Consider the following 57,671-nt stretch of genomic DNA (forward strand, 5'->3'; position numbering starts at 1 on the left):
CTGCCTCTTCCGACAGCACCGAGTCGATCACCGTGAAGCTAGCCTGGTTCTCGCTGACGTTCTGCAGCGGGACGTACGTGCCATCGTTCCAGCGCTCGCGGTTCTGGTCGTGCAGCACCGCGTGACGGTGCGTGAACGTGCCGCGGCCCGAGTCCTGGCCCGTGAGACGCACGGCGTAGCCCGACGAAACCAGCGACGCGAACGCGAGGTGCTCGCCCATGCCCCAGTCGAGCTTCGCTTCGCCCTGGCCCATCACGCGACGGTCCTTGATAACGCGCTCGACGAGCGGGTGAACCTTGAAGTTCTCCGGAATCGTCGTGATGCGTTCTGCGAGGCGCTTGAGTTCAGCGAGCGGCACAGCCGTGTCGGCGGCGTCGGTCCACTTGCGGTTCAGGAACGGCATCCAGTCGACCGCGTACTTGCTCTTGTAGTTCGAGAGCACCGGGTCGATCGTGTGATTGCCTTCGTCCATCGCCGCGCGGTATTGCTTGACGTAGTTGTCGCCGTCGGCGGCCGTGATCACACCCTGCTGCACGAGCTTCTCGGCGTACAGCGCACGGGTGCCCGGGTGCTGCGCGATCTTCTTGTACATGAGCGGCTGCGTGACCGCCGGCGTGTCCTGCTCGTTGTGACCCAGCTTGCGGAAGCAGACGATGTCGACCACGACGTCCTTGTGGAACTGCATCCGGAAGTCGATGGCGATCTGCGTGGCGAGCACGACGGCTTCGGGATCGTCGCCGTTCACGTGCAGCACCGGCGCTTCGATCATCTTGACCACGTCGGTACAGTAGAGCGTCGAGCGCGCGTCACGCGGATCCGACGTCGTGAAACCGATCTGGTTGTTGATGACGATGTGCAGCGTGCCGTGCGTGCCGTAACCGCGCGTTTGCGCGAGGTTCAGCGTTTCCATCACGACGCCCTGGCCTGCGAAAGCCGCGTCGCCATGGATCTGGACCGGCAGCACTTGCAGGCCGTTGTCGTCGCCGCGGCGGTCCATACGGGCCTTGGCCGAGCCTTCGACAACCGGGTTCACGATTTCGAGGTGCGACGGGTTGAACGCGAGCGACAGGTGGACCGGGCCGCCTTCGGTGGCCATATCCGACGAGAAGCCCTTGTGGTACTTCACGTCGCCAGCCGGCAGATCGTCGACGTGCTTGCCTTCGAATTCGGCGAAGAGGTCGGACGGCATCTTGCCGAGCGTATTGACCAGCACGTTCAGGCGGCCGCGGTGGGCCATGCCGATGACGATTTCCTGCACGCCCTTCGCGCCTGCGTGACGGACGACTTCATCCATCGAGGCGATGAAGCTCTCGCCGCCTTCCAGCGAGAAGCGCTTCTGGCCGACGTACTTGGTGTGCAGGAAGCGCTCGAGGCCTTCGGCGGCCGTCAGGCGCTGCAGGATGTGCTTCTTTTTGTCGTTGGAGAAGTTCGGGGTCGAGCGGATCGACTCCAGACGCTCCTTCCACCAGCGCTTCTGTTCCGGATCGCTGATGTACATGTATTCGGCGCCGATCGTACCGCAGTACGTATCGCGCAGACCCTTGACGATCTCGCGCAGCGTCGCGCGCTCGAAACCGAAATACAGGTTCGTCGCGCTGAACGTCTGGTCCATGTCGGCTTCGGTGAAGTCGTAGAACGCAGGCTCGAGCTCAGGGATATTCGGACGTTCGCGACGCTTCAGCGGATCGAGGTTGGCCCATTGCGAGCCAAGGAAGCGATACGCGCCGATCAGCGACTGAACATAGACTTGCTTGCGCGCCGTGGCGAGATCTTCGCCGCCGCCGCGCGGGAGGAATGCGTTGGCCTTGGCACGCTGGGCAAACGACTCGACGATCGGCCCGTGGGCGACGTCGCTGTCGGCCGTGCCACTCGACGACGGCACGTTTTGCAGTGCGTCGAAGTATTCACGCCAGGTGTCCGGAACGGACGCGGGGTTATCAAGATATGCTTCGTATAGCTCTTCGACATACGGAGCATTACCGCCGAACAGGTAGGAGTTCAGCTGGAACTGCTTCATCGTTTCCGACATTTACGCTCACCTTTCTTCGAGTTTCTCGAGAAATAGCGGGTTACTAAACCTTCCGCGCCACGGCCTGACCGTTTAGCGGATTGCGAATCAAGTCTGCTTGGAAGGACCTAAATCATGCATCCGCGGAGGATATCACATAAGTGATTTCCCCCATAGGATGCAATGCGGCACAGGACCGCACGCAAACCCTTTGTACATGGGCCTTTGCGGCGATTGCGACACACTCTTTCTGCACTGCAACACAATTGCCGCCGGACGCAAAAAAGCCGCCCCCATAGGGGCGGCTTCCTCGCTGCGTCCTTACTTGCATTGCGGTGCGCAAAATCGCTGGCCTGAATTAATCGGCAGCGCCTTCGCGGCTCGCGCGGCGACGCTCGTGCTCCTTCAGGTAACGCTTGCGCAGACGGATCGACTGCGGCGTCACTTCCACGAGTTCGTCGTCGTCGATGAATTCGACGGCGTATTCGAGCGACATCTGGATCGGCGGAACGAGGCGCACGGCTTCGTCGGTGCCCGACGCGCGGACGTTGGTCAGCTGCTTGCCCTTGATCGGGTTCACGACGAGGTCGTTGTCGCGGCTGTGGATGCCGATGATCATGCCTTCGTACAGCGCGTCACCCGGCTTCACGAACATGCGGCCGCGGTCCTGCAGCTTCCACAGCGCATAGGCGACAGCCGCGCCGTCGTCCTGCGAGATCAGCACGCCGTTGCGGCGCTCGCCGAGCGTACCTTCCTTGATCGGACCGTACGCGTCGAACACGTGGCTCATGAGGCCCGTGCCACGCGTGAGCGTCATGAACTCGCCCTGGAAGCCGATCAGGCCACGCGCCGGAATGCGGTACTCCAGACGCGTACGGCCACGGCCGTCCGACGCCATGTCGAGCATTTCGCCCTTACGGCGGCCAAGCTCTTCCATCACGCCGCCCTGGTGGCCGTCTTCGACGTCCACCGTCAGCATTTCGTACGGCTCCTGCTTCACGCCGTCGACTTCGTGCAGCACGACGCGCGGACGCGACACGGCCAGCTCGTAGCCTTCACGGCGCATGTTTTCGATCAGGATCGTCAGGTGCAGTTCGCCGCGGCCCGACACTTCGAACGTGGTTTCGTCGCCGGTGTCCTTCACGCGCAGCGCGACGTTGTGGTTCAGTTCCTTCGTGAGACGGTCGCGAATCTGGCGGCTCGTCACGAACTTGCCTTCCTTGCCCGCGAGCGGCGACGAGTTCACGAGGAAGTTCATCGTGAGCGTCGGCTCGTCCACCGTGATCATCGGCAGGGCTTCGGGGTTGTCGACCGCGCAGATCGTGGCGCCAATACCGATGTCCTCGATACCGTTGATCAGCACGATGTCGCCGGCTTCAGCCGATTCCACCTGAACGCGCTCGAGGCCGCTGAACGACAGCACCTGATTGATCTTGCGGTTCATCACGTCGCCTTCCGGGCCGAAGCGCAGCGCAACCGGCTGGCCCGGTTTGATGCGACCACGCGTGATGCGGCCCACGCCGATACGGCCGACATAGGTCGAGTAGTCGAGCGAGGTGATTTGCAGTTGCAGCGGACCTTCCGGATCGGCGGCGCGCACCGGCACGTGTTCGAGGATCGCCTCGAAGAGCGGGCGCATGTCGCCGTCGCGTGCATCCGCGCTGAGCGACGCGTAGCCATTCAGGCCCGACGCGTACACAACCGGGAAGTCGAGCTGTTCTTCGGTCGCGCCGAGCTTGTCGAACAGATCGAACGTCTGGTTGATGACCCAGTCGATGCGCGCGCCCGGGCGGTCGATCTTGTTGACGACGACGATCGGCTTCAGGCCAAGCGCGAGCGCCTTCTTCGTGACGAAGCGCGTCTGCGGCATCGGACCCTCGACGGCGTCGACGAGCAGCAGCACGGAGTCGACCATCGACAGCACGCGCTCCACCTCGCCGCCGAAGTCGGCGTGGCCCGGGGTGTCGACGATGTTGATGTGGGTGCCTTCGTACTCGACCGCGCAGTTCTTCGCGAGGATCGTGATCCCGCGCTCTTTTTCGATGTCGTTCGAGTCCATGACACGTTCGGCGATCTGCTGGTTGTCGCGGAAGGTGCCGGACTGGCGCAGCAGTTGGTCGACGAGCGTGGTCTTGCCGTGGTCGACGTGGGCAATGATGGCGATGTTGCGAAGGGCGCGGGACATAGGAACCTGGGTACAGTTAGGTGCGCAAGGGGCGTCGGGTATCAATCTCCGGGAGCGCTACGGCTTCACTACAACTTCGCCGCCCGACGTTGATACCCCATTCGTCCGCTGTCATTGGCCCGGCTCCGGATCAACCGGCACAACCCGAGGCAAAAGCACACTTTTGGGAACCTGAAATTATAGCATGCGCAGATGACTCTCTCTGACACATGTACTCGCGGTGTCCTGCAATGCAATAGAGAACGTGGCGGAATAGCAGTGAGTAGCAGCCAGGAATCGCGTGGTGATGAACGCGTGGTGAAAATTTTGGCGGGGCGAGACAGATACGACTAGATACGACTTATTAACCCCACAGGGGCCGGGGATTTTCCCATGCGACCCCAAGGCGATTAAGCCCCGATTCTGCAAAGGTTTTTCGGCAACCGCGTAATTAACCCTTGCCGCGTCAAGTAACCGCACTCTATAATTCCTGCCTGGTCAACCATTGCAGGCGCAGCAGAATCATGACGGACCCGACACCTACACCACTATCAGAAGTCGTCGATTACGACTTCGGAGAAAGCGTCGGCTATCTCATCTCGCGCGTGAAGTCGACCATGTCGAACCTGATCAACCAGCGTACCGTCGCTGAGTTGGGCGTGACGGTTCAGCAGGCAAGCGTGCTGTTCATGGTCGCGAGCGGCAAGTGCGTGCTCGCCGCCGAACTCGCGCGCGAGTACGGGATTGACGCGAGCGCCGTGACGCGCCTCGTCGACCGGCTGGAAAAGCGGGGGCTGCTCAAACGCGTGCGTAGTTCCGAGGACCGCCGCGCAGTGCGGCTCGCGCTCACGACTGAGGGGCAGGCCATCGCGACGCGTATGCCGGCGATCTTCACCGGCATTGCCTCCACGCTCCTGAACGGCCTCTCGCCCGAGGAAATCGGCTTCCTGAAAAGCATGCTGCGGCGGGTGCTCGCGAACGGCTGCGAGGCCAGTCAAAACACAAATCAAAACGCAGGCCAGAACCCGCCCACCAATTCATGACGGGGCAATCAAATTTGAAAGCGTCGCAAAACAAAATCGCTGCAACGTCCAGTATCACCTTCACTTCTCACGCGTCGAGACGAGCAATGAACTCCCCTTCCATGTCCCGGATAGCGCTATCCCGGCCAGCGTCGTGCCGGGCCGCCGTTGCCGCCGCGGTAACGGCACTGGCCCTTTCGGGATGCGCGAACTACTTCGGCATCCGGAGCGACAAGACCATCGCCCAGCCGCAGCAGTTCGAGACCTCGCAGAGCATTCCCACGCAGGGCGGCCAGTGGCCCACGCTCGAGTGGGCCAACCAGTTCGGCGACGCGCAGTTGCCGAAGCTGATCGACGAAGCGCTCGAAGGCAGCCCGACGATCGCGCAGGCGCAGGCTCGCATTGCCAAAGCGTCGTCCTACATCGAGTCGTCGCGGTCCGCGCTCTTCCCGAAGGTCAGCGCGAGCTACTCGTGGACCCGCGAGCTGTACTCGGCCAACGCCCTATTCCCGCCGCCCTACGGCGGCACATGGTATAGCGAGAACAATGTGCTCGCGAGCGCGTCCTGGGACCTGGACCTCTGGGGCAAGAACCGCCAGCGCCTCGCACAGGCGGTCTCCGCGCAGCGAGCCACGCTCGCCGACATGCAGCAGGCGCGCATCACGCTCGCCGCCTCGGTCGCGCGCACCTATAACCAGCTCGCGCAGCTTTACGCGCTGCGTGACATCGCGGTCAGCGAGATCGACAACCGCAAGACGATTGGCACGATCACGAACGGGCGCGTCGTGGCGGGCCTCGACACCAACGTCGAACGTCAGACCGCAAACGGCAACATCGCAACGAGCCAGGCGAACCTCTCGCAGATTGACGGCCAGATCGAGTCGGTGCGCTACCAGCTCGGCGCGCTGCTCGGCAAGGGCCCGGACCGCGGCCTGCAGATCGCGAAGCCGGTGCTGAACCCCGCGGCCAACCTCACGCTGCCCGACAACCTGCCCGCCGACCTCGTGTCGCGCCGCCCGGACATCGTCGCGGCGCGCTGGCAAATCGAAGCCGCGATGCACGACGTCAAGGAAGCCAAGGCCGAGTTCTATCCCGACGTGAACCTCGCTGCGGGCTTCGGTTTCGATGCCTTCGGCTGGGGCAAATTCCTGACCTCGTCGAGCCGGCAGATTCAGTTCGGCCCGGCAATCCATCTGCCGATCTTCGACGCGGGCGCGCTGCGTGCGCAACTGCGAGGCCGTTACGCCGACTTCGATCTCGACGTGGCGAACTACAACCAGACGCTCATCGGCGCGTTCCAGGACGTCGCGACCCAGGTGTCGTCGATCCGTTCGGCCGACAGGCAGCTCGTCGACGCACAGCGCGCGCTCGACGCCTCGACGAATGCGTTCCAGCTCGCCGTGATCCGCTACAAGGCGGGCCTCTCCGAGCAGCTCCAGGTCCTCAACGCCGACCAGAACCGCCTCGCCGCGGAACAGACCGTAGCGAACCTGAAGGCCCAGCGGCGCGACGACCAGATGGCGCTCATCAAGGCGCTCGGCGGCGGCTTCGACGCACAAGGCGCGGGCCTCGTACCGCCGACCGAAATCGGCAGCGAAGCGAAGGGGCCGAACGGTACGCCGTGGAGCGACACGAAGGTGCCCGCCCAGAGCGCAACGGCGTCAGCAACACCGTCGAACTGAGACCGCACTCGCACGATTAATACAGCCTCGATCGAATCATCGACCGAATAGCAAGAGAGAACCCGGAGATCATTTCCATGAGCACCCCCCAGCAACCGGCAGCCAATCCGCAGCCAAGCGCAGGCAACGGCAAGCGCCGCCGCATGATGACGATGCTGATCCTCGTCATCGCGATTGCAGCCATTGCCTACGGCCTCTATTACTTCCTCGTCGCACGCTTCTCGGAAAGCACCGACGATGCGTACGTGAACGGCAACGTCGTGCAGATCACGCCGCAGGTGACCGGCACGGTCGTCGCTGTGAAGGCCGACGACACGCAGACCGTCAAGGCCGGCGACCCGCTCGTACTGCTCGACCCCGCTGACTCGCGCATCGCGCTGCAGCAGGCCGAAGCCAATCTCGCCCAGACCGTGCGCCAGGTGCGCGGCCTCTTCGCCGACGACAGCCAGTACCAGGCCCAGGTCGCGGTGCGCCAGGCCGACCTCTCGCGCGCGCAGGACGACCTGCGCCGCCGCATGGCGGTCGCGCAGACGGGCGCCGTTTCGCAGGAAGAAATCTCGCACGCCCGAGACACCCAGCGGAGCGCCGAAGCCGCGCTCGAAGCCGCGCAGCACCAGCTCGACGCAAACCGCGCGCTGACCGCGAACACGACCATCTCCAACCATCCGAACGTGCTGGCCGCCGCCGCGAAGGTCCGCGACGCATACCTCGCCAACGCGCGTAATACGCTGCCCGCGCCGGTTACGGGCTACGTCGCGAAGCGCTCGGTGCAGGTTGGACAGCGCGTCTCGCCGGGCACGCCGCTGATGTCGGTCGTGCCGCTGAACGCGCTGTGGGTCGACGCGAATTTCAAGGAAGTGCAGCTCAAGCACATGCGTGTCGGCCAGCCGGTCGAGATGAGGGCCGACGTGTACGGTTCGTCGGTGGTCTATCACGGCAATGTGGTGGGTTTCTCGGCGGGCACGGGCTCGGCCTTCTCGCTCCTGCCCGCGCAGAACGCGACGGGCAACTGGATCAAGGTCGTGCAACGCCTTCCGGTGCGCATCTCGCTCGATCCGGCTGATCTCGAGAAGCACCCGCTGCGTATCGGCCTTTCGATGACGGTGGATGTCAACATCAAGGACGACACGGGCAGCCAGCTCGCCAACGCGCAAAACACCGTCTACGCGACGGATGTGTTCGACAAGTACGGCAAGGAAGCCGACGACACGATCGCTCGCATCATTGCGGAAAACGCCGGCACCAATGCGTCCAGCTCGGGTAAAGGCGCGAATAAAAGCGCTGCCAAGGCGACGGCGTCGTCGGCCGGCCACGCAGCCAAAGTGATGTAAGCCGCACGAGCCCACAAGAAGCGAAGTAATGGCAGACCAACAAAGCGCAGTCCATCCGCCGCTGCAAGGTGCGAAACTCGTGTTCGGCACCATTGCGGTGTCGCTCGCGGTGTTCATGAACGTGCTGGACACCTCGATCGCCAACGTGTCGATTCCGTCGATCTCGGGCGACCTCGGGGTGTCCTCCGATCAGGGCACCTGGGTCATCACGTCGTTCGCGGTCGCAAACGCGATCTCCGTGCCGCTCACCGGATGGCTCACCGACCGCATCGGCCAGGTGCGTCTCTTCATGGCGTCGATCATCCTGTTCGTGATCTCGTCATGGATGTGCGGGCTTGCGCCTACGCTGCCCTTCCTGCTCGCTTCGCGCGTACTTCAAGGCGCGGTGGCGGGCCCGATGATCCCGCTTTCGCAGACGCTCCTGCTCGCGAGCTATCCCCGCGCGAAGGCGCCGATGGCGCTCTCCATGTGGTCGATGACCACGCTCATCGCGCCCGTGATGGGGCCGATTCTCGGCGGCTGGATCTCCGACAACATCTCGTGGCCGTGGATCTTCTACGTGAACATCCCGGTCGGCATCGTAGCCGCCCTCGCCACGTGGTCGATCTTCCGCGACCGCGACTCGGTCATCAAGAAAGCGCCGATCGATGGTGTCGGCCTCGCCTTGCTGATCATCTGGGTTGGTTCGCTCCAGGTGATGCTCGACAAGGGCAAAGACCTCGACTGGTTCTCGTCGACGACGATCATCGCGCTCGCGCTGACCGCCGTTATCGCGTTCGCATTCTTCGTGGTGTGGGAGCTGACCGAGAAGCACCCGGTCGTCGATCTCTCGCTCTTCGCGCGGCGCAACTTCACCGGCGGCACCATCGCGCTTTCGGTGGGCTACGGCCTCTACTTCGGCAATCTCGTGCTGCTGCCGCTGTGGCTGCAGACCGACATCGGCTACACCGCCACCGACGCAGGCCTCGTGATGGCGCCCGTCGGCGTCTTCGCGATCATGCTCTCGCCGATCACGGGCCGCATCCTGCCGCGCACCGATCCGCGCTACATCGCTACAACGGCGTTCATCGTGTTCGCGCTCTGCTTCTGGCTGCGTTCGCGTTACACGACCGGCGTGGACACGTGGGCCCTCACCTTGCCGACGCTGATTCAGGGCATCGGCATGGCGGGCCTGTTTATTCCGCTTGTGTCGATCACGCTTTCAGGACTGCCGGGCAACCGCATTCCGGCCGCTTCGGGTCTTTCGAACTTCGTACGGATCATGTGCGGCGGCATCGGCACGTCGATCTTCGAAACGGCGTGGGATCACCGCACGACGTTTCATCACGCGCGCCTCACCGAGCAGGCCACACCGACGAGCCCGATCTTCAACCAGTCGATGCAGCAGATGCAGAACGTGGCTGGCCTCGATCCGGCACAGGCACACGGGCTGTTCGACCGGATGCTGTCGCAGCAAGCCGCGCAGCTCGGCGTGAATGATCTGTTCTACATTTCGTCGGCCATCTTCATCGTGCTGATTGCGTTGATCTGGATTACGCGGCCCGAACGCGCGGGTAGCGCGGACGCGGGGGCAGCAGCGTCGGCGGCACACTGAGTTGTTGATACGGCGGGCGCACGTCACAGCGCCCGTGCAAACTAAAACGGCACGCCCGGTTCACACCGGCGTGCCGTTCTCTTTGAGCCCCGCGATACGCCTACGCGGCAGCGCTCACCACCAGCCGCTCGGGCGCGAGCACACCGTTCGCGGCCTTCGCGACGCCCAGCAACCGTGCGTCGGCGCCATAGACGCGCACGCGCTGCGCCTCGCCCCACTGCGTCCGGTCCGCCACAAGCTCATTGAGCGGCAGGCGCTGACCGTGCATGAAACGGCGCGATGCCTCATCGTCGAGTGTCACGGCCGGAAACGTCGACAGCAACGCGTCGACCGGTTGCAGCCACACATCGCGAGTGGCGTCGTCGGCATCGGAAAGCGTATCGAGCGTCACCGCATGCTCGAGCGTCAACGCGCCCACGCCCGTGCGTCGCAGCATCACGAGATGCGCACCGCAGCCGAGCGCCTCGCCGATATCCTCTGCGAGCGTGCGTACATACGTGCCCTTACTGCACGTCACACGGAACGTCACGTCCGGAAGAGCACACGCGATCATGTCCAGCGCGAGGATCGTCACCTGACGCCCTTCACGCTCGACGACCTGTCCCGCGCGCGCGTATTCGTACAGCGGCTTGCCATCGCGCTTGAGCGCGGAATACATCGGCGGCACCTGCACGATATCGCCGACGAACTTCGTCATCGCGTTGCGCACGGCGGCTTCGTCGCATGTCACGTCGCGCGTCGCTACGGCTTCGCCTTCGGCATCACCGGTCGCCGTGCGAATGCCGAGGCGCATGGTCGCCTCGTAGGTCTTGTCGGCGTCGAGCAGATCCTGCGAGAACTTGGTCGCTTCGCCGAAGCAAAGCGGCAACAGCCCTGAAGCGAGCGGATCGAGCGTGCCGGTATGACCTGCCTTCTTCGCGCGATAGAGCCGCTTCGCGCGGATCAATGCGTCGTTGCTGGAAAGACCGATGGGTTTGTCGAGCAGAAGCACGCCGTCGAGCAGGCGACGCGGGACCTTCGGCCGGCCCGAGCCGGCTTGTGTGGGAGAAGAAGATGCTGTCATGTCAGGCAGAACAAACGACCGGATGAATCGCCGGCACAAGAGCGCGCCGCCATCCGGCAGGCATCGCCCTCATGCGCACGCGTGCCCGGCCGGCCGCGCTTAGTCGTCCTTTGCGCGCGTCGAATTGGCTTCGTCGATGAGGCGCGACATTTCGACGGCCCGCTCGACCGTCTTGTCGTAGTGGAAATGCAGCGTCGGCACGGTGTGAATGTGCAGACGCTTGAAGAGCAGGTTGTGCAGATGGCCCGCCGCGTGGTTCAGTGCATCCTGCGTGGCGTGCGGGTCCCCCGTGAGCGTCGTGAAGTAGACCTTCGCGTGCGCGTAGTCCGGCGTCAGTTCGACGCTCTGGATCGTGACGAGCCCGATGCGCGGGTCCTTCACTTCGCGCGACACGAGTTCGGAAAGATCGCGCTGGATCTGGTCGGCGATCTGCACGTTGCGATTCGGAGAGGAACGTTTTTTCGTCATGATTTATCCGCCCAGCTTCGGCGGCCTTAAAACCGGACGGCTTCGCAAACAAAGCCGTCCGTACAAAAACAAACGGGCGGGGCTGGCCAGCGCCCGCCCCGCCCGTCTAGCGTCGCGCCTCTCGCGTTACAGCGTACGCGCGACTTCCGTGATTTCGAACACCTCGAACTGATCGCCTTCGACGATGTCGTTGAAGTTCTTGATCGACATACCGCACTCGAAGCCCTGCTTGACTTCCTTGACGTCGTCCTTGAAGCGCTTGAGCGAGTCGAGTTCGCCGGTGTGGATGACCACGTTGTTGCGCAGCACGCGCACCGACGACGAACGCTTGACGATACCGTCCGTGACCATACAACCGGCCACCGCGCCGACCTTCGGCACCTTGAACACCGCGCGCACTTCGACCATACCGGTGACGATCTCGCGCTTTTCCGGCGCGAGCATGCCCGACATCGCAGCCTTCACCTCATCCACAGCGTCGTAGATGATGTTGTAGTAGCGGATATCGACGCCATTCGCTTCGGCCAGCTTGCGTGCCTGAGCATCGGCACGCGTGTTGAAGCCGATGATGACCGCCTTCGAAGCCGTCGCCAGGTTGACGTCGTTTTCGCTGATGCCGCCAACCGCGCCGTGCACGATCTGCACGCGCACTTCGTCGGTCGAGAGCTTGAGCAGCGCGTGAACGAGTGCTTCCTGCGAGCCCTGCACGTCGGCCTTGACGATGAGCGGCAGGTACTGCACTTCGCCCTCGCCCATCTGTTCGAGCATGTTTTCGAGCTTCGCGGCCTGCTGCTTCGCGAGCTTGACGTCACGGAACTTGCCCTGGCGGAACAGCGCGATTTCGCGCGCCTTGCGCTCGTCGGGCAGCACGATGACTTCTTCGCCGGCTGCCGGCACTTCCGAGAGACCCTGAATTTCGACCGGGATCGACGGACCCGCCGACTTCGTCGGCTTGCCGGTTTCGTCGAGCATGGCACGCACGCGACCGTAAGCACTGCCGGCGAGGACGACGTCACCGCGATTGAGCGTACCCGACTGCACGAGCACCGTCGCGACCGGACCCTTACCCTTGTCAAGCTTCGCTTCGATCACGAGGCCCTTCGCGGGTGCTTCGACCGGCGCCGTCAGTTCCAGCACTTCGGCCTGCAGCAGCACGTTTTCGAGCAGATCGTCGATGCCCGCGCCGGTCTTCGCCGACACCGGCACGAACGGCGAATCGCCACCGTACTCTTCCGGCACGACACCTTCCGTGACGAGTTCCTGCTTCACGCGCTCGAGATTCGCGTCAGGCTTGTCGATCTTGTTGATCGCGACGACGAGCGGCACGCCGCCTGCCTTCGCGTGGGCGATCGCTTCCTTCGTCTGCGGCATCACGCCGTCGTCGGCCGCAACCACGAGAATCACGATGTCGGTGGCCTTCGCGCCGCGTGCACGCATGGCCGTAAAGGCCTCGTGACCCGGCGTGTCGAGGAACGTGATGACGCCACGCGGCGTTTCGACGTGGTAAGCGCCGATGTGCTGCGTAATGCCGCCCGCTTCGCCCGCGGCAACCTTCGCGCGACGGATGTAGTCGAGCAGCGAGGTCTTGCCGTGGTCGACGTGACCCATGACCGTCACGACCGGCGGACGCGGCAACTGCTCTGCGTCCGTCGCCGTTTCCTGGCCTTCGACCAGCAGCGCTTCCGGATCGTCGAGCTTCGCGGCAACCGCACGGTGGCCGAGTTCCTCGACGATGATCATCGCCGTTTCCTGGTCGAGCATCTGGTTGATCGTGACCATCTGGCCCATCTTCATCATCGCCTTGATGACTTCCGATGCCTTCACGGCCATCTTGTGCGCGAGGTCGGCCACCGTGATGGTTTCCGGCACGTGCACTTCACGCACGATCGGCTCGGTCGGCGCCTGGAACGACGAACCGTTGTCCTGATGCTTGCCGCGGCCCTTCGGACCACCGCGCCAGCCACGGTCGACACCGCCCGAGGAATCGCCACGCGTCTTGATGCCACGACGCTTCGCGGCGTCGTCCTGCCAGCCGCCCTTGCCTGCGCCCGGCTTCTTGTTGCGGTCGCCCGCGCCGGCGCCCGGTGCGCCCGCGGCGGGCGCAGCAGTGGTCGTCGTAGCCGGCTTCTTCGCCGCACCGCCCGCTGCCGGACGTGCAGCACCTTCCGGACGCGCCGGCTTGTGCAGCGTGCCCTTCGCTTCGGCGGGCTTCGCCGGCTCAGCGGGCTTCGGCGGTTCGACCGGCTTGGCCTGCTGCGCCTTGCGAGGCGTATTCATCATTTCGCGGATCGCGCGCGCTTCGGCCTCTGCGGCCGCACGGCGGCGGGAGATCTCTTCCTGCTCCAGACGCGCCTTTTCGGCGGCCTCGCGCGCAGCGGCCTCGGCCTTCTGAGCGGCTTCGCGCTGGGCAGCACGTTCGGCAGCAGCGCGCTGTTCGTCCTGTTGCTCCTGCTGGGCCTGCGATTCCTGCTTCGCCTGGGCCTCAGCCGCGGCGCTGCGTTGCGCCTCGACGGCCTGGGCAGCCAGTTCGCGGGCCGCCGTTTCGGCTACGGACTTCTTCTTCGCAGCCTCTTCCTCGGCGCGACGGCGCTCGGCCTCCGCGGCTACTTCGCGCGCGAGGCGCTCGGCCTCTTCACGGGCGAGAAGCTCCTGGCGCTCCTTGAGCTCCTGAGCCTGACGTTCGAGCAGCTCGGCCTCACGGCGAGCTTCCTCTTCACGGCGCTGCAGCTCCGCCTCTTCGGCGGCAGCGGCTGCGTCGGCTGCATGATTCGATGCCTCCGCCTGATCGGCGGATTCGTCACGGCGGACGAACGTGCGCTTCTTGCGCACCTCGACCTGAATGGTGCGAGCCTTACCCGTCGCGTCCGACTGCTTGATCTCCGACGTATGCCGGCGCGTCAGCGTGATCTTGCGCTTGTCCGCGTCGGTCGAACCGTGCGACTTGCGCAAGTGGTCGAGCAGCCGCGCCTTGTCGGTTTCCGACAGGGCATCGTCCTCGCTCGCTTTCTGGACGCCCGCCGCCTGCAGCTGCTCGAGCAGCACGCCTGCAGGCATTTTCAGTTCCGCGGCAAATTGGGCTACGTTGTTACTCGCCATTCATTCCTCTTAATGCAAGGAGCCATTCCTTGCGGTTGACATCGGTTCATGCGGCCCTCATGGTCCTGTCAGGTCCAGTGAGGTCCCGTGGGACCTGCACCAAAAACGGGACCGGCCGCGATCAGTTCAGTGGGTCATGGTCGTTTCCTGGTCGTTCTTCACTGGGTTCATTACTGAAACCAGTGTTCACGCGCCTTCATGATCAACGCCTTCGCGGCGTCCTCTTCCATTCCCGTCATTTCGGTCAGCTCGTCCACGGCTAGCTCGGCGAGCTCGTCGCGGGTGTGAATCTCGTGCTGAGCCAGCTTCGCAAGCAGATCCTGGTCCATGCCGTCGAGGCTCTTGAGATCCAGCACGGCGCTCTCGACTTTCTCCTCGTTCGCGATGGCCTGGGTGAGCAGCGCGTCGCGCGCGCGATTGCGCAGCTCGTGCACGGTGTCCTCGTCGAACGCCTCGATCTCGAGCATTTCGTTGAGCGGCACGTAAGCGATCTCTTCGAGGCTCGTGAAGCCTTCGTCGATCAGGATGTCGGCGACTTCTTCGTCGACGTCAAGACGCGCCATGAACAGGTCGCGCAACACGCTGCGCTCCTGGTTCTGCTTCTGCGCGCTTTCGTCCGGCGTCATGATATTGATTTGCCAGCCGGTCAGTTCGCTGGCAAGACGCACGTTCTGGCCGCTACGGCCGATGGCAACCGCCAGCTCGCCTTCGTCGACGACGACGTCCATCGAGTGCTTTTCCTCGTCGACGACGATCGACTGCACGGCAGCCGGCGCGAGCGCGCCAATCACGAACTGGGCGGGGTCTTCCGACCATAGCACGATGTCGACGTTTTCGCCACCGAGCTCGTTCCTCACAGCCTGCACGCGCGAACCGCGGATGCCGACGCAGGTGCCGATCGGATCGATACGCTTGTCGTAAGCGACGACGCCGATCTTCGCGCGCACGCCCGGATCGCGCGCGGCCGCCTTGATCTCGAGGAGACCCTGCTCGATTTCCGGCACTTCCATTTCGAAAAGCTTCATCAGGAACTCGGGCGCGGTGCGCGAGAGTTCGATCTGCGGACCGCGTGCCGTGCGGTCAACCTTGCCGATCCAGGCGCGCACGCGGTCGCCCACGCGCAGGTTTTCCTTCGGAATCAGCTGGTCGCGGCGCAGCAGCGCTTCGACACGGCCCGACTCGACGATGAAATTGCCCTTGTCCATGCGCTTGACCGTGCCGGTCATGATGCTTTCGCCGCGCTCGAGGAAATCGTTCAGGATCTGCTCGCGCTCGGCGTCGCGCACCTTCTGCAGGATGACCTGCTTGGCGGCCTGCGCACCAATACGGCCGAACTCGACCGACGGCACCGGCTGCTCGATGAATTCGTCGATCTGGATGTCGGGACTCTGCTCGCGCGCTTCGAACAGCAGAATTTCCTGATCCGGCTCCTGAAGACCTGCTTCGTCGGGCACGACGCGCCAGCGGCGGTACGTCTCGTGCTCGCCGCTTTCGCGATCGATATGCACGCGGATGTCCGCATCTTCGTCGAAGAGTTTCTTGGAGGCGGATGCGAGCGCCGCTTCAAGGGCGGCAAACACCACGTCCTTGTCGACATTCTTCTCGCGTGCCAGCGCGTCCACCAGCATCAACACTTCGCGACTCATTGTTTGCGGCTCCTAAAGTCAACTTTGGGGATAAGGCGTGCTTTGTCGATGTCCGCGAGCGTGAAATCCAGCATCGCGGGACCTGCCTTCCCTTCGAATTCCAGACCGATGGTCTCGCCCTCGGGTGCATGCACGATGCCCCGGTACGATTTCCGTCCGTCCAATGGCTTTTTCAACGTGATAACCGCCTCGCAGCCTGCGAAGCGTTCGAAGTCCGCCAGTTTCTTCAGCGGACGGTCGAGTCCCGGCGACGAAACTTCGAGTCGCTCGTAGTCGATGTTCTCGACCGTCAGAACGTGCTGCAGCTGACGCGTGACCTTCTCGCAGTCCTCGATCGCGATGCCGGCAGGCTGATCGATGTAGATGGTCAGCATGCCGCGCCCGGTGCGCTCGAGGTCAACCAGCTCGTAACCGAGTCCGGTGACCGTGGTTTCAATCAGTTCCGTCAGTTGCACAATGCCTACTCCAGATGTTCGCGCGGCAGGCCTGCAACTTCCAGAAAACTGGTATCGCGGGCCGCGCGCCAGGTGAGCGCGCGCTCTTGCACATTGCCTGCCCCCCCGGGCGACACACCCTGCACGACCCGATCCGGGCCCCGCGCTTTTCGGCCTGCTTTGCGGTCTGTTTTCAGTCCGCTAGCAGTCCGCCGCCGGCCTGCTTTCAGCGCTTCAGGCTCGCTTGAAACACGTTCAAAACGCGCTCGAAACTGTATGCAGACTGCAAAACGGCCGGACCAAAAAAAAATGGGCGAAACGCCCATCTTCTTTTATTGCCAAGGTGGTCGCACCTGGGGCGCAAATAAAAGCCGCACGCCCAGCGACCACGAGATTCTAGCCTTTTTTCGACACCAACGCAATCTGACGCACGCTAAATGCCTGTTAGGAAAGGCTTGATGCGAATCCGGCGCGCGTCTTGCGGCATATCTTGCGCGACGACACAACCGCCGATTTAGCCATCCCGGAGATTCGCGATGGCGCTGGCTGCTGACGCCACTGCGACCATTGCGGCAACAGCGGCGCAGTACGCTCAGTGACCGCGCGTGCGATTGCGCGGCGTGCCGCGCTGACCACCACGGTTACCGCCCGCCGCGCGGTTGCCGTTGGGGTTGGTTCCGGGGTTGCCCTTGCCGCCCGGAGCGCCGCGGCGATTGCCATTGGGATTGGCGTTCGCGTTGCCGCCCATGCGCTTGCCCGTGCCAGGCGCGCGATTTCCATCGACGTCCCGGCCGCCCGTTCGGTTGCCGTTGCGACCGCCGCCAAAGCCCGTGCCCGTACCCGAGCCGAAGCCACCCGACATGCCGCCAAAGCCGCCTGCACCACCCGGCGCGCCGCGACGTCCCTGGCGCGGCTGGCCCATCGCGCCATGGGAACTCAGCACAGGCTCGCGGTTGATGAAACCCATTGAGGTCTGCATCGGATCCGGCTGACGACGCTCCTGTACATTGCCGCCGCGACCGCCCTTCTCCTCGGTCGGGGCCTTAAGGCCAACGGACGCCATGAGCGTGCGCACCTGGTTGTCCTCCAGCTCCTCCCAGCGGCCGCGCTTCAGGCCGCGCGGCAGTGCGATCGGGCCGTGACGCGTGCGGATAAGACGGCTCACCATCAGACCAACCGCCTCGAACATGCGACGCACTTCACGGTTACGACCTTCAGCCAGCGCGACGTGATACCAGTGATTCGTGCCCTCGCCGCCGCCATCGCGGATGCGCAGGAAGTTCGCCGGACCGTCTTCGAGTTCGATGCCCTTCAAGAGCTTCTGGCGGTTCCCTTCGGTCAGTTCTCCGACCACGCGCACGGCGTACTCACGCTCAACGCTGTAACGCGGATGCATGAAACGGTTGGCGAGGTCGCCCGAAGTGGTCAGCATCAGCAGACCTTCGGTGTTGAAGTCGAGACGGCCGACCGCGAGCCATTTCGCCGTCTTCATCGGCGGCAGGCGGTCAAACACCGACGGACGGCCTTCCGGGTCGGCATGGCTCACGATCTCGCCGGTCGGCTTGTGGTAGAGCAGCACGCGCGGCGGCTTGTTCGGCAGCTTGCGCTTGATCGGCTTGCCGTTGATGCGGACCTGGTCGGTCGGCAGAATACGCTGGCCGATGTGCGCAGGTTCGCCGTTCACCGAAACACGCCCGGCGATGATCAGCTCTTCCATGTCGCGGCGCGAACCCATGCCCGCGTCCGCGAGAACCTTGTGCAGCTTCGGTGCGTCGTCGTCCGCGCTCAGCTCGCGCTTTGCCTGCTGCACGCGGCCGCGGCGCAGCATCGGCGCGCGCACGCCGGCTCCGCCGGTGTTGTCGGCGTCGAAGGCAGGCGACGTCACGTACAGGAACAGGTCATCCGGAGAGCTACCCGCCGCGGCAGACGCGGCGTCGGTGCGTCCATGGCCCGCTTGCCCCGCCTGTTGACCCTTCCGGCCCTTGCCCGTGTGCTTCCCGGCCCCAGCTCCGGCCCCGGCGGCGGCCTGATCGGCCTGCGGGGTCTGGTTGCGACGGCCCGGCTTCTTCGCTGCGCCTTCCTTGCGCGGTGCGCGTGGCTGCGCGGCGACCTCGCCTTGCGGCTGCGTTTCGGTCGCGGACGGCACGCCTTCTGCAGGCACGGCATCCGCAGTCTTGGCCTTCGCGCCCGCACGGCGGCGTGCGATCAGGCTACGCGGCCCCCGGCGCAGGCCGCGGCGCGGACGATCCTCGCCCTCGCCTTCGCCGCCACCGGACGTCGGCACTTCGGCGGCGTTGCCACCGGTTTCACGGGCACGAGGTTCGTCGGCATGCGCGGAAGCCGCGCGGCGCGAGGATTCGGACGCGTCGGTCGAATCGGTGTCGTGGATATCAGTCAAAACAACCTCAAAATGTCAGGTTGCGCGCCCCATTGCGGGGCGCGTCAAAAATGCTCTTTGCATCAGATGCCGCGATGGGCGGCTTCGTCGTCCGTCGTCGTGACGGAGTCGTCCTGCGCCGCGTCGCGGCGCCTTCCTGTTCGCTCTCAGCCTTCGCCTTCGGACGTGGCGACCGGATACGGCCAATACGCCTTCTGGGCGGCGCGCTCGTCTTCCTGGACGCGGGGCGATTCCTCGTGTCCTTCGCGTTGCGGCTCAGCGGCCGCAACGTTTTCCGAATCGTCCGGCGCGGCCGCGGCCAATGTCTCGCGCTGATCTTCGTGCGCGCTGTCCGCTTGCTCGGTATCCGCGACCGGTAACGCTTCAGCCAGTGCAGGCTCCTGCGTCTGCGTTGCAGTCGTCTCGTCGGGCTCGCTCACCATAACGGCCTCGGCAACGTCCTCGCGCACCTCGGCTGCATCGGTCACGGCGGCCGGTACGTTGTCGCCGGATTCGCCACCGGATTCGCCACCTCCGGCCGCGAGCAGTTGCGCCACCTCGCTGTCCGGGAACTCGATAGCATGCTGCGCCAGCAGTTGCTCACCGATCTGCGACGACGGATCGTCGAGCGGCGGCAACTCGTCGAGCGACTTCAGACCGAGGTCATCGAGGAACTGCCGTGTCGTCGCGTAAAGTGCCGGGCGGCCCGGCACGTCGCGATGTCCGATCACCTCGATCCAGCTCCGGTCCTCGAGCTGCTTCACGACCTGCGTGTTCACCGTGACCCCGCGGATTTCCTCGATGTCGCCACGCGTAACCGGCTGGCGGTACGCGATGATCGCGAGCGTTTCGAGCACCGCACGCGAATAGCGCGGCGGTTTTTCGGGGTGCAGGCGGTCCAGATAGGTCCGCATCGCCGGTTTGCTCTGGAAGCGCCAGCCGGACGCGAGCCCCACCAGCTCGACGCCGCGCCCAGACCACTCTTGCTTCAGATCTTCGAGCAGGTGCCGAACCGTGTCGGCCGAAATGTCATCGACGAACAATTTGCGCAGGTCGCCGATCTTCAGCGGCTCTTGCGTGCAGATCAATGCAGTCTCGAGGACGATCTTCGCCTCTTGGGTATTCATGCAGCCAGGTCAGACCTTAAGTCGGGTTCAGGGAACCGGATCAGACAGAGACGATATGGAACTGGAGACGCGCTCGCCCGATTCTGATCGGTCATATTGATGGGAGCACGCACCGGGGGGTCGCAATACAGGCACCAGAGCCTGACCCAGCCGGGGAGCCGCGAGAATCCCGTAGGGAATCGCAAGACTAAGCGCCATATTACGCAAAAACACCGGGTGCGTAAAGACGCTCTCGTGCGTTGCCCAACGCACCGCCCATGCGGCACACGGTCAGCGCGAGCCCCGCGCTTTGAGATAACCCGCGAGACGTTCGACACCTTTATCGAGGCGCACCGGATCGCATGCATAACACCATCGCACGAATCCCTCGCCCTCGCGGCCGAATGCGCTGCCCGGCGCGAGCCCAAGGCCTGCGTCTCGCACGAGCGCCTTACACAGCGAGAGGCTTTCCTGCGCGCCCGGCAGTTTGAAAAACAGGTACATCGCGCCGGGCGGCGCCTTCACGTCGACGCCGGGCAACTGCGCAAGCGCCGCCGCCAGGTGGTCGCGCGACGCGCGCAGATCCGCAACGAGCGCACGCGTAAACGGCTCGCCATGCTCAACCGCCGCGATGCCCGCCTGCTGCACGAAAGACGGCGCGCACGACGTGTTGTACTCGACCAGCTTGCCGAGATCGTCCATCAGCGTGGGCGGCGCGACCATCCAGCCGAGCCGCCAGCCCGTCATGAGCCACGCTTTCGAGAACGAATTGACGCAGATCAGGCGCTCATCGCGCGACGCGAGGTCGAGGAACGAAGGCGCAGCGCGCTCGCCTGCCTCGCCGTAGTAGAGGCGCTCGTAGACTTCGTCGGCGACGATCCAGATCCCGTGACGGCGGCAGTGATCGAGCACCGCGCGCTGTTCGTCTCGCGTCATCACCCAGCCGGTCGGGTTGTTCGGCGAGTTGATCATCAGCAGTTTCGTGCCCGGCGTGAGTGCGGCGAGGAGTCGCTCGAGGTCGAGCGTCCAGCCGCGCTCGCCGTATGAGAGCGACACCGTCTCGACCGTTGCGCCGAGGATCTTCGGGATCTCCACCAGATTCGGCCACAACGGGGTGACCGCAACCGCACGGTCGCCCGAGCCGATCACGAGTTGAGCCGCGAGCATCAGTGCATTCACGCCTGCGCTCGTCACGGCAATGTTCTCGACCGATGTGGCCCCGTGCAGCCCGCTCACGTATCGGGCAAGCACCTCGCGCAACGGCGCGATGCCGAGATTGTGTGTGTAGAACGTGTCGCCACGACCGAGCGCCTCGGCTGCTGCCTCGCGGATAAACGGAGGCGTCACGCGATCGGATTCCCCGAACCAGAACGGCAGCACGTCCGGCACGCCGAAGCCCGCGTTCGCGACCTCGCGGATCTGCGACGAGCGCAGTGTCCGCACGGCATGGCGCGCTTGCGGCGAATCGGGGGTCGCAGTGATGGTCGAAGGCAGGGTGGGATCGCTCATTGAGGGGCTTCCTGGGCTTTCGGCAGTTGCAGAAAAGCGCAGTGTAGCGCGCGTCCGTCACACGTGGAGGCCTCGACCACCGAGCGACGCTCACACCCCGCCCAGTTCCTCCTGACGCCCGCCGATCTGGCGGATCAGCGCCCAGACGGCCGCTGCAGCCGGGGAAAGCGAGCGGTCGCGACGCCGCACCAGTTCGACCGTACGCTCGGCGCGTGGCACGAGCGGCCGTGCGACCAGCGACGAACCTGCCGGCACGGGCAGCGCAAGCCACGGCAGAACACTGATGCCGACACCCGCCTCGACGAGCCCGAACACGGTCGCCGGATGCCCGAGCTCCTGGACGACCCGCGCGTGGACGCCCTGCTCGCTCATCACGGAGTCGATCAGCGGGCGGCTGCCCGAAGCGTAATCGAGCATCACGAGCCGCTCACCGTCGAGTTCATGCCAGCCCAACTGCTCGCGCCTCGCGAATGCGTGATCGCCGCGCATGACGACACAGAACGAATCGGTAGTCAGCGTGATGGTTTCGAGATCCTCCGCTGCGAACGGACCGATGACCACACCGAAATCGACCTCGCCCGAGCGGACCTTGCGCACGACGTCGCTCTGCACGTCGTCGCGCAATCCGAGCGTAACGTAGGGATACAGCCGCTCGCATTCGGCGACGACCTGAGGCATCAGACGACACGCGACAGTCGGGCTCGCTGCGACGACCACGCGCCCACGCCGCTGCTCACCGATTTCGCGGATCTCGTGCAACGCGTCGTCGAGATCGTTGATCAAACGCCCAACGCTCGCGATCAAGTTGACTCCGACGTCGGTGAGCTGGACTTCGCGGGTCGTCCGGTCGACGAGCTTGACTCCGATTTCCGTCTCGAGCTCGCGCACACACCGGCTCACTGCGGACTGCGTGAGCCCGATTTCAACACCCGCCCGGCTGAAGCTCTGCAACCGGGCCACTTCGATGAACACCCTCAGTTGTCGCAGCGTCACATTCATCGCATTTTCTCATCAATCATGCCTTCTCATGCGATTTTATCCCGTCCGACGTCGTTTGCAGTATCTTGATAAACCTCAACGAGCATGACTTCCGCAGTGCAGCAATGCAGCGCAATGCGCACGTCTGACGGGCCTGACTGCACAAAATTGGTGATTCTCCTGATTTCCGCACCCGGCAATTTCTAGTCTCATACGGCGCTGGCAAGCACCTGCGCGGGCTTGATGTCCCGCGGCTTCGAAACGAAAGCGTATGAGTTGGCACGCTTTTCGCATTTGGGCATGTACAGGACCGGCGAACGTTGCGGAGCATTAAATCCGCCAACGCAACCGGATCCCGCCTGGCCCTCCGCCACCCTGGTGGAGTGCTTGAAGAGTGCGCAGCGCGGGGCAGCGCACCAGAGATAGCTCGCTGAGGTGAAACATGATGCTGTTCGACGATTTGAGAGATAACGAATGGGCGCTGATCGAGGCGTTGTTCTGTGCGGAACCCGCGCGGAGCGAACGGCGCGGACGGCCTCGCGTCGAAGCACGAGCCGTGGTCAACGCAGTGCTTTGGGTGCTGTCTACCGGTGAGGGCTGGTCGAAGCTGCCGGGCCGCTACCCGTCACCGCCCACCTGCCGACGCCGTTTCGACGAGTGGCAAACCGACGGAACGCTGGCCGAAATCGTAAAGCGCCTCGGTTCGAACGGTCGCGAAATTTCGCTGCGCGGCCGTATCGGCGCAACGGCGACCAAGCCGCCGGCACCGCCGAGCCGCGACCGTCTGCGCGGCGCGTTCTGGACCAATCCGGAGTCGTGGCGCGCTCCGGCCAAGATGGCCTGAGCAGGTCACGAGGCTCTCTGTTGCCGGGTGTCCACACGCCCGGCAACGCCGGACTCCATCCCCGGCACTCCCCCATTCAGGACGCACTCGCACCTTCGCGCGCGAAGCGTCCGCTCGCCCCGCTTACCCTCTGCTCGCCAGCGGGCGAAACATCTATTTACTAATATTCACAACCCCGTTTTGCGTCAGACGTTAGGGTAAGGCCATGTCTACGAACGTCGACGGCCCGCATTGACGGGAGACTGCCATGAAGTCCATGCCGCTGCTCACTCCGGGCATCATGGTTTCGCTGTGCGCCCTCGCCCTGATTGCGTCGGTCGCCTCGTCCGGCGTGTGTGCCCAGTCGCAGCGCGCCGGCTCGCAGGGCTGGTCCATGCCCCGCGTCGCGACTTCGCCGCCCAATGGTCCGCCTTTGCAGGGTGGCCAGAATCAAGCTGTGCCGCGCGGGGACCTGCGCGGCGACATCGCCGATCATGCCCGCCAGCGAGCATCACCATCCCGACCAGCACCGCCGGAACAGCGACGTCGCTGAGCGCCGGAATTGCCGGACATCCCGCTCGCCAGCTCGCTCGATTCATTCAGTTGAACGCCACATAAGGCGTTTCCCGCGCGCCAGCGCACGTTACGAAAACACCGGGAACCACTGCGCCTGACTCCGGTCTACCCTAAGCCATTAAGCACAGCGTGGCAGCAGTAATTCCGGTAAGCCCGTATCGTCCGATGCGGGCTTTTTTTTCGCGTGGCCCGGGCTGCCGGGACGAGGACTAGGCGGCGACCGGGCTTATCGGCCGCCTTACTGACGGGTTTCCAGCCCCGCTTGCGCCACGAATTGAAGCGCGTAGTCGGCGACGCGGTGCGCGGTCCACTGGAGTGTGCGTTCGTCGCGTGCGAGGCGCGCAAATTCGGCGCGGCCGCGATCGGTCAGGACGGCGATGTCGACGGGGGCGTGAAAGCCGGGCGCGGGCGCGACAGTGCGCTGTCTCACCGTGTCCATCAAACCCAGATCGCGCAGATATTGAAAGACTTCAGGACGCCGCGCCCAAGGTACCTGCCGGTACTGCACCCGCCGCAACGCTTCGAGTACTGCTTCGTTGGAATACGTATTCATCTCGCTTCTTTCTTAAAATGCAGCCTTCGAACGGCTGTGCCCGGCAACGCACAAAGGCGAAGTGGGCAACCTGCCGTAACCGGCTGTCGATGCGCGTCCGCCGCCGGACGAGCACGCGGCAGAGCTGCAAATGATCCGGGCCCCCGTGAGAGTGGCGAGCCACTCCCCGCACCACCGGCGCGGCGCCACGATCGCGGCGCATAAGCGCAAGGGTGCCACATCCCGAAAACCATACGTTACCTTATTCAAATTGATTCTATTCGTTTTCTTTGTGGCATTTATTGCACTGGCCTTGCTGTGGCGCAGCGCCCGCACGGCGATCGCTGTCATCGTCGGCGTCCTTTTCTGGCTGCTCGCGTCCGGTTGGCTGACAGGCGTGCTGCTCGATCTGGCCCAACCCGCGATATATCGCACTCCCTATGACCCTGCGCAGGTGCTGCCCGCATCGTTTGGCTTGCGGACTGGCATTGTCGTGTTAGGAGGCGGCACGCGAACCGGAGACGACGGAGTGCTCGTGCCAAAGCGTGACGTCTACGCTCGCCTCTCAACTGCCGCTTCCCTCTACCGGCAATGCACGCTCGCGGGCGGCGCCTGCCGCGTCATCGTGAGCGGCGGCAATCCACAGCGTCATACGGCCACAGAGGCCGACACCTACGCGCCGTATCTCCTGCGCGCCGGCGTCGCGAGCGTCGATCTCGTGCTGGAAAACACGAGCCTCACGACCTGGCAAAACGCGCGCAACGTGATGTACCTCCAGCACGCGCAAGCGGACGACACTCTGTTTCTCATCACGTCGGCGTATCACATGCCGCGTGCCCTGCTCGACTTCCGGCGCTTCGGCGCAAATCCCGTGCCGGTTGTGTCAGGCGTACGCCATGCGCAGACCGGATGGCGGCCCCGCCTTGTCAATCTCTGCAGCGCGCAGATCGCGCTCCACGAGTTGTTCGGCATGGTCCAGTTTCATGCTTACCGCATGATCGGATGGTTCTGACGGCGTCGCATCGCGACACCGTGAGTAACAAGATGTAACACCGGGCAATCAGAAATACGCGATGTCATCTGGAGCGTATATTTGTTCTTTAGGATGGCATGGCCATTCCGTCTGGACAGGCAACGGCTGGGTCCTCACACCGCTCCCACGGAGGTAAAGATGAACAAAGTGTCCCTCGCAGTTCTGATTTCGCTTTCTGCGCTGACGGGTACCGTCTACGCGCAAACCGAAGGCGGCGTCATCGAGAGCACCGATCCGCAAAAAGTTGCGCAATTCGAGCAGCACGCGCAGGAAGTGCAGGCGCAGCAGCAGCAAGCGGCTCAAGCGCCAGCGATGCCGATGAAGGACCACATGAAGCACCATCACCAGAAGAAGCCCGCGGAGTGACGCAGCGCGCCGCGTGACGTAACGTGGCGCGGCTCACGCGTGTCGCACGTGGCCCGTCTCAACGGGCGAAGAGGCCGATGCCGGAGCGACCGGCGTCGGCCTTTTTTATCGCCCGCGCGCGTCGTGCGCGCCATCGCCGCCCGAACGGGTCCCTCGCCGCGGTATGCTAAAGTCGCGCACCTCGAATTGACCCACCCACTGTGCGCCCCTCGCGCGGAGAACAGCATGAGCAACATTCAGCTCGACATCGAATGGACCGAAGCGGCATCGCGCAAGATCGAAAAATTGATGCCGCGCGACAAAGAAGAAGCATTCCTCGCGTTGCCGCCCGTCGAATGCCTGCCCATGGAAGGCGACGTGCTGTTCCTCGGACCGCAAGGCAAGCAGCAGCCGTTCATTGTCGCCGAGCGACAGTACCATCACGAAGGCGACGCCGACTGGACCATCATCCTGATCCTCGACGTACCCAATTCCGCACATTGATCGCACCGCGGCCGCCGCGCGGACGCTGAACCGCGCGGGACGGCCAGAACGACGATGCGCTGATGATGCCAGGAACCACCCGGCGTGTCCTGTATGCGCCGATACGCTTCGTCGTGCCCCCCGCATTCCCCTTCCAACGATTGCAAACGCAACAGCTGTGTTGTCAGGAAGCGCCGCTTCGTCCGCGCGATGCACAGTCTGTGCGGCTGTTTTTCACCTGTCCTTCCTGAGCTGGCGAACCCTGCCGCAAAGGCGTTGCCCCAGAACAACGTCATTCGACGACGCGCCGCCGCGCCACCTTCACCTCACCGCGATGTGCCTTGCTGTCGAGGCGTCGCAGCTTCGAGGCGCGGGTGGGCCGGGTCGACACGCGTGCCTTGCGGGTCACGCTCACGCTGTCGACCAGTTCGTCGAGGCGCGCTAGCGCGGCTGCGCGGTTCTGCTCCTGCGTGCGGTACTCCTGCGACTTGATCACGACTACGCCCTCGCGTGAGATGCGCCTGTCGTTCAGGGCGAGCAGCCGCATTTTCACCACCTCGGGCAACGACGACGCCCGAATGTCAAAGCGCAGATGAATCGCGCTCGATACCTTGTTCACGTTCTGCCCGCCCGCGCCTTGTGCGCGAACGGCGACCAGTTCGATCTCATGTGGTGCTACGGGATGGCGAGCGGTCATGTCGGGCAGTGAATCGGATCGGAGTGCGAGGGGTAGACGGGTGTGCGATGACGCATGCGCGAGTGTCGCACAGGCTCCGGCTCGCAGACATGTTCCCAAGCATGCTCGACGCAAGCTTTACCGCGCGTTCCGCGACGACGTCGTTTGCTGATCGGCAGTCCTTCGACCATACTTCCGCCATCCCCCTGAAACACTGGAGCACGCGTCCGATGAAGCTGCGCCCGGCATTCGTCGCCGAACTGGCGGTCAATCTGCTGCTGCCCTGGGTGGCCTACTCTCTCGCGCACCCGCGTTACGGCGAAGTCGGCGGGCTCGTCGCATCGGCCGTTCCGCCGCTCGTCTGGAGCATCGTCGAACTCGTGCGCTTCAAGCGCGTCGACGCGCTCTCCTCAATCGTGCTGCTTGGCATCGTGCTCTCGCTCGTCGCGATGGCATTCGGCGGCAGCCCGCGCGTGCTGCTCATGCGCGAGTGTTTTGCGTCGGGCGCCATCGGTGTCACCTTCCTCGCGACGCTCTTCGCGCGCCGGCCGCTCGTGTTCTACCTTGCGCGTGCAACCGTCGCTCGCGAGACACCCGAAGGCGTCACGCGCTTCGAGCGGCTCTGGAACGAACGCCGCGAGTTCGCGTCGGCGATGCGCATGCTCACCGTCGTCTGGGGTATCGGCATGACCGCCGACGGCGCGCTTCGCGCCTGGCTCGCCGCGACCTGGCCGGTCGAGCGCTTCCTCATCGTCTCGCCGATCCTCGGCTACAGCGCGTTCGGCGGTCTGCTCGCGTGGACGTTCTGGTATCGCACGCGCATGCGGCGCATCCATGGCACCCATGGGTTGCTCGGCGATCCAGCCGCCTGACACGGCACGCTGCGTCCGTGCCCTCCGCTATTCATCACGTTGCATGGGGGGGTGGTCTGGGCATGGTCGAAATCAGTTAGACTCACCGTCCGCTCCCGAACTTTCACCGGCAGTCGATGCGCTACTCGGTAGAAATCCGCAAGTTTCTCTATAGCCAGTACTTCTACGGCGGCCTGCGCATCGCGATCGGCATCTCGCTTCCAGCCGTCCTGTGCCTGTTCGTCTTCGACAAAAGCGAACTCGGCTTCACCATCTCGACGGGCGCGCTCGGCGCGTGCGTCGTCGATATGCCCGGCCCGCTCAAGTACAAGCGCAACGAAATGCTCGCGTGCAGCGCGATCGGTTTTCTGGCCGCTTTTGCCACGGGCCTCGCGACCGTCAATTCCATCGCACTCTGGGCCACCGTCGTGCCGCTCACGTTCGTGCTCTCGCTCGTCGTGGTTTACGGTAACCGCTGGCCGCAGATCAGTTTCGCGACGCTCTTCATGATGGTGATGACGCTCGAAGAGCACTTCACGCCGCATCAGGCGCTCATCAACGCGCTGTGGATCTTGCTCGGCGGGCTTTGGTACACGGCCTGGTCCACTCTCGTGAGCCGGCTCATGCTCGATCGCATCGAGCAGCAGGCGCTCGCGGAAAATGTGTTTGCCTGTGCCGACTATCTGCTCGCGCGCGCCCAGTTCTACGACCTCGACAACGATCTCGACGACTGCTATCGCAATCTCGTCGCGAAGCAGATCGCGGCGGTCGAGCGCCAGGACGCCGCACGCGATATCGTGCTGCGCAATCTGCCGAAGTTCAGGCGCGGCAAGCCTGATCCGCACCGCGCGATGCACTTCAATCTGTTCATCAACACCGTCGATTTGCACGAGCTATTCGTGGGCACGCACACCGACTATCCGCTCGTGCGCAACACGTTCGGCGGCTCGGATCTGCTGGTGTTCTACCGCGACCTGATCCGCAAGGCGGCTGCCGATCTCGAGGACATCGGCCTCGCTGTGCTGCAGAACCAGGTGCCGCGCGCGAGCGTCAACGTGAAAGCCGAGCTGCGAGCGATCGAATACGAACTGGAATTGCTCAAGCAACGCGATCTGCCGTCGACCGATCCCGAGGCGTATTCGGCGATCTCGGCGTCGTTCCGGCGCATCTGGAGCGCAACGCGCCTGATCGATCGCATGCGCCGCAGTCTTGCGAGCGAAGTACCGACCACGGAAACCGAGTTGCGCATCGACGCGGCGCTGCAGCGTTTCGTCACGAGCCGCCAGGTGTCGTACATGCAGATCTTTTCGAATCTCACGATGGCTTCGCCGAGCTTTCGGCACGCGCTGCGCGTGACGATCGCGGTGGCGGTGGGATTCTGGCTGGGGCGCCTCCTGCCGCTCACGAACGCGTACTGGATCGTGATGACGAGCATCATCATCCTGAAGCCAGGCTACTCGCTCACACGCCAGCGCAACGCGCAGCGTATCGTCGGCACGTTGATCGGCTGCGCGGCGAGCATCGCCATGATTCTGCTCGTCAAAGAGCCGCTCGTGCTGCTCGTCTCGATGTTCGCGGCGATGGTCATGAGCTACAGCCTTCTGCTCTTCAATTACACCGCGAGCGTGGTGTTCACGTCGTCCTATGTGCTGCTGATGTTCCATCTGCTCGCGCCGGGCAACATGCGCATCATCGGCGAGCGCGCAATCGACACCGTGGTGGGCTGCATGATCGCGATCGCTGCGAGCCGTCTGTTCCCGTACTGGGAGTACCGGTTGATGGGCAAGCTCGTGCACGACATGATCGCCTCTATGCGCCAGTATCTCGACGCGAGCTGGTGGGGGATCGGTGCACGCGGAGGGTCGCGTCAGTCCGCATTCGCCGGGGCGACACTAACCGAGGCCGCCGCGCTCCCGAGCGCAAACACAACCGCCAGCGTCGATGCCGCCACGCGCACGAACAGTCCCGCCACTGCTGGCACGGATGCAGCCATCTCTGCTGGCATGACGCGCGGCCTCACCGCCGCTGCATCGGGCGCGAACCCGGGCACACAGGGAAGCACACCGGCGAGTGCAGTCGAAAGCGACTACCGCTACCGCCTCGCTCGCAAGAACGTCCACGTCGCGTTTGCGAATCTCGGCCAGGCTTTCCAGCGAATGATGCTCGAGCCGAAGGCGGCGCAAAAATTCGTCGCAGAACTGAACGACTTGCTCATCCTCAGCCACGTATTGGCCTCGCAGATCACAGCAGCGGCTCCGCTCCTGCGCAGCGCAGCGAAGCCCGGGCACGTCGTGCCGCTCGATGCGCTGGAACGCGCACTCTCATGCGTGAGCGAGAACCTCGGCGCGGCCGAAGCCGGCACACCGCCCCCCGCCGACCAGCTCGACGCGACGCGCCGGCTCACACGCGATCTCGATGCCATGGTGGTTAGCGCCGAACGCGCGCTCGGTGCGTCCGGGGAATTGACGCAGGAATTGAAACTGCTTTCGCATCAGTGCAAGCAGATGATCTCGGCGTCGTGGATCATACGCAAGGATGCGAGCGTGATCCGGCTTCCGGAATGACGCGCCACGTGCCCGCGCGAATCTACACCACGCTACTGCGCGGCGCCACTCGCGGGTGAGACGGCCGCGCTTGCGGCCTCACGGGCTGGTTGCGGCTGGGTAGCTTCTTCATACTCGCGCTTCTCGCGAATTGCATTGAAGAGCACGGTTCCGATCACAAGAAGCACCACCACCACGATGAACACGCCTATGCCAAAGACGGGGTTCTTCTTGCGCGGATTGTTCATGGCTTACCGGAGCGATAAAGGACGAGCAGGCATTCTACGTCGCGGCGCCTTGCAGACAGCTTGCAGCGCAGGTGCTGCGCGCCTCCGGCTCATTCCATTCGCGTGGTCCGCACCGGCAGCGCCGTCGAGTATTTGAGCTGCTCCATCGCGAAGCTCGAACTCACGTCGGAAAGCGGCACGGCGCGAATCAGTTGCTTGTAGACGCGGTCGTAGTCGTCGATGTCCGCGACCACGACACGCAACAGATAGTCCGTCTCGCCGCTCATGCGATACGCCTCGACGATCTCCGGAATGTCCTGCACCGCGCGCGTGAAGGTCTGCGCCCATGCCTCGGTGTGCTGGTTCGTGCGCACCGCGACGAACACGGTCGTCCCCACGCCGAGCTTCTTCGGATCACACAGCGCCACCTGCGCGCGGATGACACCCGTCTCTTTGAGACGCTGCACGCGCTTCCAGCACGGCGTCTGCGAGAGGTTCACCCGCTGGGCCAGTTCGGCGACCGGCATCGTGGCGTCCTGCTGCAACAGCTCGATGAGCTTCCTGTCGATGACATCCATTTCCGCGCTTCCCCAGTTGTAGTAATTTTTTCTATACAGAGACGGTACAGCGGAATTATATGGAAACTCTTTCTAGACGCAAGCGGGTATAAATAGTTCATCGGAACCATTCGCGCGAGATCGACGATGAATTCCCCTGCCGAACCTGCTTTCCTGTGCGCCGCGTACGCCGTCGAGGACCATGCAGCGGCAGTGGCCCGCCTGCACGCAGCGCTCGAAATCGCCTTCGACGCGTGCACGACGCCCGCCGATCCGTCGCAGTGCCCCGCGTTTGCGCGTGGCATGCGCGGCGCGCTCGCCGTAGCGCTCGCCGAACCGGCACTCATCCTGGCCGGACAACGCGAAGGCAGCAGCGAACGATATCGCCGCCACCTGATCGCCGCCGACCCCGCTGGCCGCTACACGGTCGTGGCGCTCGTCTGGCAGCCAGGCCAGGCCAGTCCGGTTCACGCGCACCACACCTGGTGCGGCTTCACGGTACTCGAAGGCGCGTTGACCGAAACGCTCTACGCGTGGGAAGCGACACGCGGCGGCGCGGATGCCGTGCGCGAGCATCTGCGTGCCCCAGGTACTGTGTCGTTCGGCGGAGGCGGAGGCATTCACCGGCTGTCGAACGACAGTGATGCCAAAGCGGTCTCGCTACATGTCTATGGCGTGGACGCCGCGCGCATCGCGACGCACGTGAACAACGTATTGCCACTCGCTACACCAGCGCAGTGCGCAACTCGGGAAGTCAACAGCGACGCGCGCGCGCACGACGCCCCGCCACGCATCGCACACGGCTAACGACAGCTAACTACGGCTTCCCGACCCGCCCGCAGTCGGAATCTGCGGCGGCGAGCCGTCGGGACCGGAGGTCGTCTGCGGAGCGGGCCGCGGCTCGTGCGAGGCGTCGCGCGGCGCGCCGGCCCTCGCCGCCTTGCGCGGCGGCGCCAGATCGTCGTCGTGCGTCGCGGCTGGCCCACTGCGCGACGACGTGTGAACCTGCATCTGCGGCACAGGCATCTCGATCCCGGCTTCGTCCATCCGGCGCTTCAGGCGCGCGTTGAACGCGCGCGCAACGCTCCATTGCTGCAGCGGCCGCGTCTTGATCTGGCCTTTGACCACCATCCAGTTCGGCTCGAAGCGGTCGAGGCCCCACACTTCGACAGGCCCGAGAATCTCGCGCCGATAACGAAAATCCGCGACCAGTTCCGCGCCCACTTCGCGGATCATCCGCGTCACCGTATCGAGTTCGACTGAAAACGGCACGCGCACCTCGAACACCGCGAACGCAAAGTCGCGCGACAGGTTCTTCACGATCTTGATCTGCGAGAACGGAATGGCGTGGATCGCACCCTGACCATCGCGCAGGCGCACGGTGCGGATCGTCAGATGCTCGACGGTGCCCGCGTGGCCATTGTCGATGTCGATCCAGTCGCCGACCGATATGGTTTCCTCGATGATGATGAACAGCCCCGTGATGAGGTCGCTCACGAGCGACTGTGCGCCGAAGCCGATCGCAAGGCCGATGACGCCCGCGCCCGCGAGCAACGGCGTCACGTTGATGCCGAGTTTGGCGGCCGTGACAATCCCGGCAATCGTAACGATCGTCACCAGCAGTGCGTTGCGCACGAGCGGCAGCATGGTGCGCGCACGCGTGCTGGGCGCATGGCCTTTGCCACGCGGGCTGCTCGGATTAAGCGCTTCGAGCATCGCGGTGTCGAGGATGATCCACACGAGCCACGCGAGAAACAGCGTCGCACCGATTGAGAAAAGCGCGTGCGCGATGCCGCGTGCGGCCACATTCGCCTCGATCATGCGCGCAATCGAAACGTCCCAGAGGCGCGCGCACGACTCGAAATAGGCGAGCCAGATAAAGACCGTAATGAGCGTCCCCGCGAAGCGCAGGAGCCGCCACAGATAAGGCGAGCGCCGCCGCACGCGCTTGGGGTCGGGCCGCGTGATGCGCCGCACGATCGCCGAAAGGAAGAACGCGAGCACGAGCAACAGTGCCATGACGATCGAGTTCTGCAGCACGTTCGAACCGCTATAGACGCCGCCGATCGTCGCAACGATCGAGGCGACCGCGAGGAGCAGCATCGGTACATGCCAGAGCGAGGCGAGCACGTCGAAGACTTCGGTAAGTGCCTTGTGGTCGTGGCGCAGCACGTAGCTGCGATTGCGGATCAGTTGCGCGACGGGCCGCCGGAACACGACGGCGAAGGTCGCGGTCAACACGGCGGCGGTCATGTTTGCGAATGTGGACACGAGCGCGGCCAGATTCGTGCCGATCTGAAATGCGATTTCGTAGTTGGTCGCCGCATCGCCTAGCGCGCTGAGTACGCCGATCGCGAAGAGCGGTCGACGGCCACGCGCGATGAGGATGCGCACGGCGGCACGCCGGTGCCCCGAGCCGAACAGCGAAAACATGGTGAGGCAGATCGCAGAGAACACCGCGCCCGCGACAATGGCATACGCGATCACAAGTCCTATCGTGCGACCGACCGCGTCGGGCAGCGCGCGCTCGACGATGAGCACGACGAAGAACGCGACGATGAACGGACCGACACGATGCAGCGCGAAGACGACAAGTTCGAGCGTGGTCGGGTTGGGCTGCAGGTCCGTTGCGACTGAGAAGCGACGCAGCAGGCGGTGCACGAGCCAGAGCAGCGCGGCGGCGCATACGCCCCAACCTGCCAGCATCGAGCCCGCGTCGAGCACCAGGTGCCCTGTACTCGCTTCGCCCTCGCCCACGGCGAGCGTGACGAGTTCGTTGCCGGCCGCGGAAAAACGCCCGCTCCAGTAACCCAGCGGGTTGCGGCCGTGCCGCGCGTCGGCTTCGACTGACGTGATTCCCGACGCGATCGCGCCGAGCAACCCGGACGCCCCGGCGACCCCGGAAGCCGGTGCCGGTGCGGCGCTGCTCGACGTGTCGCGCAACTTCTTCAGTTGGGTCACGAGCGTATTACGCTGGCGATCGTTCTCGAGCGTGGTGATCACGCTATCGAGCGACTTGGCAAATTCGGCCGCGCTGGCAGGACTCGGTGCGGACGCGGCCTCGGCGGCCGATGCTTCCGAAGCGGAAGCAGGCTTACCCGTGATAACGCTCTTGAGCGTCGGCAGCATGGGCACAGGCGCAACCTGGGCGACGGCGGGCCTCGTACACACAAACGCACACGCCAACGCAACCGCGAACCACGCAAGCACGACCGGCGCGCGGCGCAGGCGCCGCATCGCTGCGCACGCGGTTCGCAGGCCGGGGATCGCCCCCCAGGCGGGCGGCACAGCATGCCGCCATGACGCGCGCGTATCGTCCCGTCCGGAGCGTGAAGTCATGTTGAAAGGGGCGAAATCGGAATGCACCAGTCTAGCCACTCCACGATGGACCGCGTGACGCGCGTGCGTAACAGAATGTCAGCGTGCATTCGCGTAACCTCCGCCGTAGCAGTCAGTGGCCATGGCGATCCGGCGGTTAAACCGGTCGGTTCAGGCGCGCGGACGAACTCGACCGGGTCGGCTTGTGCCGGGGTGTGGCCCGCACATCTGGCATCGGCGATAAGACTATCCGCGCCGATGCGGTGCTGACTGAATAAACAAGTTACATTTTCAAGGGCCGAGCGCCATCCTGCTGCATCTGCGACGCACGCCCATGGCCACGGCGCACGCAAAGCAAGCATCCGCACTCGCCTCGGACCCGCGTCAAAAACGTGGCCGTGGCGATTACGTTCAATCTGAGCCTCGAGCGCCGCGCTTCGGCCTGGCTAGTCGCCGGCGTCCGAGGCCGGAGCCGGTGACGCCTTGGCGTCAGGGGCCGGAGCCGACGACGCCGCGCCGCTCGCCCATTGCTGCAGCGAACGTCCAGCTATTTGCAGCCCCGCGCCGGTGGCCGCCGCAGCGTGGCCGAGCATGGACTGTCCAGCGCTCGCCGCGTCGCGCAACTGACCACGCGCCGACGATGCGAGTTCCGCCGTGGATGCATTCGCGCCCGCCGTCTGCGACGAAGCGGCATCGATCTGCCGGTTCACGAAACTCGCCGCCTGATCGAGCCGTTGTGCGGCCTGTTGTGCGGCCTGCTGGACCGCCTGCTGCGCGGCAGCGGCGGATTGGCCCGCACTGCCGGGCGCCGACGCATCCTGCTTGCTGCATGCGGTGAGCGCCGCGCAGGCCAGAACGGGCACGGCGACCCGGCGTAACGAGACGTGCAGAGACATAGTCATCCTCAAAGATCCGCCGCGCGCAGCGGCTTGGCGAGCTGATAACGAGACAATAATACGCCGCAGCGCCATACCGTCTGCGCTGAAACGAGCGAGAAGCCCGCGCGCTCGAACACGGGCCGCGCAAGCGCGCTGGCGTCGGTCGCCAGTACGCTCGCGCCCTGTTCGCGCGCCAGGCTCTCGAGCCGTGCGAGCAGCGCCGTCGCAAGGCCGCGTCGCGTCCATCCAGGTGCGACGTAGAGCATCTCGACGTGATCGACCGGCCAGAGCTGCCCGAATGCGACGGGGACGCCATCGTGAACCGCAACGAGCGTCGTGCCGCGCGCAAGACTCGCGCCGAACGAAGCGACGTCATCGGCCGACGACGCCCACGCCGCACGCTGCGCGGCATCGTAATGCGCGGCAGTGAGCGTCGTCACGGACGCGCGGAAGAGCGCGGCAAGTGCTGCTGAGTCGCGTTCCGGCACGTACGGGCGCAAATCGAAGGATGGAATCGGAGAGTCCTGAACAAAAGCGTCAAACATGCTGAGGTAGACTGCGTGAGCATCCGATGTGTTCCACCAACCAACCCAGGAGTCAGACGATGGCAGTCAAGAAGATTCTCTTCCTCACCGGCGACTTCGCCGAGGACTATGAAACGATGGTGCCGTTCCAGGCGCTGCAGGCCGTCGGCCACCGCGTCGACGCCGTATGCCCCGGCAAGAAGGCTGGCGAGCGCATCAAGACCGCCATTCACGACTTCGAGGGCGACCAGACCTACACCGAAAAGCCGGGCCACCAGTTCGCGCTCAACGCCACTTTCGACGAAATCGACCCGGCCAGCTACGACGCGCTCGCCATCGCCGGCGGCCGTGCGCCGGAGTACCTGCGACTCAATCCGAAGGTGATCGATGTCGTGCACCACTTTGCCCGCGCGAACAAGCCGATCGCGGCCATCTGCCATGCGGCGCAATTGCTCGCGGCGGCTGAAGTGATCCGCGGCAAGCGCATCTCGGCGTATCCGGCCTGCGCGCCGGAAGTGCGCCTCGCGGGCGGCGAATACGCCGAGATTCCGATCGACGGCGCCATCACCGACGCGCCCTTCGTCACCGCTCCGGCCTGGCCCGCGCATCCCGAATGGCTGCGCCAGTTCCTGGTGCTGCTCGGTACCCGCATCGAACCCTGATTTGCGTAGCACGGCGAAGCTAATCGAGCGCAAGAAATCGCGCCGCCGTTCAACCATTTGGGATCGGTCCTATATCGTCCGGGATATCCGCTGCCTAAAGTACGCGCTTGCTTTAGGGATGCTGGTAATGGAACTGACGGACTGGATTGTTGTACTCGCGATCGCCTTGATGGCGATCGCTTTTTATTGCTCGCGCGCGAACCGTAACACCGCACTGGTCGATCTGGTCGATCGCGCGCGTCGCCGCCGCGGCACACGGCTGCTCGTGCAGGGCGCAATCGCCCTCTGGAGTGCGCTGCTCACGCTCGATTACAGCCTGGTCTCACCGGGGTCTGTGCCGTTCGGCCTGAAGCTCAGCGCACAGGCCTTGCTGGCTCTCGCGCTGCTGCTCGTCGTGGCGGGCGGGAACTGGTCGAGGCGCGGCCTGCGCCTGCTCCGGCCACGGCCGCTCTTCAGCGCCTGCTAGAGCGCTTCCGGCGTGCCGCCTGCACGCCTTCGCGCAGCAGGCAGAACCGTCGGAGACACCGCTCCGTCGTCGCCGTGTGCCTTGTCACCCGCCACGTCATCCGACTCACCGGTGTCACTGGGCGACTCGTGCTCCGTGACGCCGCTAGCGGCCCATCCTGAAGCCAAGGCATGCTCTGACTCGCCCGGCGCGGGTGGCACGACCGCCAGCGCGTCGGGAAGCGACAGATAGAACGTCGTGCCCTCGCCCTCGGTCGATTCCACCCACACACGCCCGCCGTGGCGCTCGACCACGCGCCGCACGAGCGCAAGCCCGATGCCCTCCCCCGGCGCGATATTGCCGTGCATACGCTGAAACGCCTGGAAAAGCCGCGGAAGGGCGACTTCGGGAATGCCTAGCCCGTTATCGCGTACATAGAAAATCTGCAGCGATTCGACGCCAGGCGGCGCGGGCGCCGTGCCGATTTCGATCTGCCCGTCGCGGGCCGGGTCCAGGTAGTTGAGCGCGTTGCCGATCAGGTTCCCGAAAACTTGTTCGAGCGCCGTCGGATCGCCCCAGACATCGGGCAATGGACGCACACGCACCTGCGTGCCGCGCGAGCGGATCGAGCCGTGCATCGCATCGACGACGCGCTGCACGAGCTCCTCCACGTTGACGCGCTGCCGCCGGTACTCGACGCGCCCCACACGCGCGAGGCGCAGGAGCGCGTCGATGATGTGCGACGCGCGCAGCACGGCGGTCTGCAAATACCGCAGCGCTTCGCCGATTTCCTCGTTGATGAGGTGCTCGACGCGCTCGCGCGACTGCGGCGCGAGCGACGAACGCGCGACGAGTTTGCGAAGGTCGTCGAAGGCATGGGACAGCTCGCGCGAAAAGCCCTGGAGATTGACGAGCGGCGCGCGCAGATCATGCGACACGCTGTGGATGAACATCTCGTTTTCCTGCGTCTGCTGCCACAGATTTTCATTGATGCGCGCGAGCTGGTCCGCACGGCGCGCAAGGTCGGCCTGGAATCCGATGCGCATTCGCTCGGCTTCGATCAGACGCTGGCTGAACTGATGCAGCGTGAGGTCGAGTTGTGCGATTTCATCGTTGCCGCCCGTGAGCGGCGCAAGCGGCTCGTTGCCCGCGAGGCGGCTCGCGTTATCGGAGAGCGCGTTGAGCCGGCCGCGCACGCCGCGCGTGAAGAGCCACACCGACAACGCGACCAGCACGATCGACCCGAACACGGCCGCCATCACGAGTGTCTGCTGACGGGAACGCGCGGCTTCGGCCGTCGTCACACGCATGACATCGATGCGTCTCTCCTCGGACTGGAACGACGTAATCTGCGCGCGAACGTGGTCGAGGACGTCGGCGCCCGCGAGCTGGCGAAAGCGCTCGGTCAGTTCGTGGTGCCGCTTCGAGTGCAACAGGTCCTGCATCCGGTCCGACCACTGCCGGTAGTTCTCCACGGCCTGGCGGATCTGCACCGCACGCTCCACCTGGCCGGGATTATCGGAGACCAGTTCGACGAGGCGGTCGATGCGCTGATCGACGTCCATCCACACGGAGTCCGGTGTCCTGAACCGGATGTCCCCGGCCACCACGGCCCCGCGCAGCCGCACCGACTCGATCAGGACCGGCTCGAGCACGCGCCCCGCCTGCGCGAGCACGTCCTGGCTGCGCTGACTGGCGCGCTCGGCGCTTTCCGCATCGGCCTCGGCCTTCACGATGCCCGATAACAGCGTCAGTTCGAAAACGGCGGGAATCGCGATCAGCAGAAACCCTTTCGTCGTTAGTCGCATGCAATGAGCGGGTTCGGGGAGCCCGGAAGGCGTGGTGACCTGGTCCGGCCATTATGTCGGCGTTTGCGCCCCATGTGGGTTCCGCGTGAGGGGTACCGGGACCGGCCGCCATCACCTGCGTCACAGGGCTTTTTTTCGATTTCCCGACATCGAGCGAATAGAGAAAGGTAAATCGAAATAATCGCCCCGATCTGGCGCATTACTTCACCATGTTCGCGTGTCTGCACAGGAATTGTGCCAACATGCCCCGCGCGCGACGTACGCCACGCATGATCATTGTCCGGAGACGACCATTCCGGCACCCGCCGCGGTGCACGGACGCACCGGCGCAATGCCATGCACCACGGACCGCCTCACCGCTTTGGCGCAGAGCTGGCCCGTATCTTGCTCAGTTCGCCCTCTTTTCGGGCAACTGCAGGATTCAAGGATGGAAAATCTCAAGACAGGCACCGACACACTCTTTCTGCTGCTCGGTGCAGCAATGGTGCTCGCGATGCACGCAGGGTTCGCGTTTCTCGAACTCGGCACGGTGCGCAAAAAAAATCAGGTCAATGCGCTCGTGAAGATCCTCGTCGATTTTTCGGTTTCGACGATCGCCTACTTTTTCATTGGCTACACGATCGCCTACGGCGTGCAGTTCTTCTCGCATGCCGACGTGCTCGCGCAACACGACGGCTACGCCCTCGTGCGCTTCTTCTTCCTGCTCACTTTCGCGGCGGCGATCCCGGCGATCGTGTCGGGCGGCATCGCCGAGCGCTCGAAGTTCCATCCGCAGCTCTTCGCGACTTTCGTGCTCGTCGGGTTCATCTATCCGTTCTTCGAGGGCATCGTCTGGAACGACCGGTTTGGCATTCAGGACGCCATTGCCCAGTTTTTCGGCGCACAGTTCCACGACTTCGCGGGATCGGTGGTCGTGCATGCCTTCGGCGGCTGGGTGGCGTTGCCGGCGGTGCTCCTGCTCGGCGCGCGCCACGGGCGCTATACGCGAGACGGGCGCATCGCGGCGCACCCGCCTTCGAGCATTCCGTTTCTCGCGCTCGGCGCGTGGATACTCGCGGTGGGCTGGTTCGGCTTCAACGTGATGAGCGCGCAGAGCATCGACAAGATCAGCGGCCTTGTGGCCGTCAACTCGCTCATGGCCATGGTGGGCGGCACGCTCGCCGCCTGGTTCGCGGGCCGCAACGACCCCGGCTTCACGTACAACGGACCGCTCGCAGGGCTCGTGGCCGTGTGCGCGGGATCGGACATCATGCATCCGCTCGGCGCGCTCGTGACCGGCGCGATTGCCGGCGTGCTGTTCGTCTATATGTTCACGTGCGTGCAGAACCGCTGGCGCATCGACGACGTGCTCGGCGTGTGGCCGCTGCACGGCCTGTGCGGTGCGTGGGGTGGCATCGCGGCAGGGATTTTCGGCATGCGCTGGGCGGGTGGCGTCGGCGGCGTGTCGTTCTGGGCGCAGGTGGTGGGAACGGTCGGTGGCATTGTCATCGCAACGCTCGGCGGGACGATCGTGTACGGCGCGCTCAAGCTGGTGGTGGGACTGCGCCTCGATCAGGAAGAGGAGTACAACGGCGCCGACCTCTCCATTCACAAGATCACCTCGATGCCGGAGCGGGAAACCGTCGCCTGAGGTGATCGTCACTGACTTGCGGGCGGGCCGTCGCAGCATGGCGCGGCGGGCCTGCCCGCCTGGCGGGCGCTCGCAACCGGTCTATCTCACGCCCATAGGCGAAAAAAAGGCGTCACGCGTGAGCGTGACGCCTTGAAAAGTTCTAGCCATTCCGAGGGCCGTGCTAGAACCTGAGAGACGGAATTCGACGGACACCGTAGTGGTGCTTCACCAGAATAATGCAAATCGCATATATCGGGGCAAATTAAGGCCCCGCACAAAGCGAGGCCCCGTCGAAACATGTTCGCATTTTTTACGCCAGAACTAGCCGCGTCAAGCAAAATCTCGCTAGAATACGCGATCCATCAAGCATAATTCGTTTTTTACAATCACCCTACATCCACTGCCCTTCCTGGCAGCGGTCCAGTGTGCTTCGTTGATGGCACCACACCAGCACCAAACGGTCTCGCGCCGACAAAATGACGGCGGCCCATGTAACGGCCGTAACGTCTCGAAAAATTGCCGACTGGACGCTGACGGTGGTGCCGACTAGCATCATGCTTTTTGGTTGCGCGGCCAACGCGCCGCCTGCCCTCGCTTCAGCTGCCCTCGTCCGCCACGCCGCACGCGCCTCTTTCCAGCGCGCGCCCGATTGCCGTGGTATCCGACACCTACCTTGCACGTGACTCGCGTAGCATCGGCAAACCGCAGTGACGCAGGCAGGTACGCCGCCACCCCATAGCCCCATAATCCATACCCACGCGCGGCCCACGCCCGTGTGAAACCGCATAACCCGACCGCTGTTACGCCCTGACCGATGGATCATCAAGAAAAGCACCCGGAACCGCCTCGTCAAGACACGCCGTCCCCCGCACCGCGCCGCTCGCGCGGCAAGCTGATTGCGCTCGCCGCCGTACTGATCGTCGCGGGTGTCGTACTGGTGCGCTGGCACCCGTGGAACAAGGCGCTCTCGGGCGCAGCCGGCGCCAGCGCTCCGGGTAGCGCGAGCGGCGCGGGTGCGCGCCGCGGCGGGCCGGGCGCGATGGCCAACATGCCGCAACCCGTGAGCGTGGCAGCCGCCGCGCGCGGCGACATGCCCATCGTCATCACGGCGCTCGGCACGGTCACGCCGCTCGCCGACGTTACGGTGCGCACGCAACTATCCGGCACGCTGCAAAGCGTGAACTTTCAGGAAGGCCAGATGGTGAAACGGGGCGATGTGCTCGCCCAGATCGATCCGCGTCCGTACCAGATCTCGCTCGCTAACGCACAAGGCCAGCTCGCGCGCGACGAGGCGCTGCTCGCCACGGCGCGCCTTGACCTGAAGCGCTATCAGACGCTGCTCGCGCAAGACTCGATCGCGGGCCAGCAGGTCGATACCCAGGCATCGCTCGTGAAGCAATACGAGGGCACGGTGAAATCCGATCAGGCGAACATCGACACCTTCAACCTCGACCTCACCTACGCGCGCATCACGGCGCCGGTGGCGGGCCGCGTGGGCCTGCGTCAGGTCGATCCGGGCAACTACGTGACGCCGGGCGACACCAACGGCATCGTCGTCCTCACGCAGTTGCAGCCGATCAGCGTCATTTTCACGACCTCCGAGGACAACCTGCCGGCCATTCTCAAGCAGCTCCGCACGGGCACGAAGTTGCCCGTCACCGCGTATGACCGCAGCAACACGACGCTGCTCGAGAACGGTCACCTGCAGACCATCGACAACCAGATCGACACCACCACGGGCACGGTCAAGCTGCGCGCCAGCTTCCAGAACCCGGACGAGATGCTGTTCCCCAACCAGTTCGTGAATGCGCGTCTGCTTGTCGACACGATCCACGATGCTGTGATCGTGCCGACCTCCGCTGTGCTCAACGGCTCGCAGGGGCGGTACGTCTATGTTGCGAAACCCGACAACACCGTGACCGTGCGCGTCGTGAAGGTCGGCCCCGTGGACGGCGAGCGCACCAGCATCGCCTCGGGGCTCGAGGCCGGCGAGCGCGTCGTGACGGACGGCTCGGACCGCCTGCGTGAAGGCTCGAAGATCACGATCCCGGCGGAGCATCCGCACGGCGCATCGGGCGCCAAGGGCGCGTCGGCCGCACACGGTGCATCGGCCGCACACGGTGCATCGGGCGCACACCACGGCCATCGCCAGGCCGCTGCGCAAAGCGGCGCCCAGTAAGCCAGCATGAATCCTTCCCGCGTCTTTATCCTGCGGCCGGTCGGCACTGCGTTGCTGATGGCCGCGATCATGCTGGTCGGCCTCGTCGCACTGCGTTTCCTGCCGCTATCGGCGCTGCCCGAAGTCGACTACCCGACCATCCAGGTCCAGACCTTCTATCCGGGTGCGAGCCCGGACGTGATGACGTCGGCGGTGACCGCGCCGCTCGAACGCCAGTTCGGGCAGATGCCGTCGCTCAACCAGATGTCATCGCAGAGTTCGGCGGGCTCGTCGGTGATCACGCTGCAGTTCAGCCTCGACCTGCCGCTCGACATCGCCGAACAGGAAGTGCAGGCCGCGATCAACGCAGCCGGCAACCTGCTGCCCTCCGACCTGCCCGCGCCACCGATCTACGCGAAAGTGAATCCGGCCGACGCGCCGATCCTCACGCTCGCCATCACGTCGAAGACACTGCCGCTCACGCAGATCCAGGATCTTGCCGACACGCGCCTCGCGCAGAAGATCTCGCAGGTGGCGGGCGTCGGCCTTGTGAGTCTCTCGGGCGGGCAGCGGCCCGCCGTGCGCATTCAGGCGAATCCACGCGCGCTCGCGGCCTACGGCCTGAATATCGATGATCTGCGCACGACCATCTCGAACCTGAACGTCAACACGCCGAAGGGCAACTTCGACGGCCCGACGCGCTCGTACACGATCAACGCCAACGACCAGCTGACCGACGCGAACGCCTACCAGAGCGCCGTGGTGGCCTATCGCAACGGCCGTCCGGTCATGCTCACGGACGTCGCGACCATCGTGCAGGGCGCCGAAAACACGAAGCTCGGCGCGTGGGCGAATAGCACGCCCGCGATCATCCTGAACGTGCAGCGTCAGCCAGGCGCGAACGTGATTCAGGTCGTGGACAACATCAAGGCGATCTTGCCGCAACTGCAGGAATCGCTGCCCTCGGCGCTCGACGTGCAGATCGTCACGGACCGGACGACGACCATTCGTGCCTCGGTGCGTGACGTCCAGTTCGAACTGCTGCTGTCGGTGGTGCTGGTCGTGCTCGTGATGTACCTGTTCCTCGCGAACATCTACGCCACGATTATCCCGAGCCTCTCGGTGCCGCTCTCGCTGATCGGCACGCTCGCCGTGATGTACCTGTGCGGCTTCTCACTCGACAACCTCTCGCTAATGGCGCTAACGATCGCGACGGGCTTCGTCGTCGATGACGCCATCGTGATGATCGAGAACATCGCGCGCTACGTCGAGGAAGGCGAGAGCCCGCTCGAAGCGGCGCTCAAGGGTTCGAAGCAGATCGGCTTCACGATCATCTCGCTCACGGTTTCGCTGATCGCGGTGCTGATTCCGCTGCTCTTCATGGGCGACGTGGTGGGCCGGCTCTTCCACGAATTCGCGATCACGCTTGCGGTGACAATCGTGATTTCGGCCGTGGTTTCGCTCACGCTCGTACCGATGATGTGCGCGAAGATGCTGCGTCACACGCCGCCCCCCGAAAGCCACCGCTTCGAGGCGCGCGTCCACCAGTTCTTCGAGTATGTGATCGACCGCTATGGCGTAGCGCTCCAGTGGGTGCTGAATCATCAGCGCCTCACGATGCTCGTGTTCCTTGCAACGCTCGTGCTCACGGGCCTGCTCTACGTGGTCGTGCCGAAAGGCTTCTTCCCCGTGCAGGACACCGGCGTGATCCAGGCGATCACGCAGGCGCCGCAGTCGGTGTCGTACGGATCCATGGCCGACCGGCAACAGGCGCTCGCCGCGGAAATCCTGAAGAACGAGAACGTCGAGAGCCTGACCTCGTTCATCGGCGTGGACGGCACGAATATCACGCTGAACAGCGGCCGCATGCTGATCAACCTGAAGCCGCGCGACGATCGCGACGAGTCGGCGAGCGAGATCATCCGCGACCTGCAGAAGAACGTCGCGCACGTCGCTGGCGCGACGCTCTACATGCAGCCCGTGCAGGACCTCACGATCGATTCGACGGTGAGCCCGACGCAGTATCAGTTCATGCTCACGACGCCGAACATCCAGGACTTCACGACGTGGGTGCCGAAGCTCGTGCACCGGCTCGAACAGGTCCCCGAACTCGCCGACGTCGCGACCGACCTGCAGGACCAGGGCCAGTCGGTATACGTCGAGATCGACCGCGCGAGCGCGGCGCGCTACGGCATCACGCCCGCGACCGTCGACAACGCGCTCTACGACGCGTTCGGCCAGCGCATCATTTCGACGATCTTCACGCAGTCGAACCAGTACCGCGTGATTCTCGAAGCCGATCCGCAACTGCAGCACTACACCGACGCGCTGAACGCGATCTACTTGCCCTCCTCGACCTCGACGTCGGGTCAGGTGCCGCTTTCGGCCATCGCCAAGTTCCATGAGCGTCCCTCGCCGCTGCTCGTCACGCACCTCTCGCAGTTCCCGGCCACGACCATTTCCTTCAACCTCGCACCCGGCGCCTCGCTCGGCGCGGCAGTGAAGGCGATCGAGCAGGCGGAGAAGGAAGTCGGGCTGCCGGCGTCGTTCCAGACGCGCTTCCAGGGCGCGGCGCTCGCGTTCCAGGCGTCGCTCTCGAATGAGCTTTTCCTGATCCTCGCGGCCATCGTGACGATGTACATCGTGCTCGGCGTGCTCTACGAGAGCTTCGTCCATCCGATCACGATTCTCTCGACGCTGCCGTCGGCGGGCGTCGGTGCGTTGCTCGCGCTGATCCTGACCGGCCACGATCTCGACATCATCGGCATCATCGGCATCGTGCTGCTCATCGGCATCGTCAAGAAGAACGCGATCATGATGATCGACTTCGCGCTCGAAGCCGAGCGCCAGGAAGGCAAGCCGCCGCGCGAAGCGATCTATCAGGCGTGTCTGTTGCGCTTCCGCCCGATCATGATGACGACGATGGCGGCGCTCCTCGGCGCACTGCCGCTCATTCTCGGCAGCGGCGCAGGCTCGGAGTTGCGCCGGCCCCTCGGCATCGCGATTGCCGGCGGCCTGATCGTGAGCCAGGCGCTCACGCTCTTCACGACGCCCGTGATCTACCTCGCGTTCGACTCGATCGCGCAGCGCCTGAGGAAGCGCTTCGGCGGCGGTTCGCCCACGTCCGGCGCGGCACCGACCCCTGACGCGGAGCAATGACGCGATGAACCTGTCCCGCCCGTTCATCGCCCGGCCCGTCGCGACGACGCTGCTCGCGCTCGGCATCGCGCTGGCCGGCATCTTCGCGTTCATGAAGCTGCCCGTCGCGCCCTTGCCGCAGGTGGACTTCCCGACCATCTCCGTGCAGGCCTCGCTGCCCGGCGCGAGCCCTGAGACCGTCGCGACGAGCGTCGCGAGTCCTCTGGAGCGGCACCTCGGCAGCATCGCCGACGTGAGCGAAATGACCTCGCAGAGTTCGGTCGGCACGACGCGCATCACGCTGCAGTTCGGCCTGAACCGCGACATCGACGGCGCGGCGCGCGACGTGCAGGCCGCCATCAACGCGGCGCGCGCGGACCTGCCGTCGAGCCTGCGGCAGAACCCGACGTACCACAAGGTCAATCCCGCCGACGCACCGATCCTGATCCTCGCGCTCACCTCGCCGACGCTTTCGGCGGGCCAGCTCTACGATTCGGCGGCGACGGTGCTGCAACAGTCGCTTTCGCAGGTGGACGGCGTGGGCGAGGTCGATGTAAGCGGCTCGGCCAATCCCGCGGTGCGCGTCGAACTGGAGCCGCACGCGCTCTTTCACTACGGTATCGGCCTCGAAGACGTCCGTGCCGCGCTCGCCTCAGCGAACGCGAACAGCCCCAAGGGCGACATCGAATTCGGTCCCCAGCGCTTCCAGCTCTATACGAACGACCAGGCGAGCAAGGCGAGCCAGTACAAGGACCTCGTCGTCGCGTATCGCAACGGCGCGGGCGTGAAGCTTGAGGACGTGGGCGAAGTGGTCGATTCGGTGGAGGACCTGCGCAACATCGGCCTCGCGAATGGCAAACGCTCAGTGCTCGTGATCCTGTACCGCCAGCCGGGCGCGAACATCATCGAGACGGTGGACCGCGTGATCGCGATGCTGCCGCAACTGAAGGCGTCGCTGCCCGCCGACGTCGATGTGACGCCCACGTCGGACCGGTCGGTGACAATCCGCGCGTCGCTCAAGGACACCCAGCACACGCTCATAATCGCCGTGGCGCTCGTTGTCATGGTCGTCTTCCTGTTCCTGCGCAACTGGCGCGCGACGCTCATTCCCAGCGTGGCCGTGCCGATTTCGATCATCGGCACCTTCGCGGCGATGTATCTGATGGGGTTCTCGCTCGACAACCTCTCGCTGATGGCGCTCACCATCGCGACGGGTTTCGTCGTGGATGACGCCATCGTCGTGCTGGAGAACATCTCGCGTCACATGGAAAACGGCGTGCCGCGCAGGCAGGCCGCGCTCCTCGGCGCGCGCGAAGTGGGCTTCACGGTACTCTCGATCAGCGTCTCGCTCGTTGCCGTGTTTCTGCCCATTTTGTTGATGGGCGGCATCGTCGGACGGCTTTTCCGCGAGTTCGCGCTCACGCTGTCGCTGGCGATCGCGGTATCGCTCGCCATCTCGCTGACGCTCACGCCGATGATGTGCTCGCGGCTGCTCGAAGAGCGGCACGAGAAAAAGGCCGAGGGCCGCTTCGCACAGTGGCTCGAGCGCGGCTTCATGCGCATGCAGCACGGCTACGAACGCACGCTCGGCTGGGCGCTCGCGCATCCGTTCCCGGTCCTCCTCACGCTGATCGCGACGATTGCGTTGAACGTCGCGCTTTACGTCATCGTGCCGAAGGGCTTCTTTCCTCAGCAGGACACGGGGCGCCTGATCGGCGGCATCCAGGCTGACCAGGCCACCTCGTTCCAGTCGATGAAAGTGAAGTTCGCGGAAATGATGCGCATCGTGCAGGCGAATCCGGCTGTCGAATCGGTAGCGGGATTCTCCGGCGGACGCGCGACGAACTCGGGCTTCATGTTCGTCTCGCTCAAGCCGAAGACCGAGCGCAAGGTCTCCGCCGACCAGGTGATCGCGCAACTGCGCGGCCCGCTTTCGAATGTGGCTGGCGCACGCACTTTCCTGCAGTCCGTGCAGGATATCCGGGTGGGCGGCCGACAGTCGAACGCGCAATACCAGTTCACGCTGCTCGCCGACAACACTGCGGACCTGTACAAGTGGGGGCCGAAACTCACGGAAGCCTTGCAGGCGCGACCCGAACTCGCGGACGTGAATTCGGACCAGCAACAAGGCGGACTCGAAGCGATGATCAATATCGACCGCGCGAGTGCCGCACGCCTTGGGATCACGCCATCGCAGATCGACAACACGCTCTATGACGCGTTCGGCCAGCGCCAGGTCTCGACCATTTACAACCCGCTCAACCAGTACCACGTCGTGATGGAAGTCGCGCCGAAGTACTGGCAGAGCCCGGACATGCTCAACGATATCTGGGTGAGCAAATCGGGCGGCACGGCGAGCGGCGCACAGAGCACCAACGCGACCGCGGGCACGGTGTCCGGACCGGCCACGAGCTCGGCCAAAAGCGCGACAACAAGCACGGCGGCAACCGCAGCCACCGTCGCCGCCGATTCCGCACGCAATCTCGCGAACAATTCGATCGCGGCGAGCGGCAAGTCGAGCGCCTCATCGGGCGCGGCCGTCTCCACGTCGAAGGAGACAATGGTCCCGCTTTCGGCCATCGCCTCGTTCGGGCCGGGCACGACGCCGCTCTCCGTGAATCACCAGAGCCAGTTCGTCGCTTCGACGATTTCGTTCAACCTTCCGCCGGGCAAGTCGCTCTCCGACGCGACCCGTGTCGTCTATGACACGATGGCCGAGATCGGTGTGCCCCCTTCGATTCACGGAAGTTTCCAGGGCACCGCGCAGGCATTCCAGGCGTCGCTCGACAACCAGCCGCTCCTGATCCTCGCGGCGCTCCTCGCGGTGTACATCGTGCTCGGCATTCTCTACGAGAGTTACATCCACCCGCTCACGATCCTCTCGACGCTGCCGTCCGCGGGTGTCGGCGCACTGCTTGCGCTGCTGCTCTTCAATACGGAATTCAGCATCATCGCGTTGATCGGCGTGATCCTTCTGATCGGCATCGTGAAGAAGAACGCGATCATGATGGTGGACTTTGCCATCGACGCGTCGCGCGAGGGTCTCAATTCGCGCGACGCGATCTATCAGGCCTGCCTGCTGCGCTTTCGCCCGATCATGATGACGACCTGCGCGGCGCTGCTCGGCGCGCTGCCGCTCGCGTTCGGGCGCGGCGAAGGGGCGGAGCTGCGTGCGCCGCTTGGCATCTCCATCGTGGGCGGGCTGATCGTGAGCCAGATGCTCACGCTCTATACGACGCCGGTCGTCTATCTCTACATGGACCGGCTGCGTGTCTGGTGGGACAAGCGGCGCGGACGCGGCGCTTCTGTGGCGGCGCAGTAAATGTCAGGGTAATGTGACCAAGGGCAGCTTCAGGGCTGCCCTTTCCGTTGCTGGGTACGCTGCCATCGCGAGCATGAAGCTGTGCGCCTAAACGAACGACAAAGCAAACGCCCAAACGAAAGCGGCGCGCGGATAGTCCACGCGCCGCGAAAGATCCGCGTGAGGGCAAGCGCCCCCGCAACACCTACTGCTGCGGATGCTGCGCAGACCACTCCCTCAACGCGCGCAAGGTGTTTTCGACGTGCTGGTCGGGTGCGAGGCTCGTGTATTCATAGATGATCTTGCCGTCCGGCGAAATCACATAGGACACGCGGTTTGCCATCGCTTCGTGCATCGGCATCGACGCGTCATAGGCCTTGATGATCTTCGAATCTTCGTCGGCGGCCACCGGGAATTTGCTGCGGCACTCGCTCACCGAGAACTTCGTCAGCGTTTCGATGTTGTCATGCGAGACGCCGATCACCGTGGCGCCCAATTTTTTGTATTCATCGACGGCTTCGGCAAATTCGTGCGCTTCGATCGTGCAGCCCTTCGTGAAGGCGGCCGGATAGAAGTACAGCACCACCGGTCCCTTCTTCAGCTGATCGGCGAGCGAATACGTGTAGGTCTTGCCGCCGAGCGACGCCTGTGTCGTGAAGTCCGGCGCCGGATCGCCCGGCTTGAGCGTGGCCTCGGCACCAGGCGCAAACAACCCGAGTCCAGCGCACACGAGCGCCGCAGCGCCCATCGCGGTAAATCTGGATTTCATGTCGATCGTCCTCTCCAAATCTCGCCGGTCAGGCGCGCGGCCCGCACCATGGCGACCAACGATATGCCATTGGATCATACCTATGCATCGCGCGCAGAACGGCAACCTGCCTTCAAACTGCTTTCAGCCCGTCCCGCTTCCAACTCCTTCGAACCCTTTCCGCTCCGATGGTCAACTATCGGTGCACGCCGAGAACCAGGCGCCCGCCCACAGGTTCAGCTCGCCGACAAGCTGCGGCGTGAGCGACGCGAAAGCCCCACCCGCCTCGGCCGTAATTTCCTGTGCAGCGCCGTGATCGCCGCGCTCGACGCTCATTGCCACACGCAGCAGCGTCCCCAGCTCGCCCTGGTGGCCGTCCACCGCACGACTGATCGTGGGAGCGAGGCCGAGGCGCTCGAGCGTGTGCGCCGGCGACGAGCCGACCAGCACGTGGACCAGCGAAAAAATACCGGTCATGAACGCGGCATCGGAGAAATCCGGATCGTTCGGGTACAGGCTGCGGGCCGCCAGTTCCATGAAGTGCGAGCGCGTGCCCGCGAGTTGCACGAGCGGATCCGAACCCCACGGCAGATCGCGTCCACTTGCGTAGAGCAAAAGTTGCGCCCAGCGCGCGATCTGACGCGTACCCGCCGCGAGCACGGCTTCGCGCAGTGACGCAATGGGCCGTGCCGGCGCGTAGGCGCTCGAATTGACGAGCCGCAGCAGCTGCACGACGACACCCGGGTGGCTGCGCAGCTCGTGTTCGAGTTCGGCCACGCCGACGTCGCTCGCCACGAGCGCAAGCAGCCGCACGAGTGCAATCCGCGATGGACGCACGGCCGGCACGCTCAGCACCTCGGGGCGCGCGAAGAAGTAACCCTGAAAGAGATCGAAGCCGAGCGAACGCGCGAACTCGAAGTCTTCGCGTGTCTCGACCTTCTCGGCGATCAGTGTCTTGCCCGCCGCACGGATCGTCGCCACGAGTTCGGGCAGTGTGTCGCGCGCGGTCTGCAGGAAGTCGATCTTGACGATATCCGCGTTCGGCAGCGCACGGGCCAGGTTGTCGGTTATCGCGCTCACGTCGTCGAGGGCGATGCGATAGCCATCGCGGCGCAGCAGTGCGATACGCGCGATGAGCGCGTCGTCGAATTGAACGTGCTCGAGCACCTCCAGCACGAAACGGCCGGGAGGCAGAAGATGGATCGTGTCGTCGAACAGCAGCTCGCGGCTGACGTTCACGTAGCCGTAGTGCCGGCCGAGCGCCGCGGGCACGCCGAGCTGCCCCATCGTGCGGGTCATGACCTGGGCGGTCGCGAGCCGGTCGTCGGAGATATCTGCGCTGTTGTCCGCCCCGCCGCGAAAGAGCAGCTCGTAGGCGGTGAGCGCGCCGCCGCGGTCGAGGATCGGCTGACGGCCGAGATAGACGTACGGCGACCCGGCCGATGCGGCCTGCCGGGCGCCCTGGCCTGCGATGCCCTGCGCAACAATGGTGGGCGGCCTGCCTGTCGCGGACGATGATTCGGACATGACGGATGACTCATACAGTTGAAAAGACCCGCCACGCGGCACCCCACGCGACCGGTTGGTCCGGCCGCGCGCCGCACGCCGCGCGTATCCACCGCGCATGGCGTCCGGCATTCCGGCCCGCGCAACTTTAACCGAATCCGCGCGCCTGCGGGGCACGGCCCTACTCCCGTATTGCACTGCACCGTTTATTCGCGGGTCGCGCTAAAGATTTCCTTCCTTCGGTCGATAACCTGTTCTGATGGGCGGTTTTAGACAGTTCCCGGGTGTCTACCAGGCGTGCCGGGAGCGTCCAGCGAACAACACATGCCACTTAAGGGCTGCATGGAACAAGGGTTGTCAGCGAAAGACATGGAAGCGAACACGAGCACGGCGTCCCGCCCCGGTTGGGTGCGTACGATCGTCGACCGGATTCGCGGGGTCGGCCGGTACGCCGGCGACACCCTCGGCGATCCGCCCGCCCGCGCGCCCCAAACGCCGGCGCCCGCCTATCCGGACGCCGTCTCGCACTCGTTCGAAGAGACCGCGAGCGCAGTCGATTTTCTCGTCCACCTGGACCGGAACCTGCGCTTCCTTTACGTTTCCGATTCGAGCCTGCGGTTCTCCGCCTATCACCGCGAATTCCTGCTCGGCACCACCCTGCACGACATCGTCGCCCCGGATCACCAGACGCGCCTCGACGCCCTGTTCGAGCGCGCGGCCATGACGGGCGCCGTCGAGAACGACACGGTCGATCTCATGAAGGCGCTCACCTACCCGCTCGCCGTCGAGCTGCGCGTTCAGCGCGCGACCTACGCGGGTAAGGATGGCTTCGCGGTGGCGGGCTTCGACGTGTCGTCGTGGCAACGCGCCGAAGAGCGTCTCACGCATGCGCTGCACCACGACCCGCTGACCGGCCTGCCGAACGAGACAGCGCTCGTACCGGCACTCGAGCGGCTGCAGGCCGAAGCTGACCAGCGCGGCGTGCCGGTGGCGCTCCTGCTGCTCGACCTCGACGACTATCAGCGTGTGAACCGCGCGCTCGGCTACGAGGCGGGCGACGAGCTGCTGCGCGAGACCGCGCGGCGACTGAGCCACCTCGCGCTGCAGGGTGAACTGATCGCCCGCACGGGCAGCGACGAATTCGCCATCGTCATCACGCCGCCAGCCGATTCGCCCGCGGGCGCCGTACGCGCCGCCGCCGAAGATCTCGCGCGACGCCTGCTGACCTCGATCCTGCAGCCCTACACGTTCCGCAATCAGCCGGTCCATCTTTCGGCCAGCATCGGCATCGCATTCCATCCGGACGAGCGCTCGGCCGACGGCGAACTCGCCCTCGCGGACACCACACCGCTGATCCGCCGCGCCGATCAGGCGCTGCAGCGTGCGAAGGCCGCCGGCGGCAATGAGCTGATGCTGCACGTCCCTGACAACGATCCCACCGACGCCCAGCGCCTGAAACTGGAGTCGGACCTCTACGACGGCGTGCGCAACGGCGAGTTTTCGCTGCACTTCCAGCCCATCACGAGCAGCGCGACGCGCGGCGTCGTGGGCGTCGAGGCGCTGATCCGCTGGCAGCATCCACTGCACGGGCTCGTTCCGCCATCGACCTTTATCCCACTTGCAGAATCCGTCGGCCTGATTAATTATCTCGGCAACTGGGTGCTGAAGGCCGCCTGCATGCAATTGATCCAATGGGACGAACGGGGTATTTCCTTGCAGTATGTGGCGGTCAACGTGTCGCCTCAGCAGTTTCGCAACCCGCGCTTCAAGGAAAGTGTTCAGGAGGCGATCAAGCTGACCGGAGTCGATCCGGAGCGGCTGGTCTTCGAGATCACCGAAAGTCTGCTCATGCAGGACCCGCAGCACGCCAAGACGCTGCTCGAAGAACTCACGGCGCTCGGCATTCGCTTCGCGGTCGACGACTTCGGCACCGGCTATTCGAGTCTTGCCTATTTGCAGCGCTTTCCGTTGTCGAAACTGAAGATCGACCGCAGCTTCGTCGAGAACCTGCTAACCTCGCGCAACGATCAGGCGATCGTGAATGCAGTGGTGGGCCTCGCGCGCACGCTCGAACTCGAGATCGTCGCCGAGGGCGTCGAGACCGAACCGCAGCGCGAACTGCTCACGCAGATGGGCTGCGACCATATACAGGGTTGGCTTGTGTGCAAGGCACTGCCCTCCGAGGAACTCGCGCAGCGCTTCGAATCGAGCGCGCTCCACGTCCACGAGGTGCATTGATGGCAGTAACCCAACAGGCAGAGCTTTCTCGGAATTAACATGGTTCAGATGGTAAAGGCAGTCCTGCTCGACCGGTTGTGGGCGCGCATGAACGAGCGCGGCGACTTCCCCATGCTGTCACAGTCGCTGCGTACCACGGTCGCCGCAATGGCCAACCATGACTACGACTTCAGCGCGCTCGTACAGATCGTGCTCTCGGACTTCGCCCTTACGCAGAAAGTGTTGCGGCTCGCCAACTCGGTCATGTACATGGCGTTCGGCGGCAACATCACCACGGTCACACGCGCACTGATGGTGCTCGGCATGGACGCGGTGGGCCACCTCGTCGTCGGCCTGAAGATCGTCGATCACTTTCATCACTCCGCGCCGCGCCGCATCGACGCCAAACTCGAACTGAACCGGACCATGCTCTCGGGCTACGTCGCGCGCAAGCTCACCGAGCATGGCGACCTGCGGGTGGGCGAAGAAGCCGTAGTTTGCACGCTGATGCGCCAGGTGGGCAAGCTGCTCGTCGTGTTCTACCTCGACGCCGAATGGGACGAGATTCGCCGCGCGTGCGACGACGGTGCGACCGAAGACGAGGCGTGCATTGCCGTGATCGGCGTCACGTTCGACGAACTCGGCAACGAAGCGGCCGCGCGCTGGCGCCTGCCCGACACGATCCGCGAAGGCATGGGCACGTACGATCCTGCCGCCGACGAATCGCGCCAGACGCAGTGGCTGCGCGCAATCACGAACTATTCGACCGACGTTGCACGCGTACTCACCACGCCGGACATCACCGACGACGCACGCGAATCGCACATCGCCGACCTTGCGAACCGCTACGGCCGCGTGCTGTCCACCGATCCCGAAGTACTCGTGCAGATGAGCCTCGCGCTTGCGAAGGAAGAGACCGACGACGGTCTGATGCGCGAGATCATCGAGTTGCGTGCGAATGCTGACGCCATTGCGCGCGAGTCGCTCGACCCCGAGGCGCGCATTGCGGCCGGCGTGGAAGATCTGCGCGCGCTGCCGCCGGACAGCCCGTTCAGCACGGCGCTCACGCTCGCAAACGAAACGGTGCTGGCAGGACTCGGTTTTGCGCGCACGGTCGTGTTCGTGCGCCAGGGCGTGAATATGTTTGCCGCGCAGCACGGCTTCGGTCCTGGCGTCGATGAAGCGTTGCCGAAGCTCGGCTTCAACGCCGCATTCCAGCCTGACGTGTTCCATCTCGCGATCGCGAATTCGGTGGGCATCTTCATCGAAAACGCACGCGACCCGAAGATGCTGACCCGTCTGCCCGCCTGGTACCGCGCAACATTCGACGACGCGCGCGCGTTCGTCCTGCTGCCGGTCGCCGTGCAGGACGAACAGCCGGTTGCCCTGCTCTACGGCGACTGGACGATCTCGCAGGAACCGCGCCGGATCTCCCAGACGGAAATGAGCGCACTCAACGAACTCGCAAACGAGCTTGCGAATTTCTTCGCCCGCAGCACGGCCGACGCTGCCTGAGGATCCCGCCCGCTAATCTGCGCCGCGATCACCGACACGCCCGGGAATAAAAAAGGCGGCGCTACGCGCCGCCTTTTTCATTGCCCGATGCATGCCAACTATGTGACAACCGCACGGCAACGTTTGCTCACTCTTCCAGTCTTTCGAGCCCCGTCGCTTCCGTGGCACGGTCCGCCATGCCCGCCCATTCGGCCGCCTCGAGCCCGATTGCCGCGACCGCGGCGGCATCGAGCGGTGCGAGCAGCTCGCACACCTCGTCGACGCGCGCCCAGTCTGCGCGCTCAAGGGCCTCAGCCACGTTAAGCAACTGACCGAGCACACCTTCGCGGTTCAGGATAGCCGAGCGAATTGGCCGCGCGAGCGTAAGCATGTCGATGGTCGCTTCAAGCGGGCCGCCAAACACGGCGTCGACAAACGAGAACACGCCTGCAAGGAACGCCGCGTCCTGCTCGGCGATCCTCGCCTTCGTCAGCTTACTCGCGGCGAGTTCCATGAACCGTGCGCGCGTGGCCGCCAGCTGCAACAGCGGGTCGTCTTCCAGCGACACCTTGCGCCCGTCTGCGTAGAGCAGCAGCTGGGTCCAGCGTGCAATGCGGTCAGTGCCCGTCGCGTTGATCGCCTCGCGCAACGTGGTCACCTTGTGCCCGATACCGAAGCTCGACGAATTCGCGAGCCGCATGAGGTGCATCACGAGCACCGGATTGAGCTTGAGCTCACCTTCGAGCTGAGCGACGGTCGGCTCGGACGCGAGCAGTTGCAACAGATTCAGAAGCGCCTGGCGCGGCGCGCTCGCGCGGCGTGCGCCTTTATGCGGCCGCGCGAAAAAGTAGCCCTGGAACCGGTCAAAGCCGAGTTCATGCGCGAGATCGGAGTCGGCCTGGGTTTCCACCCCAACGGCCACGAGAATCTTGCCGGCGGCCTTCAGCACGCTGGCGAACTTGGACAGCAGCGCGGGTGCGATCTGGTTCAGATCGATCTTGACTGCTTCCACGTAGGGAAGCAGCTTCGCGAACGACTCGTCGGCCTGCGTGACGTGATCGAGCGCGAAACGGTAGCGGCGCCCATGCAGCTGGATGAGCCGCGACACGACCTCCTGATCGGCGCCGATGTCGACCGGCAACTCGAACATCACGCGCGAGGGGGGCAGGCCGAGCAGCGCGTCGTCGAACAGAAATTCGCGCGTAACGTCGAGCCAACCCATGTGTCCGGTCAACGCAGCACGCACGGCCGGCGCCCTGAACGCCGACACGAGCGCCTTCCCCGGGCTGCCGGGCTTTTCTGGATCGTCGCGCCGGTCGATCACGCGCGGCAGCATTTCGAAGCTGGAAAGCATGCCCTCCCGGTCCAGCATGGGCTGGCGGGAGAAATAGACGTCGTACTGATTCACTGCCAGATCGCCTCCGGCGGCGCCAGACATGGGCGGCCGATCTGCGGCGTTAAAGCTCATGGGGTCCCCCGCGAAGCGCCGGTCACGCGCCGGAGCTCGGTTCTCATTTCATCGTTGTGCGGCAAGCACGGAGCTTCCGCTTTTCGCTTACCAATTCTATCCTGGCAAATAGGACAGGGCATACGGGAAATACCCAAAAACTGGAATATTTTCGCGTGTGTCGTTTTGTCCGGACGCCTCTTGCGCAAGGCCAGTCTGGCACGTCGAGCGAAATACGCCTAGGCTACATCTTATGGATTACTTCGATATGCGAATTAAAGCATGACAAATTGCCAGCCTCTTCGCCCTCGCACGAGTTTCCTGGGCCCTGCCCTGCGGCCGGCGCACTCGCTTGCCCTCGATAGACGTGACGGTCGGCGGGAGCGCGCCGCCATTCTTTATGGCCCGATCGCTGCGCCCTCATCGCGGCTCACACAAATGCCTCAAGGGTGACGAATCGCGCGAAGCGAACCGGAGCAATCCGCGGGCAATGTAAAGGGGCTGCGCTTCCTGAGCCGATGCAGACGTGCATCAGGCAAGCGACGCAAGCGTCGCACCGCTCGTCTCGACGACGAGCAATCCGGCCCGCAGCCCCGGCTTGACGTCTGGATTGGGAAACACGATGCGCTCTTCCGCGTGGCCGACGACGTAGCGATAGTCGCCATCATTGGCGAGCAGTGTGCCGCGCGCGAACGGCGTGAAATTCGGCACGTCGGCGGCGACGTGCATCTCGAATGCCGCGCTGTGCTTCGTAATCTGGCCGATCACCGTGAAGACGCGCGGCATCGGCGCCTGCGCATCGGGCTCCGTGCCCGCGACCAGACGGCGCACCGCGGCGTCCGCGTTCGCAAAGCGCCCGAGATCGTTGCGGCCAAACGGTTCAACCTTGCCGAGTTCGAGCGTGCAGGCAGTCGCATCGCATCGGCTGGCGGTGAACGATGAGTACGTCACGCCCTTCTCCGTGTGAAGCAGCACGCACGGGATACGCGCATCGGCGAGCCACGCGAACAACGCCCGCGACGGTGGCGCGACCGTATGCGGCACGAGCGCGAACTGCTCGAACGCCGAGGCGCGGATCGCCGTGTGCATGTCGAAATGCCAACGCGCGGTCGGCTCGCTCGACGCAATAGAAAAGAAACGCTGCGCGTGCGCCTCGAGCGTAGCCGCGCGCGGCGCTTCCACACTGCCGGTCATGCTCCCGTGAGCGGCCCCGAACAGGCGGTTTAGATCGTCGTCGAGATAGCGACGACCGGCGCACATCGCGCCTATGTTGCCGAGCACAACTAGCAGA

At 64.5% G+C, this 57,671-nt stretch carries 43 protein-coding genes (2 of these 43 cut by a window edge); 20 read left to right on the forward strand and 23 right to left on the reverse strand.

Features of this window, described 5'->3' with window-relative positions:
• A protein-coding gene (locus L0U80_RS08845) for a 2-oxoglutarate dehydrogenase E1 component (RefSeq protein WP_233863572.1) crosses the window boundary here: on the reverse strand, nt 1–2,029 show its 5' portion. 836 nt of this gene lie to the left of the window's left edge; the window shows 2,029 of its 2,865 coding nt (coding positions 1–2,029); it begins with the start codon at nt 2,027–2,029; its stop codon lies beyond the left edge, outside the window.
• 337 nt (nt 2,030–2,366) lie between these two features.
• A complete protein-coding gene (gene typA / locus L0U80_RS08850; protein ID WP_233863573.1) occupies nt 2,367–4,193 on the reverse strand; it encodes a translational GTPase TypA in 1,827 nt (608 codons plus the stop codon).
• Nucleotides 4,194–4,696: 503 nt separating this feature from the next.
• Here typA and L0U80_RS08855 point away from each other — a divergent pair.
• The 4 genes from L0U80_RS08855 (at nt 4,697) to L0U80_RS08870 (ending at nt 9,801) form a co-directional block, all read left to right on the forward strand.
• Nucleotides 4,697–5,215, forward strand: a complete 519-nt coding sequence (locus L0U80_RS08855; RefSeq protein WP_233863574.1) for a MarR family winged helix-turn-helix transcriptional regulator — start codon at nt 4,697–4,699, stop codon at nt 5,213–5,215.
• An 86-nt stretch (nt 5,216–5,301) separates the two neighbouring features.
• Nucleotides 5,302–6,876 (forward strand): efflux transporter outer membrane subunit, encoded by a 1,575-nt coding sequence (locus L0U80_RS08860; protein WP_373322128.1) that lies wholly within the window; start codon nt 5,302–5,304, stop codon nt 6,874–6,876.
• 77 nt (nt 6,877–6,953) lie between these two features.
• Complete coding sequence (locus L0U80_RS08865) at nt 6,954–8,207, forward strand: EmrA/EmrK family multidrug efflux transporter periplasmic adaptor subunit (protein WP_233863575.1); 1,254 nt, start codon at nt 6,954–6,956, stop codon at nt 8,205–8,207.
• 28 nt (nt 8,208–8,235) lie between these two features.
• The gene (locus tag L0U80_RS08870; protein WP_233863576.1) at nt 8,236–9,801 is read left to right on the forward strand and encodes a DHA2 family efflux MFS transporter permease subunit; all 1,566 of its coding nucleotides are present in this window, start codon (nt 8,236–8,238) and stop codon (nt 9,799–9,801) included.
• 100 nt (nt 9,802–9,901) lie between these two features.
• Here L0U80_RS08870 and truB read toward each other — a convergent pair whose 3' ends face one another.
• The 9 genes from truB to L0U80_RS08915 form a co-directional block, all read right to left on the reverse strand.
• On the reverse strand, nt 9,902–10,864 hold the full coding sequence (gene truB, locus L0U80_RS08875) for a tRNA pseudouridine(55) synthase TruB (protein ID WP_233863577.1): 963 nt from the start codon (nt 10,862–10,864) through the stop codon (nt 9,902–9,904).
• Nucleotides 10,865–10,963: 99 nt separating this feature from the next.
• Nucleotides 10,964–11,332 carry a 30S ribosome-binding factor RbfA gene (rbfA, locus tag L0U80_RS08880; RefSeq protein ID WP_233863578.1) on the reverse strand — a complete coding sequence of 123 codons (369 nt, stop codon included), beginning with the start codon at nt 11,330–11,332 and terminating at the stop codon, nt 10,964–10,966.
• 126 nt (nt 11,333–11,458) lie between these two features.
• On the reverse strand, nt 11,459–14,428 hold the full coding sequence (gene infB, locus L0U80_RS08885) for a translation initiation factor IF-2 (protein ID WP_233863579.1): 2,970 nt from the start codon (nt 14,426–14,428) through the stop codon (nt 11,459–11,461).
• Nucleotides 14,429–14,598: 170 nt separating this feature from the next.
• Nucleotides 14,599–16,074, reverse strand: a complete 1,476-nt coding sequence (gene nusA / locus L0U80_RS08890; protein ID WP_233863580.1) for a transcription termination factor NusA — start codon at nt 16,072–16,074, stop codon at nt 14,599–14,601.
• On the reverse strand, nt 16,071–16,529 hold the full coding sequence (gene rimP, locus L0U80_RS08895) for a ribosome maturation factor RimP (protein ID WP_028216619.1): 459 nt from the start codon (nt 16,527–16,529) through the stop codon (nt 16,071–16,073). Before rimP ends, nusA begins: the two co-directional genes overlap by 4 nt.
• 571 nt (nt 16,530–17,100) lie before the next feature.
• Nucleotides 17,101–18,906 carry a 23S rRNA pseudouridine(2605) synthase RluB gene (gene rluB, locus L0U80_RS08900; RefSeq protein WP_233863581.1) on the reverse strand — a complete coding sequence of 602 codons (1,806 nt, stop codon included), beginning with the start codon at nt 18,904–18,906 and terminating at the stop codon, nt 17,101–17,103.
• 146 nt (nt 18,907–19,052) lie between these two features.
• Nucleotides 19,053–20,012, reverse strand: coding sequence for an SMC-Scp complex subunit ScpB (gene scpB, locus L0U80_RS08905; RefSeq protein ID WP_233863582.1), 960 nt, complete (start codon nt 20,010–20,012; stop codon nt 19,053–19,055).
• Nucleotides 20,013–20,282: 270 nt separating this feature from the next.
• Entirely contained in the window at nt 20,283–21,500 is a 1,218-nt protein-coding gene (locus L0U80_RS08910; RefSeq protein WP_233863583.1) for a pyridoxal phosphate-dependent aminotransferase, read from the reverse strand.
• Nucleotides 21,501–21,590: 90 nt separating this feature from the next.
• Nucleotides 21,591–22,499 (reverse strand): LysR family transcriptional regulator, encoded by a 909-nt coding sequence (locus L0U80_RS08915; RefSeq protein ID WP_233863584.1) that lies wholly within the window; start codon nt 22,497–22,499, stop codon nt 21,591–21,593.
• A 421-nt stretch (nt 22,500–22,920) separates the two neighbouring features.
• Here L0U80_RS08915 and L0U80_RS08920 point away from each other — a divergent pair, with 421 nt between their 5' ends.
• Both L0U80_RS08920 and L0U80_RS08925 read left to right on the forward strand, forming a co-directional pair.
• A complete protein-coding gene (locus L0U80_RS08920; RefSeq protein ID WP_233863585.1) occupies nt 22,921–23,322 on the forward strand; it encodes a transposase in 402 nt (133 codons plus the stop codon).
• 247 nt (nt 23,323–23,569) lie between these two features.
• On the forward strand, nt 23,570–23,854 hold the full coding sequence (locus L0U80_RS08925) for a hypothetical protein (RefSeq protein ID WP_233863586.1): 285 nt from the start codon (nt 23,570–23,572) through the stop codon (nt 23,852–23,854).
• A 261-nt stretch (nt 23,855–24,115) separates the two neighbouring features.
• Here the strand turns inward: L0U80_RS08925 and L0U80_RS08930 are convergent, their stop codons facing one another.
• Entirely contained in the window at nt 24,116–24,430 is a 315-nt protein-coding gene (locus tag L0U80_RS08930; RefSeq protein WP_233863587.1) for a hypothetical protein, read from the reverse strand.
• A 280-nt stretch (nt 24,431–24,710) separates the two neighbouring features.
• Here L0U80_RS08930 and L0U80_RS08935 point away from each other — a divergent pair, with 280 nt between their 5' ends.
• The 3 genes from L0U80_RS08935 to L0U80_RS08945 all read left to right on the forward strand — a co-directional run bounded on the left by L0U80_RS08935 (nt 24,711) and on the right by L0U80_RS08945 (nt 26,291).
• Nucleotides 24,711–25,421, forward strand: a complete 711-nt coding sequence (locus tag L0U80_RS08935; protein ID WP_373322192.1) for a YdcF family protein — start codon at nt 24,711–24,713, stop codon at nt 25,419–25,421.
• 159 nt (nt 25,422–25,580) lie between these two features.
• The gene (locus L0U80_RS08940; protein WP_233863589.1) at nt 25,581–25,808 is read left to right on the forward strand and encodes a hypothetical protein; all 228 of its coding nucleotides are present in this window, start codon (nt 25,581–25,583) and stop codon (nt 25,806–25,808) included.
• Between the two features lie 225 nt (nt 25,809–26,033).
• The gene (locus tag L0U80_RS08945) at nt 26,034–26,291 is read left to right on the forward strand and encodes a DNA-binding protein (protein ID WP_233863590.1); all 258 of its coding nucleotides are present in this window, start codon (nt 26,034–26,036) and stop codon (nt 26,289–26,291) included.
• Between the two features lie 271 nt (nt 26,292–26,562).
• Here the strand turns inward: L0U80_RS08945 and arfB are convergent, their stop codons facing one another.
• Nucleotides 26,563–26,967 carry an alternative ribosome rescue aminoacyl-tRNA hydrolase ArfB gene (arfB, locus tag L0U80_RS08950; RefSeq protein ID WP_233863591.1) on the reverse strand — a complete coding sequence of 135 codons (405 nt, stop codon included), beginning with the start codon at nt 26,965–26,967 and terminating at the stop codon, nt 26,563–26,565.
• Between the two features lie 209 nt (nt 26,968–27,176).
• Between arfB and L0U80_RS08955 the strand changes: the two genes are divergently transcribed.
• Both L0U80_RS08955 and L0U80_RS08960 read left to right on the forward strand, forming a co-directional pair.
• Nucleotides 27,177–27,818, forward strand: coding sequence for a VC0807 family protein (locus L0U80_RS08955; protein ID WP_233863592.1), 642 nt, complete (start codon nt 27,177–27,179; stop codon nt 27,816–27,818).
• A gap of 116 nt (nt 27,819–27,934) precedes the next feature.
• Nucleotides 27,935–30,361 (forward strand): FUSC family protein, encoded by a 2,427-nt coding sequence (locus L0U80_RS08960; protein ID WP_233863593.1) that lies wholly within the window; start codon nt 27,935–27,937, stop codon nt 30,359–30,361.
• A gap of 32 nt (nt 30,362–30,393) precedes the next feature.
• On the opposite strand, the gene L0U80_RS08965 is transcribed toward L0U80_RS08960, so the two are convergent.
• Together L0U80_RS08965 and L0U80_RS08970 are read right to left on the reverse strand one after the other, a co-directional pair.
• Nucleotides 30,394–30,588 (reverse strand): hypothetical protein, encoded by a 195-nt coding sequence (locus L0U80_RS08965; protein ID WP_233863594.1) that lies wholly within the window; start codon nt 30,586–30,588, stop codon nt 30,394–30,396.
• An 89-nt stretch (nt 30,589–30,677) separates the two neighbouring features.
• Complete coding sequence (locus L0U80_RS08970) at nt 30,678–31,145, reverse strand: Lrp/AsnC family transcriptional regulator (protein WP_233863595.1); 468 nt, start codon at nt 31,143–31,145, stop codon at nt 30,678–30,680.
• Between the two features lie 126 nt (nt 31,146–31,271).
• Between L0U80_RS08970 and L0U80_RS08975 the strand changes: the two genes are divergently transcribed.
• On the forward strand, nt 31,272–31,931 hold the full coding sequence (locus L0U80_RS08975) for a cysteine dioxygenase family protein (RefSeq protein ID WP_233863596.1): 660 nt from the start codon (nt 31,272–31,274) through the stop codon (nt 31,929–31,931).
• A 6-nt stretch (nt 31,932–31,937) separates the two neighbouring features.
• On the opposite strand, the gene L0U80_RS08980 is transcribed toward L0U80_RS08975, so the two are convergent.
• The 3 genes from L0U80_RS08980 to L0U80_RS08990 form a co-directional block, all read right to left on the reverse strand.
• Nucleotides 31,938–34,361 (reverse strand): mechanosensitive ion channel domain-containing protein, encoded by a 2,424-nt coding sequence (locus tag L0U80_RS08980; protein WP_373322193.1) that lies wholly within the window; start codon nt 34,359–34,361, stop codon nt 31,938–31,940.
• A gap of 527 nt (nt 34,362–34,888) precedes the next feature.
• On the reverse strand, nt 34,889–35,344 hold the full coding sequence (locus L0U80_RS08985; protein ID WP_233863598.1) for a BCAL1086 family glycoprotein: 456 nt from the start codon (nt 35,342–35,344) through the stop codon (nt 34,889–34,891).
• A 2-nt stretch (nt 35,345–35,346) separates the two neighbouring features.
• Entirely contained in the window at nt 35,347–35,865 is a 519-nt protein-coding gene (locus L0U80_RS08990) for a GNAT family N-acetyltransferase (RefSeq protein WP_233863599.1), read from the reverse strand.
• A 59-nt stretch (nt 35,866–35,924) separates the two neighbouring features.
• Between L0U80_RS08990 and L0U80_RS08995 the strand changes: the two genes are divergently transcribed.
• Both L0U80_RS08995 and L0U80_RS09000 read left to right on the forward strand, forming a co-directional pair.
• Nucleotides 35,925–36,506, forward strand: a complete 582-nt coding sequence (locus L0U80_RS08995) for a DJ-1/PfpI family protein (RefSeq protein WP_233863600.1) — start codon at nt 35,925–35,927, stop codon at nt 36,504–36,506.
• A 1-nt stretch (nt 36,507) separates the two neighbouring features.
• Nucleotides 36,508–36,972, forward strand: a complete 465-nt coding sequence (locus L0U80_RS09000; protein WP_233863601.1) for a hypothetical protein — start codon at nt 36,508–36,510, stop codon at nt 36,970–36,972.
• On the opposite strand, the gene L0U80_RS09005 is transcribed toward L0U80_RS09000, so the two are convergent.
• Nucleotides 36,969–38,759, reverse strand: a complete 1,791-nt coding sequence (locus L0U80_RS09005; protein WP_233863602.1) for a sensor histidine kinase — start codon at nt 38,757–38,759, stop codon at nt 36,969–36,971. The two genes, L0U80_RS09000 and L0U80_RS09005, sit on opposite strands and share 4 nt — an antisense overlap.
• 427 nt (nt 38,760–39,186) lie before the next feature.
• On the opposite strand from L0U80_RS09005, the gene L0U80_RS09010 reads away from it, so the two are divergent.
• The 4 genes from L0U80_RS09010 to L0U80_RS09025 all read left to right on the forward strand — a co-directional run bounded on the left by L0U80_RS09010 (nt 39,187) and on the right by L0U80_RS09025 (nt 48,989).
• On the forward strand, nt 39,187–40,389 hold the full coding sequence (locus L0U80_RS09010; RefSeq protein WP_233863603.1) for an ammonium transporter: 1,203 nt from the start codon (nt 39,187–39,189) through the stop codon (nt 40,387–40,389).
• Between the two features lie 796 nt (nt 40,390–41,185).
• A complete protein-coding gene (locus tag L0U80_RS09015; RefSeq protein WP_233863604.1) occupies nt 41,186–42,550 on the forward strand; it encodes an MdtA/MuxA family multidrug efflux RND transporter periplasmic adaptor subunit in 1,365 nt (454 codons plus the stop codon).
• A 6-nt stretch (nt 42,551–42,556) separates the two neighbouring features.
• Entirely contained in the window at nt 42,557–45,688 is a 3,132-nt protein-coding gene (locus tag L0U80_RS09020; protein WP_233863605.1) for an MdtB/MuxB family multidrug efflux RND transporter permease subunit, read from the forward strand.
• Between the two features lie 4 nt (nt 45,689–45,692).
• A complete protein-coding gene (locus tag L0U80_RS09025) occupies nt 45,693–48,989 on the forward strand; it encodes an efflux RND transporter permease subunit (RefSeq protein WP_233863606.1) in 3,297 nt (1,098 codons plus the stop codon).
• A gap of 184 nt (nt 48,990–49,173) precedes the next feature.
• Here the strand turns inward: L0U80_RS09025 and L0U80_RS09030 are convergent, their stop codons facing one another.
• The gene (locus L0U80_RS09030; protein WP_233865792.1) at nt 49,174–49,716 is read right to left on the reverse strand and encodes a peroxiredoxin; all 543 of its coding nucleotides are present in this window, start codon (nt 49,714–49,716) and stop codon (nt 49,174–49,176) included.
• Nucleotides 49,717–49,908: 192 nt separating this feature from the next.
• The gene (locus tag L0U80_RS09035) at nt 49,909–51,243 is read right to left on the reverse strand and encodes an EAL and HDOD domain-containing protein (RefSeq protein WP_233863607.1); all 1,335 of its coding nucleotides are present in this window, start codon (nt 51,241–51,243) and stop codon (nt 49,909–49,911) included.
• A 348-nt stretch (nt 51,244–51,591) separates the two neighbouring features.
• Here L0U80_RS09035 and L0U80_RS09040 point away from each other — a divergent pair, with 348 nt between their 5' ends.
• Together L0U80_RS09040 and L0U80_RS09045 are read left to right on the forward strand one after the other, a co-directional pair.
• A complete protein-coding gene (locus L0U80_RS09040; RefSeq protein WP_233865793.1) occupies nt 51,592–53,460 on the forward strand; it encodes a putative bifunctional diguanylate cyclase/phosphodiesterase in 1,869 nt (622 codons plus the stop codon).
• A gap of 48 nt (nt 53,461–53,508) precedes the next feature.
• Nucleotides 53,509–54,954 carry an HDOD domain-containing protein gene (locus L0U80_RS09045; RefSeq protein WP_233865796.1) on the forward strand — a complete coding sequence of 482 codons (1,446 nt, stop codon included), beginning with the start codon at nt 53,509–53,511 and terminating at the stop codon, nt 54,952–54,954.
• Between the two features lie 127 nt (nt 54,955–55,081).
• Here the strand turns inward: L0U80_RS09045 and L0U80_RS09050 are convergent, their stop codons facing one another.
• Both L0U80_RS09050 and astE read right to left on the reverse strand, forming a co-directional pair.
• Nucleotides 55,082–56,401 carry an EAL and HDOD domain-containing protein gene (locus L0U80_RS09050; protein ID WP_233863608.1) on the reverse strand — a complete coding sequence of 440 codons (1,320 nt, stop codon included), beginning with the start codon at nt 56,399–56,401 and terminating at the stop codon, nt 55,082–55,084.
• Between the two features lie 510 nt (nt 56,402–56,911).
• Nucleotides 56,912–57,671 carry the 3' portion of a succinylglutamate desuccinylase gene (astE, locus tag L0U80_RS09055; RefSeq protein ID WP_233863609.1) on the reverse strand. 281 nt of this gene lie beyond the right edge of the window, so 760 of the gene's 1,041 nt are visible here — the last part of the coding sequence; the start codon falls outside the window, past its right edge; it ends in the stop codon at nt 56,912–56,914.

Origin of the sequence: Paraburkholderia adhaesiva (genome assembly GCF_021390575.1) — a bacterium.
Lineage (GTDB): Bacteria > Pseudomonadota > Gammaproteobacteria > Burkholderiales > Burkholderiaceae > Paraburkholderia > Paraburkholderia adhaesiva.

Coding starts and splice junctions, on each gene's coding strand:
- typA (WP_233863573.1), bottom strand. CDS start 4,193: ATGTCCCGCGCCCTTCGCAACATCGCCATCATTGCCCACGTCGACCAC.
- L0U80_RS08855 (WP_233863574.1), top strand. CDS start 4,697: ATGACGGACCCGACACCTACACCACTATCAGAAGTCGTCGATTACGAC.
- L0U80_RS08860 (WP_373322128.1), top strand. CDS start 5,302: ATGAACTCCCCTTCCATGTCCCGGATAGCGCTATCCCGGCCAGCGTCG.
- L0U80_RS08865 (WP_233863575.1), top strand. CDS start 6,954: ATGAGCACCCCCCAGCAACCGGCAGCCAATCCGCAGCCAAGCGCAGGC.
- L0U80_RS08870 (WP_233863576.1), top strand. CDS start 8,236: ATGGCAGACCAACAAAGCGCAGTCCATCCGCCGCTGCAAGGTGCGAAA.
- truB (WP_233863577.1), bottom strand. CDS start 10,864: ATGACAGCATCTTCTTCTCCCACACAAGCCGGCTCGGGCCGGCCGAAG.
- rbfA (WP_233863578.1), bottom strand. CDS start 11,332: ATGACGAAAAAACGTTCCTCTCCGAATCGCAACGTGCAGATCGCCGAC.
- infB (WP_233863579.1), bottom strand. CDS start 14,428: ATGGCGAGTAACAACGTAGCCCAATTTGCCGCGGAACTGAAAATGCCT.
- nusA (WP_233863580.1), bottom strand. CDS start 16,074: ATGAGTCGCGAAGTGTTGATGCTGGTGGACGCGCTGGCACGCGAGAAG.
- scpB (WP_233863582.1), bottom strand. CDS start 20,012: ATGAATACCCAAGAGGCGAAGATCGTCCTCGAGACTGCATTGATCTGC.
- L0U80_RS08910 (WP_233863583.1), bottom strand. CDS start 21,500: ATGAGCGATCCCACCCTGCCTTCGACCATCACTGCGACCCCCGATTCG.
- L0U80_RS08915 (WP_233863584.1), bottom strand. CDS start 22,499: ATGAATGTGACGCTGCGACAACTGAGGGTGTTCATCGAAGTGGCCCGG.
- L0U80_RS08920 (WP_233863585.1), top strand. CDS start 22,921: ATGATGCTGTTCGACGATTTGAGAGATAACGAATGGGCGCTGATCGAG.
- L0U80_RS08925 (WP_233863586.1), top strand. CDS start 23,570: ATGAAGTCCATGCCGCTGCTCACTCCGGGCATCATGGTTTCGCTGTGC.
- L0U80_RS08930 (WP_233863587.1), bottom strand. CDS start 24,430: ATGAATACGTATTCCAACGAAGCAGTACTCGAAGCGTTGCGGCGGGTG.
- L0U80_RS08940 (WP_233863589.1), top strand. CDS start 25,581: ATGAACAAAGTGTCCCTCGCAGTTCTGATTTCGCTTTCTGCGCTGACG.
- L0U80_RS08945 (WP_233863590.1), top strand. CDS start 26,034: ATGAGCAACATTCAGCTCGACATCGAATGGACCGAAGCGGCATCGCGC.
- arfB (WP_233863591.1), bottom strand. CDS start 26,967: ATGACCGCTCGCCATCCCGTAGCACCACATGAGATCGAACTGGTCGCC.
- L0U80_RS08955 (WP_233863592.1), top strand. CDS start 27,177: ATGAAGCTGCGCCCGGCATTCGTCGCCGAACTGGCGGTCAATCTGCTG.
- L0U80_RS08960 (WP_233863593.1), top strand. CDS start 27,935: ATGCGCTACTCGGTAGAAATCCGCAAGTTTCTCTATAGCCAGTACTTC.
- L0U80_RS08965 (WP_233863594.1), bottom strand. CDS start 30,588: ATGAACAATCCGCGCAAGAAGAACCCCGTCTTTGGCATAGGCGTGTTC.
- L0U80_RS08970 (WP_233863595.1), bottom strand. CDS start 31,145: ATGGATGTCATCGACAGGAAGCTCATCGAGCTGTTGCAGCAGGACGCC.
- L0U80_RS08975 (WP_233863596.1), top strand. CDS start 31,272: ATGAATTCCCCTGCCGAACCTGCTTTCCTGTGCGCCGCGTACGCCGTC.
- L0U80_RS08980 (WP_373322193.1), bottom strand. CDS start 34,361: ATGCGGCGCCTGCGCCGCGCGCCGGTCGTGCTTGCGTGGTTCGCGGTT.
- L0U80_RS08985 (WP_233863598.1), bottom strand. CDS start 35,344: ATGACTATGTCTCTGCACGTCTCGTTACGCCGGGTCGCCGTGCCCGTT.
- L0U80_RS08990 (WP_233863599.1), bottom strand. CDS start 35,865: ATGTTTGACGCTTTTGTTCAGGACTCTCCGATTCCATCCTTCGATTTG.
- L0U80_RS08995 (WP_233863600.1), top strand. CDS start 35,925: ATGGCAGTCAAGAAGATTCTCTTCCTCACCGGCGACTTCGCCGAGGAC.
- L0U80_RS09005 (WP_233863602.1), bottom strand. CDS start 38,759: ATGCGACTAACGACGAAAGGGTTTCTGCTGATCGCGATTCCCGCCGTT.
- L0U80_RS09010 (WP_233863603.1), top strand. CDS start 39,187: ATGGAAAATCTCAAGACAGGCACCGACACACTCTTTCTGCTGCTCGGT.
- L0U80_RS09015 (WP_233863604.1), top strand. CDS start 41,186: ATGGATCATCAAGAAAAGCACCCGGAACCGCCTCGTCAAGACACGCCG.
- L0U80_RS09020 (WP_233863605.1), top strand. CDS start 42,557: ATGAATCCTTCCCGCGTCTTTATCCTGCGGCCGGTCGGCACTGCGTTG.
- L0U80_RS09025 (WP_233863606.1), top strand. CDS start 45,693: ATGAACCTGTCCCGCCCGTTCATCGCCCGGCCCGTCGCGACGACGCTG.
- L0U80_RS09030 (WP_233865792.1), bottom strand. CDS start 49,716: ATGGGCGCTGCGGCGCTCGTGTGCGCTGGACTCGGGTTGTTTGCGCCT.
- L0U80_RS09035 (WP_233863607.1), bottom strand. CDS start 51,243: ATGTCCGAATCATCGTCCGCGACAGGCAGGCCGCCCACCATTGTTGCG.
- L0U80_RS09040 (WP_233865793.1), top strand. CDS start 51,592: ATGGAAGCGAACACGAGCACGGCGTCCCGCCCCGGTTGGGTGCGTACG.
- L0U80_RS09045 (WP_233865796.1), top strand. CDS start 53,509: ATGGTAAAGGCAGTCCTGCTCGACCGGTTGTGGGCGCGCATGAACGAG.
- L0U80_RS09050 (WP_233863608.1), bottom strand. CDS start 56,401: ATGAGCTTTAACGCCGCAGATCGGCCGCCCATGTCTGGCGCCGCCGGA.